The 43,398-nt window shown below is 58.5% G+C and carries 41 protein-coding genes, 1 tRNA gene and 1 pseudogene (1 of these 43 cut by a window edge); 23 read left to right on the top strand and 20 right to left on the bottom strand.

Features of this window, described 5'->3' with window-relative positions; translation table 11 throughout:
- Positions 1-51: 51 nt before the first annotated feature.
- Positions 52-262 (top strand): annotated as a pseudogene (locus QRN50_RS00700) (TetR/AcrR family transcriptional regulator); the annotation flags it as partial.
- Positions 263-291: 29 nt separating this feature from the next.
- Here QRN50_RS00700 and QRN50_RS00695 read toward each other — a convergent pair.
- The 8 genes from QRN50_RS00695 to QRN50_RS00660 form a co-directional block, all read right to left on the bottom strand.
- A complete protein-coding gene (locus QRN50_RS00695; RefSeq protein ID WP_080393393.1) occupies positions 292-1,398 on the bottom strand; it encodes an RHS repeat-associated core domain-containing protein in 1,107 nt (368 codons plus the stop codon).
- A gap of 134 nt (positions 1,399-1,532) precedes the next feature.
- Positions 1,533-1,748 carry a TOBE domain-containing protein gene (locus QRN50_RS00690; RefSeq protein WP_002555770.1) on the bottom strand — a complete coding sequence of 72 codons (216 nt, stop codon included), beginning with the start codon at positions 1,746-1,748 and terminating at the stop codon, positions 1,533-1,535.
- Positions 1,749-1,774: 26 nt separating this feature from the next.
- On the bottom strand, positions 1,775-2,587 hold the full coding sequence (gene ssuB, locus QRN50_RS00685; protein WP_003427335.1) for an aliphatic sulfonates ABC transporter ATP-binding protein: 813 nt from the start codon (positions 2,585-2,587) through the stop codon (positions 1,775-1,777).
- Positions 2,584-3,381: an aliphatic sulfonate ABC transporter permease SsuC gene (gene ssuC / locus QRN50_RS00680; RefSeq protein WP_004407339.1), complete on the bottom strand. Its 798-nt coding sequence runs from the start codon at positions 3,379-3,381 to the stop codon at positions 2,584-2,586. Before ssuC ends, ssuB begins: the two co-directional genes overlap by 4 nt.
- A gap of 28 nt (positions 3,382-3,409) precedes the next feature.
- Positions 3,410-4,375, bottom strand: coding sequence for a sulfonate ABC transporter substrate-binding protein (locus QRN50_RS00675; RefSeq protein ID WP_004407337.1), 966 nt, complete (start codon positions 4,373-4,375; stop codon positions 3,410-3,412).
- Positions 4,376-4,896: 521 nt separating this feature from the next.
- Positions 4,897-5,535: a peroxiredoxin gene (locus tag QRN50_RS00670; RefSeq protein WP_003318285.1), complete on the bottom strand. Its 639-nt coding sequence runs from the start codon at positions 5,533-5,535 to the stop codon at positions 4,897-4,899.
- 169 nt (positions 5,536-5,704) lie between these two features.
- Entirely contained in the window at positions 5,705-7,051 is a 1,347-nt protein-coding gene (locus QRN50_RS00665; protein ID WP_011269280.1) for an OprD family outer membrane porin, read from the bottom strand.
- A gap of 1,022 nt (positions 7,052-8,073) precedes the next feature.
- Positions 8,074-8,514: a hypothetical protein gene (locus QRN50_RS00660; RefSeq protein ID WP_004407332.1), complete on the bottom strand. Its 441-nt coding sequence runs from the start codon at positions 8,512-8,514 to the stop codon at positions 8,074-8,076.
- Between QRN50_RS00660 and QRN50_RS00655 the strand changes: the two genes are divergently transcribed.
- A complete protein-coding gene (locus QRN50_RS00655) occupies positions 8,513-8,968 on the top strand; it encodes a tRNA (cytidine(34)-2'-O)-methyltransferase (RefSeq protein ID WP_004407330.1) in 456 nt (151 codons plus the stop codon). The two genes, QRN50_RS00660 and QRN50_RS00655, sit on opposite strands and share 2 nt — an antisense overlap.
- Before the next feature lie 61 nt (positions 8,969-9,029).
- Here QRN50_RS00655 and secB read toward each other — a convergent pair whose 3' ends face one another.
- Genes secB through QRN50_RS00640 form a run of 3 tightly spaced genes read right to left on the bottom strand, consistent with a single transcriptional unit; the run spans position 9,030 to position 10,226 of the window.
- Positions 9,030-9,518: a protein-export chaperone SecB gene (secB, locus tag QRN50_RS00650; RefSeq protein ID WP_003372189.1), complete on the bottom strand. Its 489-nt coding sequence runs from the start codon at positions 9,516-9,518 to the stop codon at positions 9,030-9,032.
- Between the two features lie 40 nt (positions 9,519-9,558).
- Positions 9,559-9,810 carry a glutaredoxin 3 gene (gene grxC / locus QRN50_RS00645; protein ID WP_011269283.1) on the bottom strand — a complete coding sequence of 84 codons (252 nt, stop codon included), beginning with the start codon at positions 9,808-9,810 and terminating at the stop codon, positions 9,559-9,561.
- Positions 9,811-9,812: 2 nt separating this feature from the next.
- Positions 9,813-10,226, bottom strand: a complete 414-nt coding sequence (locus tag QRN50_RS00640) for a rhodanese-like domain-containing protein (protein WP_011269284.1) — start codon at positions 10,224-10,226, stop codon at positions 9,813-9,815.
- Positions 10,227-10,382: 156 nt separating this feature from the next.
- Between QRN50_RS00640 and gpmI the strand changes: the two genes are divergently transcribed.
- The 6 genes from gpmI (at position 10,383) to QRN50_RS00610 (ending at position 19,326) form a co-directional block, all read left to right on the top strand.
- Positions 10,383-11,915: a 2,3-bisphosphoglycerate-independent phosphoglycerate mutase gene (gpmI, locus tag QRN50_RS00635; RefSeq protein WP_143520213.1), complete on the top strand. Its 1,533-nt coding sequence runs from the start codon at positions 10,383-10,385 to the stop codon at positions 11,913-11,915.
- Between the two features lie 152 nt (positions 11,916-12,067).
- Entirely contained in the window at positions 12,068-13,393 is a 1,326-nt protein-coding gene (locus tag QRN50_RS00630) for a murein hydrolase activator EnvC family protein (protein WP_011269286.1), read from the top strand.
- A gap of 33 nt (positions 13,394-13,426) precedes the next feature.
- Positions 13,427-14,764, top strand: a complete 1,338-nt coding sequence (locus tag QRN50_RS00625) for a S41 family peptidase (protein WP_010433148.1) — start codon at positions 13,427-13,429, stop codon at positions 14,762-14,764.
- Positions 14,765-14,767: 3 nt separating this feature from the next.
- Positions 14,768-15,550, top strand: a complete 783-nt coding sequence (locus QRN50_RS00620; RefSeq protein WP_004407320.1) for a divergent polysaccharide deacetylase family protein — start codon at positions 14,768-14,770, stop codon at positions 15,548-15,550.
- Between the two features lie 252 nt (positions 15,551-15,802).
- Positions 15,803-17,626, top strand: coding sequence for a M60 family metallopeptidase (locus QRN50_RS00615; protein ID WP_004407318.1), 1,824 nt, complete (start codon positions 15,803-15,805; stop codon positions 17,624-17,626).
- Positions 17,627-17,823: 197 nt separating this feature from the next.
- Positions 17,824-19,326 (top strand): trypsin-like serine peptidase, encoded by a 1,503-nt coding sequence (locus QRN50_RS00610; RefSeq protein WP_096127197.1) that lies wholly within the window; start codon positions 17,824-17,826, stop codon positions 19,324-19,326.
- A 4-nt stretch (positions 19,327-19,330) separates the two neighbouring features.
- On the opposite strand, the gene QRN50_RS00605 is transcribed toward QRN50_RS00610, so the two are convergent.
- Positions 19,331-20,086, bottom strand: coding sequence for a substrate-binding periplasmic protein (locus QRN50_RS00605; RefSeq protein ID WP_024642263.1), 756 nt, complete (start codon positions 20,084-20,086; stop codon positions 19,331-19,333).
- A 216-nt stretch (positions 20,087-20,302) separates the two neighbouring features.
- On the opposite strand from QRN50_RS00605, the gene QRN50_RS00600 reads away from it, so the two are divergent.
- Positions 20,303-21,838 (top strand): trypsin-like serine peptidase, encoded by a 1,536-nt coding sequence (locus tag QRN50_RS00600; RefSeq protein ID WP_096127195.1) that lies wholly within the window; start codon positions 20,303-20,305, stop codon positions 21,836-21,838.
- A 56-nt stretch (positions 21,839-21,894) separates the two neighbouring features.
- Here QRN50_RS00600 and hisF read toward each other — a convergent pair whose 3' ends face one another.
- The 7 genes from hisF to QRN50_RS00565 all read right to left on the bottom strand — a co-directional run bounded on the left by hisF (position 21,895) and on the right by QRN50_RS00565 (position 28,196).
- Positions 21,895-22,665, bottom strand: coding sequence for an imidazole glycerol phosphate synthase subunit HisF (gene hisF / locus QRN50_RS00595; protein WP_002551458.1), 771 nt, complete (start codon positions 22,663-22,665; stop codon positions 21,895-21,897).
- A 19-nt stretch (positions 22,666-22,684) separates the two neighbouring features.
- Positions 22,685-23,422, bottom strand: a complete 738-nt coding sequence (hisA, locus tag QRN50_RS00590) for a 1-(5-phosphoribosyl)-5-[(5-phosphoribosylamino)methylideneamino]imidazole-4-carboxamide isomerase (RefSeq protein ID WP_003372206.1) — start codon at positions 23,420-23,422, stop codon at positions 22,685-22,687.
- Positions 23,423-23,528: 106 nt separating this feature from the next.
- Complete coding sequence (locus tag QRN50_RS00585) at positions 23,529-23,789, bottom strand: DUF2164 domain-containing protein (protein ID WP_004407310.1); 261 nt, start codon at positions 23,787-23,789, stop codon at positions 23,529-23,531.
- A gap of 4 nt (positions 23,790-23,793) precedes the next feature.
- Positions 23,794-24,432, bottom strand: a complete 639-nt coding sequence (gene hisH, locus QRN50_RS00580; protein ID WP_003318304.1) for an imidazole glycerol phosphate synthase subunit HisH — start codon at positions 24,430-24,432, stop codon at positions 23,794-23,796.
- Positions 24,432-25,025: an imidazoleglycerol-phosphate dehydratase HisB gene (gene hisB, locus QRN50_RS00575; protein ID WP_002551454.1), complete on the bottom strand. Its 594-nt coding sequence runs from the start codon at positions 25,023-25,025 to the stop codon at positions 24,432-24,434. Before hisB ends, hisH begins: the two co-directional genes overlap by 1 nt.
- Before the next feature lie 93 nt (positions 25,026-25,118).
- Entirely contained in the window at positions 25,119-26,318 is a 1,200-nt protein-coding gene (locus QRN50_RS00570) for an amino acid aminotransferase (protein ID WP_096127194.1), read from the bottom strand.
- A gap of 216 nt (positions 26,319-26,534) precedes the next feature.
- Positions 26,535-28,196, bottom strand: a complete 1,662-nt coding sequence (locus QRN50_RS00565) for an OFA family MFS transporter (protein ID WP_096127193.1) — start codon at positions 28,194-28,196, stop codon at positions 26,535-26,537.
- A 498-nt stretch (positions 28,197-28,694) separates the two neighbouring features.
- Between QRN50_RS00565 and QRN50_RS00560 the strand changes: the two genes are divergently transcribed.
- The 9 genes from QRN50_RS00560 to QRN50_RS00520 all read left to right on the top strand — a co-directional run bounded on the left by QRN50_RS00560 (position 28,695) and on the right by QRN50_RS00520 (position 37,291).
- Positions 28,695-30,920: an AsmA family protein gene (locus QRN50_RS00560; protein WP_096127192.1), complete on the top strand. Its 2,226-nt coding sequence runs from the start codon at positions 28,695-28,697 to the stop codon at positions 30,918-30,920.
- A 93-nt stretch (positions 30,921-31,013) separates the two neighbouring features.
- Positions 31,014-32,081 (top strand): A/G-specific adenine glycosylase, encoded by a 1,068-nt coding sequence (mutY, locus tag QRN50_RS00555; RefSeq protein ID WP_024648861.1) that lies wholly within the window; start codon positions 31,014-31,016, stop codon positions 32,079-32,081.
- Positions 32,078-32,350: an oxidative damage protection protein gene (locus QRN50_RS00550; protein WP_002555777.1), complete on the top strand. Its 273-nt coding sequence runs from the start codon at positions 32,078-32,080 to the stop codon at positions 32,348-32,350. The genes mutY and QRN50_RS00550 overlap by 4 nt, the downstream gene beginning before the upstream one ends.
- A 101-nt stretch (positions 32,351-32,451) precedes the next feature.
- Positions 32,452-32,527: transfer RNA gene (locus tag QRN50_RS00545), tRNA-Phe, on the top strand.
- Positions 32,528-32,989: 462 nt separating this feature from the next.
- A complete protein-coding gene (locus tag QRN50_RS00540) occupies positions 32,990-33,562 on the top strand; it encodes a DUF6932 family protein (protein ID WP_236248864.1) in 573 nt (190 codons plus the stop codon).
- Positions 33,555-34,457 carry a hypothetical protein gene (locus QRN50_RS00535; RefSeq protein ID WP_024640511.1) on the top strand — a complete coding sequence of 301 codons (903 nt, stop codon included), beginning with the start codon at positions 33,555-33,557 and terminating at the stop codon, positions 34,455-34,457. The genes QRN50_RS00540 and QRN50_RS00535 overlap by 8 nt, the downstream gene beginning before the upstream one ends.
- 267 nt (positions 34,458-34,724) lie before the next feature.
- On the top strand, positions 34,725-35,003 hold the full coding sequence (locus tag QRN50_RS00530; protein WP_003318312.1) for a lipoprotein: 279 nt from the start codon (positions 34,725-34,727) through the stop codon (positions 35,001-35,003).
- Between the two features lie 312 nt (positions 35,004-35,315).
- On the top strand, positions 35,316-36,662 hold the full coding sequence (locus QRN50_RS00525) for a methyl-accepting chemotaxis protein (protein WP_096127191.1): 1,347 nt from the start codon (positions 35,316-35,318) through the stop codon (positions 36,660-36,662).
- 143 nt (positions 36,663-36,805) lie between these two features.
- Positions 36,806-37,291, top strand: a complete 486-nt coding sequence (locus QRN50_RS00520) for a hypothetical protein (protein WP_096127190.1) — start codon at positions 36,806-36,808, stop codon at positions 37,289-37,291.
- 57 nt (positions 37,292-37,348) lie between these two features.
- Here QRN50_RS00520 and gabP read toward each other — a convergent pair whose 3' ends face one another.
- On the bottom strand, positions 37,349-38,740 hold the full coding sequence (gene gabP, locus QRN50_RS00515; RefSeq protein WP_004407279.1) for a GABA permease: 1,392 nt from the start codon (positions 38,738-38,740) through the stop codon (positions 37,349-37,351).
- 525 nt (positions 38,741-39,265) lie between these two features.
- Between gabP and QRN50_RS00510 the strand changes: the two genes are divergently transcribed.
- The 5 genes from QRN50_RS00510 to QRN50_RS00490 all read left to right on the top strand — a co-directional run.
- Positions 39,266-40,039 carry an ABC transporter ATP-binding protein gene (locus QRN50_RS00510; RefSeq protein ID WP_004407276.1) on the top strand — a complete coding sequence of 258 codons (774 nt, stop codon included), beginning with the start codon at positions 39,266-39,268 and terminating at the stop codon, positions 40,037-40,039.
- Between the two features lie 13 nt (positions 40,040-40,052).
- The gene (locus QRN50_RS00505; protein WP_058399540.1) at positions 40,053-40,817 is read left to right on the top strand and encodes an ABC transporter substrate-binding protein; all 765 of its coding nucleotides are present in this window, start codon (positions 40,053-40,055) and stop codon (positions 40,815-40,817) included.
- 66 nt (positions 40,818-40,883) lie between these two features.
- Entirely contained in the window at positions 40,884-41,579 is a 696-nt protein-coding gene (locus tag QRN50_RS00500) for an ABC transporter permease (RefSeq protein WP_003342249.1), read from the top strand.
- On the top strand, positions 41,576-42,265 hold the full coding sequence (locus QRN50_RS00495) for an ABC transporter permease (RefSeq protein WP_003318320.1): 690 nt from the start codon (positions 41,576-41,578) through the stop codon (positions 42,263-42,265). Before QRN50_RS00500 ends, QRN50_RS00495 begins: the two co-directional genes overlap by 4 nt.
- 1 nt (position 42,266) lies before the next feature.
- Positions 42,267-43,398, top strand: the 5' portion of a protein-coding gene (locus tag QRN50_RS00490) for a methyltransferase (RefSeq protein ID WP_096127189.1). The gene runs 140 nt beyond the window's last position; the window shows 1,132 of its 1,272 coding nt (coding positions 1-1,132); the start codon lies at positions 42,267-42,269; its stop codon lies beyond the right edge, outside the window.

Below are 43,398 nucleotides of genomic sequence, written 5' to 3'. Positions count from 1 at the left end.
CGCCTACCTCGCATAAATGCTAGGTAAACGCTCGGCTTCGAGCCTGAAAGCATCAGGCTTGAGGTCTTTGATCGCCGCCTCAAGCTGCCTGCATTGCCGAATGATGTAGGCGGCGATGGGCTGGGGGGATCGGGTGTATGCGCGGTCAGTGCAGTTACATGACGAGGTCACACCGCGCATGGCTGAGGAAGGGATGCGGGTGTTTGATACTTGTTTGGGATTGTATTTGCCGATGTTTTTGGTGAGGATGTCTTGCGCCTAAGATAGCGAAATTACTTAAAGCGGGTCCGGTCACATATCCCGAATCTCTGATGCATGAGCTATATTGTATTCTTCTTTATAGCCTTTCAGCACATCGCGGTACTCATTTAAAGTTTTTTCATACCTCGTCTTTGACGCAGAATACATCTTGATTCGCCGCCCAGACTTGGTCTTTTCTTTGTAAAAATCATAAAGTATTGAGGCCCCTTCAACCTTGCGCTTATGCAATTCAAGCCTTTTGCTTGCAGCTCTGAATTCTGGAGAAACTACCGGACTGGCTTTTCTATCAACCCAAGATCTCATTCGGCTGAGATAAGACGGATCAGACATCTTCTCAATTATTCCTGCTCTAGGGACAACTGTTAATTCTACGCCGACAGCCGAATAAGGCGCCAGCGCCGCATGGGCGGGGCCCATCGGTCTAGTTGAAATACCAGCACTGGATGACAAGGAAACCGGGATTGTACCCGTATGACTTACAATACTTGTTTGAACATTCTGAGAAATTAAATGTTTTACTTTACTCGTAATAGGCCTGGATCTTATCCTGGCTTTTCTAAAAGACAAGAAACCAACCTTGCTTATTGCTCTTATAGCAACGATTGTGATATGACCGGAGGGGTCCACAACCCCAACCGGATCCCCTCCACAATACCCATAGGCATTCAACCCGCCCTCATCAAACGGACTCAAACTGTCCGGGCTGTTGAACCGCATCAACACCGGGTTATAAGCCCGATACCCATTCCCCAACAGATAATGCCCGGTCACCGGATCGCGTCGTTCGCCGTTAAACCCCAGCAAACTGGTCAAGCCACTTTCAGCCGGATGGTGACCGTAGGGGCTGTAAGCCATAGACTCAGTACCCGCTTTATCCACAAGCTGCAAAACAGAACGCTGCTGATCCGTCGCCAACAACGTGGTTTCGATCGCACCCTCAACACGCCGCTGCTGAGCCAATAACAGGTCTTCATGCTGAAAGACCGTGCGTCGTGATGCACCCTCTATTTCGGTCGCCAGGCGGTTCTTTTGATAGAAGCGCTGCACATCCGCCTGCCCTGCCGGCGAGCTGGACGCCAGACGGTCCAGCGGGTCATAACTGTAGCGGCATAACACTGCTTGATTTGAAGAGGTCATGGCCAGATGCTTCGGAGGGAATCAGCCTTCAGCATCCAGCAATACTGATACGCCGCCTACCTCGCATAACTGCTAGGTAAACAGCAAAAAACCCCGGAGGGCTACAACCGTCCGGGGTGTTTTTTGCCCATCGTTTACAGCTTGGCGATGGAGACCTCAGTCGACTTCACGAAGGCGATGACTTCGCTGCCGACGACCAGCTCCAGCTCCTTGACCGAGCGGGTGGTGATGACCGAGGTCACGACGCCCGATGCGGTCTGTACGTCGATTTCCGACAGTACATCGCCGTGGACGATTTCCTTGATGGTGCCTTTGAACTGGTTGCGAACGTTGATGGCTTTGATAGTCATGGCATGTCTTCCTTTGGGGATCAGGGTTAATTTGCCCAGCGCAATTGCGTAGGCAGTGGCGAAAACGGTTCCGGGTCAGGTGGCGAACCCGGCAGGGCCAGCACACGGTTGAGTACTTCGGCCTCCAGCGCCGCGAGGCGATGCGAACCACGAACACGCGGGCGTGGCAGGTCGACCAGCAGATCAAGGCCGATCTGCCCTTCTTCGATCAGGATCACACGGTCGGCAATGGCCACAGCCTCGCTGACGTCATGGGTCACCAGCAGCACCGTGAAACCATACTGGCCCCACAGTTTTTCGATCAGTTGCTGCATTTCGATCCGGGTCAGGGCGTCCAGCGCACCCAACGGCTCGTCGAGCAACAGCAGGCGTGGCTTGTGAATCAGCGCGCGGGCCAGGGCAACGCGTTGCTTCTGGCCACCGGACAATGCGGCAGGCCATTCATTGGCGCGCTCGGCAAGGCCGACGGCCTCAAGCGCTTCTAGGGCCTGCGCTCGCCAGTCGCCGCTCAGGCCGAGGCCAACGTTGTCGATGATCTTTTTCCAGGGCAGCAAGCGCGCTTCCTGGAACATCAAGCGCGTATCTTCGCGGGCATCGTCCAGTGGCGCAGAGCCGGCGAGCAGCTGGCCTTGCGTCGGTTTGTCGAGGCCAGCGAGCAGGCGCAACAGGGTGCTTTTGCCACAACCGCTGCGGCCGACGATGGCGACGAACTGACCGGCCGGAATGTGCAGGTCGATGTCTTTGAGCACTTCACGGGCGCCGAACGCTTTTTTCAGTTTGCGTACCGCCAGCGGGATGCCACGCAGCAAATGTGGAGGTTGCTGTTTCAGACTGGTCATGCGGCACCGCCTTTGCTCGTTTGATAGGCCGGGTGCCAGCGCAGGCAGACACGTTCCAGGCCTCGCGCCGCCAGATCGGCCAGCTTGCCGAGTACGGCGTACAACACGATGGCCAGCACCACGACGTCGGTTTGCAGAAATTCCCGTGCATTCATCGCCAGGTAGCCGATGCCGGAGCTGGCAGAAATGGTTTCCGCGACGATCAGCGTCAGCCACATGAAGCCCAGTGCAAAGCGCACCCCTACCAGAATCGAAGGCATGGCCCCCGGCAGGATCACATGACGAAACAGGCTGAAACCTGACAGGCCATAGCTGCGGGACATTTCTACCAGCGCCGGATCGATGTTGCGGATGCCGTGGTAGGTGTTCAGGTAAATCGGGAACAGGGTGCCCAGCGCAACGAGGAATATCTTGGCGGTCTCGTCGATGCCGAACCACAGGATGACCAGCGGGATCAGCGCCAGGTGCGGCACGTTGCGGATCATCTGCACCGAGCTGTCCAGCAGACGCTCACCCCATTTGCTCAGGCCGGTAATGAAGCCCAGCGCCAGACCGATGCCGCCGCCGATGGCGAAACCGATCCCGGCGCGCCAGCCGCTGATTGCCAGATGGGTCCAGATTTCGCCGCTGGCGACCAGGTTTATGCCGGCTTCGATGACCGCGCTGGGCGCGGGCAGAATGCGTGTGGATAACCAGCCGGCGCTGACCGACAGCTGCCAGACTGCCAGCAACAGGACTGGAAGTGCCCAGGGCGCCAGTCGGTGAACGATGCGTTGCGAAGCACTGAGGCTCATGGAGTTGTCTCCTCGAAGGGTCTGACGATCACTGTGCTTGAGCAACAGCAGCAGGAGGTGTCCAGACTACGTCAGCAATGCTGAGCGGCTTTGGAATAAGCTTGAGCTGGTAGAAGGTGTCGGCGATTTTCTGCTGTGCCGCCACTACCGGCGGGGTAAGGAACTGCGCGCCGTAGCCCTGACGCTTCACCGAAGTCAGGGTGATGTCGGCCGGCAGCCCCAGCAAAGGTGCGACCTGTTGGGTCACTTCATCGGGGTTGGCCTTGGACCATTCCCCCACCGCACGGACCTCCTCGACCAGGGCCTGAATGACCTTGGGGTTTTTCTGTGCGTATGGCTTGGTGGCGAGATAGAACTGATGGTTATCGACAATGCCGGTGCCATCTTTCAAGGTGCGCGCCTGCAATTGCTTTTCAGCAGCGGCCTGGTACGGGTCCCAAATGACCCAGGCGTCCACGCTGCCACGCTCGAAAGCCGCACGCGCATCGGCCGGAGGCAGGAAGACGGTCTGGATATCGGTGTATTTCAGGCCGGCATCTTCCAGTGCCTTGACCAGCAGGTAATGGACGTTCGAGCCCTTATTGAGGACGACTTTCTTGCCCTTCAGGTCCTTGACCGAGGTAATCGGCGAGTCTTTGGGGACCAGAATGGCTTCACTGGTCGGTGCTGGCGGCTCGTAGGCCACATACAGCAGGTCCGCGCCCGCGGCCTGAGCGAAGACCGGCGGCGTTTCGCCGGTGACGCCGAAATCGATGGAGCCTACGTTCAGGCCTTCAAGCAGCTGAGGACCACCAGGGAACTCGGTCCACTGGACTTTCACGCCCTGCTCGGCCAGGCGCTTCTCCAGCGAGCCCTTGGCCTTGAGCAGCACCAGCGTGCCGTACTTCTGGTAACCGATGCGCAGATCTTCCGCCTGGGCCTGAGTGACCGCACCAAGAGCGACCGCAGCAGCAAACAGCGCAACAAGGCCTCGACGCAAAATGACAGTGCGCATATGCGCTCCTTTACCTATTTGGGGTGATCCCCTGCTCGACCGGTTACGAAGGAGCAAGGTGGGAATAGGCACGACATTAACAGCCCTTTTTTATATCTATAAATCTTATTTATTCATTTAGTTATTCCATAAATGAATATATAAAAGTGTTCGTGCTTGTACGTTGGCAACCTGTGACGCGGAGCGTCACGACAGGCATTCCCACGGGAGCGTGAGGAACGATAATCCCAACTATCGTGCCCATGCTCCGCGTGGGTATGCCGTTCTGGACGCTCTGCGTCCGATCCTGATTCTGCAGCGCGACGAAGATTTGTGACGCAGAGCGTCACGACAGGCATTCCCACGCTGGAGCGTGAGGAACGATAACCCTGTAACTATCGTACCCATGCTCCGCGTGGGTATGCCGTTCTGGACGCTCCGCGTCCGCGCTTGATTGAGCGACGTAGCAGGCGGCTATGAGGGCGCAATAAAAAAGGGCCGATAAATCGGCCCGAATAACCCCACGCTTGGTAGATCGAAAATCAGCGGTTTGGCTGTGGTGTCAGGCGCAGATAAGGGGTGACTGCCTTATAGCCCTTGGGAAAGCGCTGCTTGATCTCGGCTTCGTCCTTGATCGACGGCACGATCACTACGTCATCACCGTCCACCCAGTTGGCGGGCGTGGCGACCTTGTAGTTGTCGGTCAATTGCAGGGAGTCGATAACGCGCAGAATCTCGTGGAAGTTACGCCCGGTGCTGGCCGGATAGGTAATGGTCAGACGCACCTTCTTGTTCGGATCGATCACGAACAGCGAGCGCACAGTCAGTGTGTCGTTGGCATTAGGGTGAATCAGGTCGTACAGGTCGGAAACCTTGCGGTCGGCGTCGGCCAGAATCGGGAAGTTGACCAGGGTGTTTTGCGTGGTGTTGATGTCGTCGATCCACTTGATGTGCGAATCGACCGGATCCACCGACAGCGCAATGGCTTTCACGCCGCGCTTGGCGAACTCGTCTTTCAATTTGGCAGTGAAGCCCAGTTCTGTGGTGCACACCGGCGTGAAGTCAGCAGGATGAGAAAACAACACACCCCAGCTGTCGCCGAGCCATTCATGAAAACGTATACGCCCCTCACTGGATTCCTGTTCGAAATCAGGGGCGATGTCGCCAAGTCGCAGTGTCATGGTGTTGCTCCTTGTCTGTATCGGGTAGGCCTTGGTATAGCACCACTGTGCGCCCTGCCGAGAGAAGTTAAAAAGAATAAATAATGCACCCAATAGACCTGCCAGGAATATCAAAAAACAGGCAAAAGAAACCCCGCACAGGGCGGGGTTCCTTTAAGCCTCAATACACTTACATGAAGCTATAGGTGTAGTTGAAGAGGATGCGGGTTTGATCGGTATCAGCAGTAGTAGCGGAGTCACCACGGAAACTGCCGTGGCGCACAGTTGTACCGAAGCCTTTGAGCGGACCACTCTGAATTACGTAGTCAACGCGCATATCACGCTCCCACTCGGAGTGACTACCCAGATTGCGATTGACATCACGGATGTCATCACCGCTCAAGTAAGCAATCGCAGCCTTCAGACCAGGAACACCAACCTTGGCGAAGTCATACGAGTACTGACCGAAGGTGGTGTTTTCACCAGCCCGGTTGAACCCGTTGATCATCGAATCAGTGAACAGGTAGAAGCTCGAACCGCCGTTACCTTCAGGTCGGCCGCGACCGTCAACTACGTTGCCTTGGCCAAGATAGACCATGCCGCCGCTGTCACCCACTTGCTGGTGACCAACCATAAACGAGTGACCGCCCAAGGCGTAAGTGAACATGGCAGACCAGGTCTGGTTGTCGACTTCGCCGGTATGTGAGGCGTAACCACCGTTGTTGTTAAAACGATAGCCCGCTGCAGCTTCGCTGTTTTTGCCGTCAGCGCTGCTGTTGAAATAACGCAGGTCAGTCTTGAAAGACTGGTCGTTGTCGATCTGGTAGACGTGAACCAGGCCCAGGAAGTGTTGCTTGTAGAAGTCTTCAAGGTTCGCGTAGTAGTACTGCAGGGTCAGGTCTTTGGTAACTTTCCAGTCGGCACCGGCGAAACGGAACTGGTCGGCGGTCTGGGTAGCACCAGCAACGGACAGGTCAGTCCAGTTGCTCGAAGCACGGCCAATGGACTTGTTCAGTTGACCTGCGGTGAAGGTAACGTTATCCAGATCCTTGGAGGTCAGGATGCCGCCTTCAAAGGCCTGAGGCAACAGACGACCATCGTTGCTGACCAGAATCGGCAGGTTCGGCGCCAGCGCATTACCAACCTTCAATTCAGTTTTAGAGAAGCGCATCTTGGCGTTGGCACCAACACGGGACCAGTCGCTGACCGAAGAACCATCAGTATCAGTCGGAACAACGGTATTAGCTGTGTTGGCATTATGGTGCTCAATACCGCCACCCAAATGCAGACCCATTACAGCTTGCGCATCAAGACCAAAACCGACAGTGCCCTGAGTAAAGCCAGAGAGGTAGTCGAATTTCAGACCGGTAGAGGTTTCTCGCTGGTCGGAAGCACGAAACCCTTCACGCAGGTCGTTATTGAAATACAGAGTACGAGAACTGACGGACGCTTTACTGTCTTCCAGGAAACCAGCTGCGCTGGCCTGCTGAGCCAATACACCAACGGTGACGGCCAAAGCCAGGGTGGACTTCTTCATTACTACGCTCCTCGTGAATCTAATTTTTTATATCCATGGTGCCGGGCTTGGCCCTGACCCACGGATTAGCGATAGGCGACAGTCCCGATCCGAGATCAATGGATTCTGTTCGCCCTGACTTTTGACTAGACCGCTTTGGTCGATGGCAACACGTCGGTGCAATGCTTTTATGCGCTGAAGAAACCGTTGCTGGAATCTTGAGAACATCCAGTCATTTGTCACAACTCGTGTCAGCAAAGACGTCACGGAGTGTATCGACCTGACTACCCATTTCCCAAAACTTATTTTGGTACCGTTCGTCAGATCTATCGTTTTCGTGCCCCCGACCGGAAAAATGCACCTTCACCGGCCTCGATCCCCGCCAGCAGAGTGCTGATGCAAAACTGGCGAAAGCCTTGTATTACGGGAACTTCGGGGAGATTAGTCAGTTAATGTGACAGTTGTCATCACTTTGACGGCGCACCGTGTTCAAGCACAAAAAATTTTTTTCACTTTGCTTTTTTGGGCCATTTTCAAGCATTTTTCGGCCTTCAGAGCCGTCCCTCACTGTAGTCCATGTGAACAAAAAGGCAATTCTGGTGTCGGGCGCCATGGCAGCCAGCCGATTGGCCAATGCGCAAACGGCTCATTTGTGCACGTGAGGGGCGAAGATCCATCATCGAGTTCGGATGGACGAGTGCATCAGTATGGGTTTCTGCACGCTAGTGGTGCGCAAATTGAGTGCGCTTCTGGAAAACCGGAAGGCTGGAACGTGTACTGCGTTATCAAGGAGGAACGACGCGGCACTACGACTCCGCTCTATAGCCAAATCACTTCCGGCACACGAGAAACATGTATAAATATTTATAATTCAAAGAGTTATGTGTTGCAGGAATAAGGCATGGCCTCACGCAGGGAGGATCCGCTTCTCACGCGAACACGTTTTTTCTGAAACGATTTGAAAACTGGCACGCCCCCTGCAATAGGTATTACATCACCAGTTTTGGGGACCTTGGTACAGGCAGGCCGGGGATTCCCCTCTTTTATTCCTCCCGGAGACTGACCTCCAGTCTCCAGCGCCCGTCCACCTTCTCAGTGCGCCAGTCGCCATGAAGTGGACGGGCTGCCAGGAGCGTCAGCACCAACCCCTTCTCTCCCCGTTCTACCTTCCAGCGCGCAATCCTGTTGTCGAACCTCAGTTGGCCCGTCCACGGCTGTCCTGAGGCATCGACGTTGAGGACCACTGCACCATCGACTGTCGCGCCGCGATACTTCGGTTCTTCGTTGAACCAGAGCGCCAGACCGGCAGGCAATTCTTCGATCTGCTCCAGTTCGACCGGGTCAGGCTGCTGCAGGCGGCCGATAATCGTGCCCACGGTAAACCCGACAATCGCCATGGAGCCAAGAACACGCGGCCATAGCTTCGGTCTCGGGTCCTCTTCAAGGGTAGAATGCATCCCGTCCTTTCGTTCGGAGCCGTGCATGTTTCACGTCATCCTTTTTCAACCAGAAATTCCGCCGAATACCGGCAATGTCATCAGGCTATGCGCCAACAGTGGCTGCACCCTGCATTTGATCGAACCCTTGGGTTTCGAGCTGGACGACAAGCGCCTGCGCCGTGCCGGGCTCGATTATCACGAGTATGCCACGCTGCAGACACATGCTGACCTGGCAAGCTGTCTGGAGAAGATCGGCAACCCGAGGGTGTTCGCCTTCACCACCAAAGGCTCTCGGCCTTTTCATGATGCGAGCTTCGAGCCAGGCGATGCCTTTCTGTTCGGTCCGGAGAGCCGTGGCCTGCCCGCCGATATTCTCGACTCGCTGAGCAGCGAGCATCGCCTGCGACTGCCCATGCGCGAAGGCTGCCGCAGCCTTAATCTGTCCAACACGGTGGCCGTGGCTGTCTATGAAGCATGGCGTCAGCATGGATTTGCCTAGACCGAGCGGCCATGCACAAAAAAGCGCCCCGAAAGGCGCTTTTTGTTTGCAGCGGTAACGCTTACTGAACAGTCGGCGTTTCGCCAGCTTCCTGCATGCGTTGCAGTTCTTGCGCGTACAGGGCGTCGAAGTTCACCGGAGCCAGCATCAGCGCAGGGAACGAGCCACGTACGACCAGGTTGTCGATGGCTTCGCGAGCGTAAGGGAACAGGATGTTCGGGCAGAATGCGCCGAGGGTGTGGCTCATTGCGCCGTCGTCCAGGCCCTTGATCAGGAAGATACCGGCCTGTTGCACTTCAACGATGAAGGCAACTTCGTCGCCATTGTTGACTGTCACGGACAGGGTCAGCACGACTTCGTAGAAATCGCCTTCCAGCTGCTTCTGACGGGTATTGAGGTCCAGGCTGACGGTCGGCGTCCACTCCTGGCGGAAGATCGCCGGGCTTTTTGGCGCTTCGAACGACAGGTCGCGAACGTAGATACGCTGCAGGGAGAATTGTGGGCCGTTTTCTTCGTTGGCAACGGCGTCGTTGTTCGGTTGATCGGTCATCTCGGATCCTTGTCAGATTAGGCTGAAAGATTAAGGGGTATCAGGCCAGCAGCGCATCGAGCTTGCCGGCACGCTCCAGAGCAAACAGGTCATCGCAGCCGCCCACGTGGGTCGAACCGATCCAGATTTGCGGTACGGAAGTACGACCGGCCTTCTGGGTCATTTCGGCACGCAGCTGCGGCTTGCCGTCGACCCGGATTTCCTCGAAGGCCACGCTTTTGCTCTGCAGAAGCTGTTTGGCACGTATGCAATACGGGCAGTAGTCGCTGGAATAGACGATGACTTGAGCCATGTTCACTTCACCAGAGGAAGGTTATCGCCGCGCCAGCTGGAAATACCGCCGGACAGCTTGGCCGCCTTGAAGCCGGACTTGAGCAGCTCGCGGGCGGTGCTGCCAGCATGCTGCCCCATTGCATCGACTATGATCAACGTCTTGTCCTTGTATTTCTCCAGTTCGGCGGTACGGGTCAGTACCTTGTCCTGCGGGAAATTCAGGGAGCCGACGATGTGCCCTGCGGTGTAATCCTTTTTCGAGCGCACGTCGATGACCACGCCCTGATCGCTGTTGACCAGCGCGGTCAGCTCGCGAGTGCTCAGGCTGGCGCCGCCCTTGCTCATTTCGTAAGCAATCAGCAGTCCCAGCAGAATGACGAAGGCACCGGTGATCAAATAGTGGTTAGTGGCGAATTCAAGCAGGTGAGCAACCATCAGTAGGTTCCAGGGCGTTAAAATGTCGGCCAGTATACACAGCAGCCAAGGTCGGCCAAAGTCCGTACGGCAGTGACGCCGTTTGAACTTGTCCTTAAAATGCCGTTCCCTTGTACTTTATTCATCTCTTTATCCAATCAGCATCGAGTGGGTTCTATGACTGCCACGCCAAAACCTCTGGTTCTTATCATCCTGGATGGCTTCGGACACAGCGAAAGCCACAAGGGCAATGCCATTCTGGCCGCGAAGATGCCGGTCATGGATCGTCTCTACCAAACCATGCCCAATGGCCTGATTTCCGGGTCGGGCATGGACGTCGGTCTGCCGGACGGGCAGATGGGCAATTCCGAGGTCGGGCACATGAACCTGGGTGCCGGCCGCGTGGTGTATCAGGACTTCACCCGGGTGACCAAAGCGATTCGCGATGGCGAGTTCTTCGAAAACCCGACCATCTGCGCCGCTGTGGATAAAGCCGTCAGCGCTGGCAAGGCCGTGCACATCATGGGCCTGCTGTCCGATGGCGGCGTGCACAGCCACCAGAACCATCTGGTTGCGATGGCAGAACTGGCGGTCAAACGCGGTGCAGAAAAAATCTACCTGCACGCCTTCCTCGACGGTCGCGACACGCCACCGCGCAGCGCGAAGAAATCCCTCGAGCTGATGGACGCAACCTTCGCCCGCCTGGGCAAGGGCCGCACCGCCACGATCGTCGGCCGCTACTTCGCCATGGACCGTGACAACCGCTGGGACCGGGTTTCCTCTGCCTATAACCTGATCGTCGACAGCACCGCCGATTTCCACGCCGACAGCGCCGTTGCCGGGCTCGAAGCCGCCTACGCACGCGACGAGAACGACGAGTTCGTCAAGGCCACCCGCATCGGCGAAGCCGCCCGCGTTGAAGATGGCGACGCGGTGGTGTTCATGAACTTCCGTGCCGACCGCGCTCGTGAACTGACTCGTGTGTTCGTCGAAGACGATTTCAAGGACTTCGAGCGCGCCCGTCAGCCGAAGGTCAACTACGTGATGCTGACCCAGTACGCGGCGAGCATTCCTGCACCGTCCGCTTTTGCTGCGGGCAGCCTGAAAAACGTGCTGGGCGAGTACCTGGCGGACAGCGGCAAGACCCAGCTGCGCATCGCTGAAACCGAAAAATACGCCCACGTCACCTTCTTCTTCTCCGGCGGCCGAGAAGAACCGTTCCCGGGTGAAGAGCGCATTCTGATCCCGTCGCCGAAAGTCGCCACTTACGACCTGCAGCCGGAGATGAGCGCACCGGAAGTGACCGACAAAATTGTCGATGCCATCGAACATCAGCGTTATGACGTGATCGTCGTCAACTACGCCAACGGCGACATGGTTGGCCACAGCGGGATCATGGAAGCCGCGATCAAGGCTGTGGAATGCCTGGACGTGTGTGTCGGGCGCATCGCCGAGGCGCTGGAGAAAGTCGGTGGTGAGGCGCTGATTACCGCGGACCACGGCAACGTCGAGCAGATGACCGACGACTCCACCGGACAGGCGCACACTGCGCATACCTCCGAGCCGGTGCCGTTCGTTTATGTCGGCAAACGTCAGCTGAAAGTTCGCCAAGGCGGCGTTCTGGCCGATGTCGCGCCGACCATGCTGCACCTGCTGGGCATGGAGAAACCGCAAGAGATGACTGGTCACTCGATCCTCGTGGCCGAGTAATCCGGAAAAACCGGCCTTTAGCCATCAGGCAAGGCCGGTTTTTTATGTTTCAGGCCTCAAAGCAGTGGCTGCGAGGCGTTTTTTTTGCAGCGCATGGCGGGCATACTAGGCCTGACATTTTTTCTCACAATTCCTCGGTATCGCCCACCCACATGCTTCGCGCCTTGATTGCCCTTGCTCTGATCTGCCTGCTCAATCCGGCGTTTGCCGAAGACGAGCGTGTGCAAACCCAAAAACAGATAGATGCTGCGCGTCAGGATGTGGCGGAGCTGCAAAAAGTCCTGGGCAAGCTTCAGGAAGAACGTGCAGGCGTCCAGAAGGACCTGCGCACCACTGAAACCGAAATGGGCAAGTTGGAAAAGCAGGTCGAGGTCCTGCAAAAGGAACTAAAAAAGACGGAAACCGAGCTGCAAAAGCTCGACAGTGAAAAAAAGAAACTCAACAGCGCCCGCGTTGAACAGCAACGCCTGATCGCCATCCAGGCCCGCGCCGCCTACCAGAGTGGCCGTCAGGAATACCTCAAGCTGCTGCTCAACCAGCAACATCCCGAGAAGTTCGCGCGAACCCTCACCTATTACGATTACCTGAGCCAGGCGCGCCTGGAGCAGCTACGCAATTTCAACGAAACCCTGCGCCAGCTGGCCAATGTCGAAAAAGACATCGACCTGCAACAGGCCCAGCTGCTGGTGCAGAAAAGCAACCTGGACAGCCAGAGCGAAGAACTGGCCAAGGTTCGTCAGGAACGTCAGCAGGCACTGGCCAAGCTGAATCAGGACTACAAGGCCCGCGATCAGAAAATGCAGGCGCGGCAGCAGGATCAGGCCGACCTGGCCAAAGTCCTCAAGACCATCGAAGAAACCCTGGCCCGCCAGGCACGTGAAGCCGAAGAAGCTCGCCAGAAGGCGCTGGTCGCAGCCCGCGAGGCGGAAGAGAAGCGTCAGCGCGAAGCTGAAGCCGTCGCCCGCAACAACAGCAACAACAGCAGTAGAAAAAGCGATGATGAACCGGCACCGCGTCGCCCGGTCAAAGCCCCCGGCGCAGTCGTTTCCAGTGCCGGTGTTTCCTACGGCGGACCGTTTGCAGAGGCCAAGGGAAAACTTCCATGGCCTATCGATGGTCGACTGCTTGCGCGTTTCGGTGAAGCCCGCGGTGATGACGAACGGACCAAATGGGACGGCGTCATGATCAGCGCCGCAGCCGGAAGCCAGGTACGTGCCGTGCATGGCGGACGAGTGGTGTTCGCCGACTGGTTGCGCGGTGCCGGGCTTCTGGTCATTCTCGACCATGGCAACGGTTATCTGACCCTTTACGGGCACAACCAGAGCCTGCTCAAGTCGGCAGGCGACATTGTAAAAGCCGGTGAAGCGATTTCCACGGTCGGCAATAGTGGCGGTCAGGACACGGCAGCGTTGTACTTTGCTATTCGTCAGCAGGGTCGCCCCAGCGATCCGGCCCAATGGTGCCGCACTCAAGGATAAGTCGGCGTCAATATCTGTAGGAGTTCGTTAGACATGCTGCATTTGTCCCGCCTCACCTCGCTGGCCCTGGCAATTGCCATCGTTATCGGCGCGCCTCTGGCGCAAGCTGCCGAAAAGACCGCGCCAGCCACGCCTGCAGCAGTCTCGCCCGCCAAAACCAACGCCGCCGCAAAGCCGCCGCTGCCGCTCGACGAGTTGCGCACCTTTGCCGAGGTCATGGACCGGGTCAAGGCGGCCTACGTGGAGCCGGTCGACGACAAGACTCTGCTGGAGAACGCCATCAAAGGCATGCTCAGCAACCTTGATCCGCACTCTGCCTACCTCGGCCCGGAAGATTTCCAGGAGCTGCAGGAAAGCACCAGCGGCGAGTTCGGTGGGCTGGGCATCGAAGTCGGCGTCGAGGACGGTTTCGTCAAGGTGGTTTCGCCCATCGACGACACACCGGCTTCCAAGGCTGGCATCGAGGCAGGCGACCTGATCGTGAAGATCAACGGTACGCCGACCCAGGGCCAGAACATGCAGGAAGCGGTCGACAAGATGCGCGGCAAGATCGGCGAAAAGATCACCCTGACGCTGGTCCGCGATGGCGGCACGCCGTTTGACGTGACCCTGGCGCGGGCAACCATTCAGGTCAAGAGCGTCAAGGCGCAGATGCTGGAAAATGGCTACGGCTATATCCGCATCACCCAGTTCCAGGTCAAGACCGGTGACGAAGTCGGCAAGGCGCTGGCCAAATTCCGCAAGGACAACGGCAAGAAGATGAGCGGCCTGATTCTCGACCTGCGCAACAACCCGGGCGGCGTGCTGCAATCGGCCGTGCAGGTGGCGGATCACTTCCTCACCAAAGGCCTGATCGTCTACACCAAAGGCCGCATTGCTAACTCCGAACTGCGCTTCTCGGCAGACCCGGCAGACGCCAGCGAAGGCGTGCCACTGGTGGTGCTGATCAACGGCGGCAGCGCCTCGGCATCGGAAATCGTTGCCGGTGCCCTGCAAGACCAGAAACGCGGCATCCTGATGGGCACTGACACCTTCGGCAAAGGCTCGGTGCAGACCGTCCTGCCGCTGAACAACGATCGCGCCCTGAAGATCACCACCGCGTTGTACTACACGCCGAACGGCCGCTCGATCCAGGCCCAGGGCATCAACCCGGACATCGTGGTACGTCGGGCCAAGGTCACCAACGAAGCGGACGGCGAGAACTACAAGGAAGCCGACCTGCTGGGTCACCTGGGCAATGGCAACGGCGGCGCAGACAAACCGACCGTCAAGAGTGGCGCAGCCGCCAAGGCGCGTCCGCAGGATGACGACTTCCAGCTCAGCCAGGCGCTCAGCCTGCTCAAGGGGCTGAGTATCACCCGCGGCAACTGACGGATGCGCTTTCTAACTTTGTTATTGCTGACCCTCTCGATCACTGGCGCTGCCCATGCAGCGCCAGCCGAGAACAGCGGCAAACCGTCCAAGGCCTACCTGAGCCTGATCATCGATGACCTGGGCCAGAATCCGCAGCGCGACAGCCGCACACTGGCGCTTCCCGGCCCGGTCACCCTGGCAATCATGCCCGACACCCCGCATGCCACCGAGTTTGCCCGCCAGGCTCATCGCGCAGGCAAAACGGTCATGCTGCACATGCCCATGGACCCCGCGACCGGTCCTTACGCCTGGCACCCCGAGCTGCCACTGCCTGAGCTGGAAAGCCGTCTCAATGCTGCCCTGCTGAAAGTGCCGTACGCAGCCGGCATCAACAACCACATGGGCAGCCGGATGACCGCCGAGCCGGTCGCCATGACCTGGCTGATGGCCGAGCTACAGCGTCGTCACCTGTTTTTCGTCGACAGCCGCACCAGCGCGAAAACCGTGGCGGCCGCCGAAGCGCAGCGCATCGGTCTGGCCAGCGTCTCGCGTGACGTATTCCTGGACGACGAACGCACCGCAGAAGCCATCACCCGCCAATTGCAGACCGCGATAAAAATCGCCCGCAAATATGGTTCTGCCGTGGTGATCGGACACCCCTACCCTGTCACGCTGGACGTACTGGAACGCGAACTGCCCAACCTCAAGGCACAAGGCGTCGAATGGATCGACCTGCGCAGCATGATCGGCGAACGCGGCAATCAGGCGAGTGCGGCGCATGGCAAGAACGGGATTTATCGCTGACGCAGCAAACCACTGCACCGCCCTGTCAGTTCTGTCAGTACCTTCCAAGCAAGGACAGGCCCACACTGCGCTTACTCGGTTTGGGCAGTATGGACATCCGATAGCAGATCTCGTCTGACGCTATCCACCACTCCCGCTGTTGTACGAGAAGATCACAGGCACGAGCATAGTGGCCCTCACCGCCCACCCCGTACCTGCCCACTATTTCTCTCTCGGGCATGAAGCGCCCGGGCAACAACGGGTAACCATTCCATGAACGATTTCACTTCAGCCGTCGCTGGCGCAAGGGCGCTGCAGGGCTTCATCTGCGGCACCTCCATAGAGGATTCCGAACCGCAGGCAACTCAAGCCGTTTCAATTGTCGCAGTCGACATAACGGCAGTTTCAGATGATCGCGTCGAGGTCATCGTCATGGTCTACGGCGCAAACGGGGCGACGGTAGAGGCGCTTAGAGCCGATGGCACCTGGGCCTCCATCGGCTCGGTTGCCATGGGCATACTCAATCCGGATGTGCCTGCAAGTTATCTCTTAGACCCTGACCACATTCGCCTGCGTGTCGCCGGCTTTCCAGACTCTGACACCACGTTTCGAGTCCGTCCGATACTGACCCGCCTGTCATCGCACAAGAACAACGACGGCAGCCTGTCAGTCAGCGGCTCTACCACTATGCAGTCGGGGCTGGTGGAAGCGTTTTCCGATTCGGAATGGAAAGGCATCGGTATCGTCAGCGGCGGGGTCTTTTCCAACCCGGCCGTACCGTCTGCTTATCTGCACACCGCCGATACCCTGCGTGTTCGAATATGCAGCCATGATAAAAATATTTGCTCTTATGCACTGGATTCAACGCTCGAGTTCCCTCACCCGCGCTCCGTGCTTATTCAACCAATGCAGGACGCTGCTGCCGAGCAGGCGGCAATGTCCTGGAGAATACGCAAGGCGGACTATCAGCCAACCGGCTACTTTGCGCTCGCAGGACAAGAGTTCGAGGTACGGGTATGGGGCAACGTCGATAATCTGACCTTGCTGGTCGGTACACAAGGCCTGGCTGACCGCGACGATCCGTCAGAGCAGTCCGAGAACATGCGAGCGCGGCCTCTGACCCGAGGAATAAACATTATTCGAGACCCCTTGGGAGGTGCCATTCACATCCGTAACCTGATCGGCTCCAGGCCGGGCGTAGCAAGGGTTATCTTCGGAAGTGGCGCCATTCCGATGCCCTACTATGTCAATGGGATTACAGCGACCCAGTGGCGAAAAATGCTTTTACTCACCAAGGCGCCTGAGGTCGAGCTAGTGGGTACGCACATAGTAGTGGCAGCATTTCGAAGCACGGCGCTCAAGTTTTCTGATGTCGAACCCAGTGCCATAGTGCATTCTCACGAAGAAGTCATGCGGCTGGAGGCAGAAGTCAGCGGGTTCGACGGTTCTGCACCCATTCACACAAGGTCTCGCTTGTTGATCTATGCGGTGGAAGGCTCCGCCAGCAAAATTCCCCATGCGACCACAGGTTGCATTGCCTTGCCCTACAGAGAAGCGATCGGTGAGTTCAATGAGGCTCTACTCGGAGGGCTGGCCGCTGAGCGATGGGTCACGCTGCACGAGTACGGACACCATTATCAAACCTCTTACAACTCATACGGCCTGTTTGGCGAAATCACCGTCAATCTTTATGCCCTTGCTGTAGGACGACACTACATCAACGAATACACCTATGTACTTCCAGAGCGGTGGAATGGCACCGTGAATTGGCTGGCGTTACCACGCACTGAAAAAATCTACGGGGCGCCTGAATCCGACCCTTTGGCAATGTTTGAACAGCTTCGCAAGGGATTAGGCGAGGACTTCCTGCCAGACTGGCATCGTTACATCAGAGAACATCCAGGCGAGGCCCTGGGTCTTAAATACTTCGTACTGACTGCGTCTATCGCCGCCAAACGTAACCTGACCGAGTTTTTTGCCGATTGGGGCTTACTCAAACTCACGGATACCGACGTATGGATTGCCGTGAACGCCCTTGGATTTCCTTACCCGTCACAGCGGCTGGCTGCCATCAGGCCTTACTTGAATCAGGTTTGACTGTCATGGATCAGCTCGGCTTGGCAGAGGTAAGTACATGAATACGCCCGGATTGCGTCGGCAGGTTCAAGACCAGACGTAAGCCAAATCTGCTTTCCGTGTCCACCACCGTCTCAGCCTTGATAAACGTGTCAATTCCGGCTTAAAGGAAGGTGTTCCCATGATGGGGGCCCAGACACATTTATCAGGGATTGATGATGAAACCGACCATGATGACGGGGGCGTGCTGCATTGCCGCACTGCTGCCTTTTTCCATCCACGCCACACCTGCAGACCTGGGCGAAGGGCTGATGGCTCTCGCACCTTCGATAGCCCTGCTCAACGCCGACGGCTCACGCGACCACTGGAACGGCATCGGCCGTATCAACAGCAGGTCAGGGTCAAACTGCACGGCGACGCTGATCGATAGCCGAAGCGTCGACAGCCCGTCTGACGCGCCCGCCTACGTACTCACCAGCGGCCACTGTATCAATCGCCAGAATGGCGTGATCATCACCGATGGTGAAATCGAAGGCAGCGTGCAGTTCAATTTTTTCACCGACAGCACCGCCCGCAGCTATCCATTGAAGCGGGTCAGCTGGAGCAGCATGCAGGGTGTGGACCTGGCGATTGTCGAGCTGCAGCCCACGCTTGAAACACTCGTCAACGACGGCATTCAGCCCATCAAGCTCGCCGCGGAAATGCCCGAACAGGGTCGCGCTATCTTGTGGGTGGGCGCACCGCTCGGCAAGGAGACCGGGCATCTGCGCATGGCGGCCTGTGTTCGCCATACGTCGGAGGTGATCATGGAGCCGCCTTGGGTCTGGCGTCATACCGTCCGTAATCAGTGCCGGGATGTCGGTACGGGCGCGTCCGGCAGTCCGCTGCTGACCCGCGACAGCGGCGAGCTCTATGCGGTGATGAACCTCACCAATCAGGCCTCGTCGGATAACCCGAGCGAAGACCTCAGTGACGAAATACCCGGTTTTCCGCCGATGGTCGCCGACAGTAACTATGGCAACCCGGTCACGCTGCTGAAGAAGTGCTTTGTCAGCGGCACGCTGAGTACGGACCCGGCGACCTGCGATCTGTTTCCAGCCTTCTCGGTCGATTTTGAAACGCTGGGCCGGCAGCCCGCGCAGCATGCCAGAGTACAACTGGATGCCGAGGGCAGGAATGTCTATCCATCCTGGGACTTGCGCTTCATGGTCAACACGCCGTTGTATCGCTACAAGAAGGTCGATTCGGCCATGCAGTGCGAAGACCCGGTGGGTTACAGCCATACCATCAGCTCGCAGGACGCGACCATCGATGACCCTGTGGACAAACAGATCGGCATCAACTGGCTGTGCATGGTAGGTGTGTCTTCGGCCGAACAACGCTCCAGCATCGGTCTGATGCGCAACGCACTGACGCTTGGCATAGAGCTGCAACCGGCAGGCCCCACGCCGGCACCGCAAATGGAGATCGGCACAAATCGATCTGGCGCGACATCGGTCGTCTGGTCGCACGAGCACCGGCTGATCGACTACTACACGGTCAAAATGGGCAAGCCGGAAACCACCGACTGCTCTGCCCCTGAAGGCTTCAAGCCACAATTTCGCGATCTGACATTACGCGCGAAGTCGTTGCCGTTGAAGATCTGCACCTACGCCCACGATATCAACGGTCAGCCATCCGCCTTGCGCGAAGACATCATCCCGTCGCCCGCAGCAGGCTGAGCGATTACTGATAGCGCGCCTTGACGGCATCGACCCAGCCTTCGGCGCGCATCTGATCGAGGGCCTTTTGCAAGCGTCTGACGACCTCGTCAGGCGTGCTCTTGTTGACTGCCAGGTAGAGTTCGGCGCTGTTGAAGCGCAGCGCCGTCTTGAGGCCCGTGACGCCTTCCAGTTTTGCCAGATAGCGGCCCACTGGATCGCCTACTGCCCACAGGTCGATCTGGCCGTTGGCGAGCTTTTTCACGTTGTCGCGGTCACGCAACATCAGAATCGGGTTCAAGCCCATGGTTTTAAGACGCTCGCCAATCGCATCGCCCTTGTAGGCACCGATGCGGTAATCCCTGGCCTGCTCCAGCGACGTCAAGGTGATCGGGCTGTCACCGCGCGCCAGCATGACCCAGTCGTAGGAGCCTACCGGGCCTACCCATTTGAAGAGGCTTTCACGTTCGGGCAGGCGGGTCGTGGAAAACACGCCGTAACCGGGCTTTTCCAGGGCCAGTTTGTAGACCCGGTCCCACGGAAAACGCAGCGTCATGCTGTAGCCGATATTGGCGCGCTTGAACATCTCGCGCACCACCTCGGCGGCGATACCGTCGATGTTGTTTTCCTGAGCGAAATTCTTGCCGTCGACCGCCATGTTGAACGGCGGGAAGTTCTCGGTCAGCAACACCATGGAATAAGGCGTCGACTCGCTGGCCCGGACACCTTCACTCGACAAGACACCGATCCCGATCAGTGCAAGCAGTAGGCGTTTGAACATGTTCCGGCACTCGATCGTGAACGACGCATGCAGAGTGCCGTGAACCCGGCGCACTGTCTAGCCCGGTACTTCGCGATGTCGCTTATGGACAACTTCGGTATGAGCGCTATCCGCACCGTCGTGAAGCCCCTCAGGCTCAATAACTATTTACCTCACGCGGCACAGCAGAATTTCATTGAATGACAGGCACCTGACACCACTTATCAAGGAATGATGATGGATATTCAAAGACGGGTTTTTCTGGCTGTACTTGCGGTCTCGATGACGAACGTCGCGTCTGCGCAACACATCGACTACGGCCAGGGAATGGCATCCTTCACACCCTCTTTGCTGCTGGAGAACGAGGATGGCAGGTTTGATCACTGGAATGGCATAGGCCGTATGGAAAGTCGGGGAAACCGCATGTGCACTGCGGTGCTCATCGATTCTCGTGGCAACCCTCAGGTCGACAGCCCTGATGTACCCGCCTACGTATTGAGCAGTGGCCATTGCACTTACACCCAGCCAGGCCAGTCGGGTGTTGATCTGGAAATAGAGGGGCATGTCGAATTCAATTATTTCAAGGGCATGTCCAGAAATCGCAAGAGCTATGCGCTGAAGAGAATCAAATGGAGCAGCCTGCGCGGTACAGACCTCGCTCTGCTGGAACTGGACACAACGTTGTCCCGCTTGTTCAAGGACGGCATTAAACCGCTGGCACTGGCGCAACAGGCGCCTACCGTCGGCATGGACGTGCTGTCTGTCAGCGCCCCTCTGACAGCCACCGGCTATACGCTGCGTTTGTCCGCCTGCAAACTGGAATCGGTGGTAAACATCGTCGAACACCCTTACGCCTGGAATGCCAACCTGAGCAATCGATGCGAAGACGTGTTACCGGGAAGCTCGGGGAGCCCCCTCGTAGACCGCTATACAAACAGGATCATCGGCATCATGGGCACCACCACCCGAGGTGCTGCGGAGCAAAGCCGTTGCTTCACCGACTCGCCGTGCGAGGTCAATGACGGACAGGCTTCGTGGCGTGTCGATACCAACTATGCAAGCCCGATAGACTCGCTGTCTGCCTGCTTTGCCGACGGGGTTTTCGACATTAACCGCCCCGCGTGCACGCTACAATCCGCGGCGCAACTGACGCTGGCAAATCCGGACTATCGCAAGCACTACATCCGGCTCGAACGCGATAAGAACGGGGACGTGATTGCCCCGCGCTGGAACATGGCGTTCACCGTCAATACCTCGATGTTCAAGTTCAAGGCCACGCGTAATCCCGCTGAGTGTCGCGAACCGGACGGTTATAAAAGCTCCAGAGATGCCCGTACCGCGCATATCAATGCTGTTATCGGCACAGAGCCCGGCATTTATTCGCTGTGCATTGCGGGCCACAATGGTAATCAGGGGGCAGCACCGGGTGTCAGGGAAAATGCGTTCATCCATACCGTCGAACTGGTCGAGGCAGATCAAACGCCTGCTCCCCATGTAAACATCGAACGGCTGGATAACGGCAAGCACCAGATAAACTTCATTTCTGGCTTGCCGACACACGCCAATCACGCCTACAAATTCGGCGCCCCCGAACTCACGGATTGCGCCGATTTATCAGGCTACAAATCGGTTTATTACAACTTCAGCATCAGCCCGAAACTGCTTCCGATCAAGCTCTGCACGATGGCCAGGGACGAAGCGGGTCATCCGTCCGCACCGCGCACGGACCTGCTACAGGAACAGGCGTCAGAAAAACAGGCTTCGGAAGGCTGAAATAAACGAGCGCACCGACGATGAAAAAGGTGCGCTCGTCTGACCGCTATGGCGACTCAGCGCACGACAATCCCGCGGCTGGCCATGTAGGCCTTGGCCTCGGGAACCGTGTATTCGCCAAAGTGGAAAATACTCGCCGCCAGCACAGCGCTGGCGTGACCCTCGATGACACCGGCAGCCAGGTGCTCGAGGTTGCCGACGCCACCCGAAGCAATCACCGGAATACCCAGTGCATCACTGATAGCGCGCGTGACGCCCAGATCGAAGCCGTTCTTCATGCCGTCCTGGTCCATGCTGGTCAGCAGGATCTCGCCAGCGCCCAGGTCTTCCATCTTTTTCGCCCAGAGCACCGCGTCCAGCCCGGTGGGTTTGCGCCCGCCGTGGGTGAAGATTTCCCAGCGCGGGGTTTCGCCCGGACCGGAGACCTTCTTGGCGTCGATAGCGACCACGATGCACTGCGACCCGAAACGCGCGGCGGCTTCACCGACGAACTCGGGGTTGAACACCGCGGCCGTGTTGATCGAGACCTTGTCGGCACCGGCATTGAGCAGGTTGCGGATGTCCTGCACGGTACGCACGCCGCCGCCGACGGTCAGCGGGATGAACACCTGACTGGCCATGCGCTCGACGGTATGCAGCGTGGTGTCACGGCCATCGACGCTGGCGGTGATGTCGAGGAAGGTGATTTCGTCGGCACCCTGCTCATCGTAACGACGAGCGATTTCCACCGGATCGCCTGCGTCGCGGATGTTCTCGAACTTGACGCCCTTGACCACTCGACCGTTGTCGACGTCCAGGCAAGGGATGATGCGTTTGGCTAGGGCCACAGGGTCAATCTCCAGCTGTTCAGCGTTGTTCGCGGTCGCAGAGCGCCTGAGCTTCGGCCACATCCAGCGTGCCTTCGTAAATCGCACGGCCGGTGATTGCACCGATGATGCCCGGAGCCTTCGCATTCAGCAGCGCCTGAATGTCGCCCAGGTTATGGATGCCACCCGAAGCGATCACCGGGATCCGCGTGGCAGCCGCCAATGCCGCGGTGAACGGAATGTTGCAGCCCTGCATCATGCCGTCTTTGGCGATGTCGGTGTAGACAATGGCCGACACGCCATCGGCTTCGAAACGCTTGGCCAGGTCGATGACCTGCACCGAACTGACTTCAGCCCAGCCGTCGGTGGCGACGAAACCGTCCTTGGCATCCAGACCGACAATCACCTTGCCGGGGAACGCACGGCAGGCTTCGGCCACGAACTCGGGCTCCTTGACGGCCTTGGTGCCGATGATGACGTAGCTCACACCCGCCTTGACGTAATGCTCGATGGTTTCCAGCGAACGGATGCCGCCGCCGATCTGGATCGGCAGGTTCGGGTAGCGTCGGGCGATGGCCGTGACCACATCACCGTTGACCGGCTGACCTTCGAACGCACCGTTCAAATCGACCAGATGCAGACGGCGGCAACCACCTTCGACCCATTTGGCGGCCATGGCCACCGGGTCATCGGAGAACACCGTGGAATCTTCCATCCGGCCCTGACGCAGACGCACGCAAGCGCCGTCCTTGAGATCGATAGCGGGGATAATCAGCATGCTTATTCCTTGGTCTGAAAGAGCGGCAAGCTGCAAGCGGTTAGCTGCAAGTATGCGTACTCACTGATTCTTGCGGCTTGAAGCTCAACGCTTGAAGCTGCTTTATCTAATTCTTTTCGAGTGCCCACACGTCACTTTCGATGCTCTCGAAGCGCTCCTTGAGCTGCTGCTGAACATCGAAAATGGCGCGATTGTAGTAATGCGGAGCAATCTCGCGAGTGAACAGCTCGAGGACTTCAGCCACTTCGAACGAGCCCAGTTCCAGCTCGAAGCGCTCTGCGAACAGGCGCTTGAGCTTGTCGATCGCCTGTTGCTCGTGCTCGGGCGAGAGGGTCAGGATCGGCGGTTTACCCTTGGCTTTGCTCATGCGCTTACCAGCGACCATCCCAGGCGGCGAAGTTCTGCAGCAACTGCAGGCCGTGGGTATGGCTCTTTTCAGGGTGGAATTGCACGGCGAAGCGCGAACCGTCGGCCAGCGCAGCGGCGAAGTCGAGGCCGTAGTGGCCACGCCCGACCACCTGACGCTGATTGGCGGCATCGATATAGAAACTGTGCACGAAGTAGAAACGCGCCTGATCCGGAATGTCATGCCACAGCGGGTGATCCACCGCCTGAGCGACCTGGTTCCAGCCCATGTGCGGCACTTTCAGGTGCTCGCCCTCTTCATGCAGGTCCTTGCCGAAGAACTTTACCTGGCCGGGAAACATGCCGATGCAGTCCACGCCGCCGTTCTCTTCGCTGCTGTCGAGCAACGCCTGCATGCCGACGCAGATACCCAGAAACGGACGGTCCTGGCTCACTTCCTGAACCAGCGAATCAAAGCCCAGACGGCGAATCTCGGCCATGCAGTCGCGAATCGCGCCCACACCCGGAAAGACGATGCGATCGGCTTCGCGAATCACCTTGGCGTCACTGGTAATCAGCACACGGCCTGCGCCCACATGCTCCAGCGCCTTGGCGACAGAGTGCAGGTTGCCCATGCCGTAATCGATGACCGCAACTGTCTGCATCAGAGCACACCCTTGGTGGATGGCATCTGCCCGGCCATACGCTCATCCAGCTCGACCGCCATGCGCAGCGCACGACCGAACGCCTTGAACACGGTCTCGATCTGGTGGTGAGTGTTGGTGCCGCGCAGGTTGTCGATGTGCAGCGTCACGTTCGCGTGGTTGACGAAGCCCTGAAAGAACTCCTGAAACAGGTCCACATCGAAGCCGCCTACAGTGGCGCGGGTATACGGCACATGCATCTGCAGGCCCGGACGCCCGGAGAAATCGATGACCACGCGCGACAGCGCTTCGTCGAGCGGCACGTAGGCGTGGCCGTAACGACGAATGCCCTTCTTGTCGCCGATCGCCTGGCTGAACGCCTGGCCCACGGTGATACCGACGTCTTCCACCGTGTGGTGATCGTCGATTGCCAAGTCTCCCTTGCATTCGATGTCCAGATCGATCAGCCCGTGCCGGGCGATCTGGTCGAGCATGTGCTCAAGAAAAGGCACGCCGATATCGAATCGGGCCTTTCCGGTACCATCCAGGTTGATCGAGGCTTTGATCTGGGTTTCCAGAGTATTGCGCTCGACGTACGCCTTACGTTCGGCCATCACCAGCTCCGCAAAATCATTGGGCGAAAAAAAGGCGAGCATTATAGGCCCAGAAGCGCCCGCCATGAAGCAAACAGACGACCAGCAGGGTATTTAACGGGCGAAGAGGCTCGCGATTGCGTTACATACCTTATCGATATTCCCTTCATTCAAACCTGCCATGCACACCCGGCCACTGCGCAGCATGTAAATGCCGTGAACATCTTTCAGTTCGTCGACCTGCTGCGGGGTCAGACCGGTGTAGCTGAACATCCCGTTCTGCCTGAGGATAAAGCTGAAATCGTGGCCGGAGACCTTCTGCGCCAGCACCTCGACCAGCCGCGTGCGCATATCGATGATACGCAGGCGCATGGCCTCGACTTCACCCAGCCACTGCTCGCGCAAGTGCGGCGTGTTGAGCACTTTCGAGACCAGAAACGCGCCATGTGCAGGCGGGCTGGAGTAGTTGCGGCGCACGGTTGCCTTGAGCTGGCCGAACACATTGGCCGACGACGTCGTGTCCTCACAGACCACCGACAGCCCGCCTACCCGCTCGCCATACAGCGAGAAGATTTTCGAGAACGAGTTACTGACCAGCGTGGTGATACCTGCGTTGGCCATCGCCCGGATGGCATAGACGTCTTCGTCGATGCCTTTGCCGAAGCCCTGATAGGCGATATCCAGGAAGGCGATGAGCTGACGATCCTTGATCACTTCGATCAGGCGGTCCCATTGCGCCACTGTCAGATCGGCACCGGTCGGGTTATGGCAGCACGGGTGCAGCAGGAGGATGCTCTGCGCCGGCAGCCCCTGCACCGTGTCGAGCATGGCCTCGAACCTCACGCCACCCGTCTGGGCATCGAAGTACGGGTACGCATTGACCTTGAAGCCCGCCCCGCCGAACAGCGCGTTATGGTTTTCCCAGGTCGGGTCACTGACCCAGACCTGCGAGTCCGGAAACGCGTATTTGAGGAAATCGGCACCTATCTTCAGCGCGCCCGAGCCGCCCACGGTTTGAATAGTGGCGACGCGGCCGGCCTGAACCAGCGGGTGATCGGCGCCGAACAACAGGGTTTGCACTGCCTGCCGATACGCCGCCAGGCCTTCCATCGGCAGGTACACGGACGCTGCCTGTTCGCCTTCGGCCAGTTGCTGTTGTGCCGTTGCTACGCATGCCAACTGCGGAATGCGGCCCTGTGCGTCGTAATACAGGCCGATGCTCAGATTGACCTTGTCCGCACGCGGGTCCTTGCCAAAGGTCTCCATCAGCGAAAGGATCGGATCACCGGCGTATGACTCCACGTGGGCTAGCATGCAAACAACTCCTTCGGGCAATAAAATCAGGGCTGACTAATGTAGCAGCGTATGCACCGGAACGGGCAGTGCATCGAGTACATAGGGTCAACTGAATATGACTATCGCGACGAATAAAATCCGGGCGCGATGATCAAAAGCGCAGTGCACCCAAAACCCAGGCAAAAAAAAACGCCTGCACCGAGGTGCAAGCGCTTTTCAGTTACCGGCAGGCTCTTAGTGGAACAGCACTGCGGTTTTCTGCAGGGTAATCCAGACGCCCCACGCCAGCGGGATGCCTACGGCCAGCCAGGCGGCGATGACCAGCGGCTTGCTGCTGTCGGAGGCTTTCCACTCCAGTGAAGTCGTGGCGTTGGCACCCTTGTCGTGACCGATGGCTTGTTCAGCCGCCAGTTCGGCGTCGGTCATGAAGTACTTGTCGGCAACCGGACGAATCAGCAGGTTGCAGATAAAGCCCAGTACCAGCAGGCCCGACAAGATGTACAGGGTGATGTCGTAGGCGTCGGCACGTGCAACACCGTGGGCGAGTTGGTACTCACGCAGGTAGTTGACCAGTACCGGACCCAGCACACCGGCCGCAGCCCAGGCAGTCAGCAGACGACCGTGAATCGCGCCGACCATCTGCGTACCGAACAGGTCTGCCAGATAAGCCGGAACCGTCGCAAAACCGCCACCGTACATCGACAGCACGACACAGAACGCAGCCACGAACAGCGCGATGCTACCCATATGGCTCAGGGTCGGAACCGACGCATAAAGCAGGAAGCCCAGTGCGAAGAACACGAAGTAGGTTGCCTTGCGACCGATGAAGTCCGAGCACGAAGCCCAGAAGAAACGACCGCCGATGTTGAACAGACTCAACAGACCGGTGAAGCCGGCTGCAATCGCAGCAATGGCTTTCAGTTGATCGGCATTGAGCTGGCTGAAGGTCAGGTCGACGCCCAGCAGTTTGCCGGCGAACACTTCCTGCAGCAGCGGCGAGGCCATGCCCAGGATGCCGATACCGGCCGATACGTTCAGGCACAGCACCAGCCAGACCAGACGGAACTGCGGTGTTTTCCACGCCACGCTGACGTGCACGTGACGGTTGGTGATCATCGAGTTCTTGGCCTTGGCAGCCGGAGCGGTCCAGCCTTCAGGTTTCCAGCCGGTTGGCGGAACGCGGTAGCCCAGCGCACCGCCGATCATGAAGATGAAGTAGATCACCGCCATCACCACGAAGCTCTGCCATACGCCAACGCTTTCAGCCGAAGCGAAGTGACCCATCAGAGCCGTAGCCAGCGGTGCACCCACCATCGCGCCGCCGCCAAAGCCCATGATCGCCATGCCGGTCGCCATGCCGCGCTTGTCCGGGAACCACTTGATCAGGGTCGATACCGGGGAGATATAACCCAACCCCAGACCGATACCGCCGATCACGCCCGAGCCCAGCCACATCAGCCAGATCTGGTGCGTATAAATGCCCAGTGCGGAAATCAGCAAGCCACCACACCAGCAGAGTGCCGAAACAACACCCGCCTTGCGTGGACCTGCGTGCTCCAGCCAGCCACCCCAAATGGCAGCCGAGCAACCCAGGAAGATGAAAAACAGTGTGTAGATCCAGCCCAGCATGGAGATCTGCCAGTCACAGGTCGACGCGAACATCTGCGCGAAAAAACCCATGTCCGGTGTGCAAGCGACAGGTGCCGTAACACCGATAGCCTTCGACAGCGGCAACCAGAATACCGAGAAGCCGTAAGCCATACCGATACAAAGATGGATGGCCAGTGCTGCAGGTGGAACAAGCCAACGGTTGAAACCTGGCTTGGCGATAATGCGCTCTTTGGACAAGAACGCAGGCTGAACGGCTTCGCCGCCCAAGGCTGTGCTTGTGCTCATTATAATTACCCCAATGTGTGAAGCTCGCAGATGGTCCGCTGGTCCGCCACAGACTCAGTGCCGAGCGGCCATGTCTGTTTTATCGGCAGGTTCTCCGGATACGTGACAAAAAGACGCACCCTGGCCAGCAAAAACGGAGACTATCACTGTCTGATGGCAAATAAGCATCTCACTACATGCTTTTTATTATCTATTTTCATACGCTAATCCACGTGCTCTATGGCCCCATAGATGCAATCAATTAAGCACTGACGAAAACCTGCCTTGGGCTTAGTTGGGCCAGCACCTGTGTGGCCGTTCGGCCGGCTTGAAAAGACTTGGAAGATATATCGCGACAAGACGACTCGCATTTTGTCATCTGCTCCCAGACGTAATGGCGCACGGTGCCAGCATCCCGAACCGGAGGCCAGACAGCAATAACGGTATCCGCAGCCCGGTCGGCTCGTCAGAGCGGTATACTCGTGGGCTATTTTTGAACATCGACACAAGGACTCGCCCATGAAAGCGTTCGGCAAAATCCTGGGGCTGTTTATTCTCGGGTTGTTGCTGATCATCGTGGCTCTCGGCTTCGCCCTGACCCACCTGTTTGATCCCAACGACTACAAAGACGAGATTCGCCAGCTGGCACGCGACAAGGCCAACGTCGAGCTGACGCTCAACGGCGATATCGGCTGGAGCCTGTTCCCCTGGCTCGGCCTGGAATTGCACGACGCCCATGTCGCGACCCTGACCGCTCCCGATCAGCCGTTCGCCGATGTGCAGATGCTCGGTCTGTCCGTTCGTGTTCTGCCACTGCTGCGTCGCCAGGTACAGATGAGCGACATTCGCGTCGAAGGCCTGAACCTGACCCTGCACCGCGATGAAAACGGTCATGGCAACTGGGAAGACATCGGCAAGCCAGCCGTGGCAAGCACTGAAGCACCTGGCGAGACAACGCCAGCCCCGGCTCCGGACGCGCCCAAAGCGGATCGCCCTGCCCAGCCGATCCGCCTGGATATCGACAGCCTGACCGTCAACAACGCCCGCGTGGATTACAGCGATTCCCGAAAAGGCCGGACCTTCATGGCCGAGAGCATTCAGCTGAGCACCGGACCGATTCGTGAGGCGTCCGATATCCCGATCAAACTGACGGCGTTCCTGAGCACCAACCAGCCCGTCGTGCGCGCCAAGACCGAGCTGGTTGGCGCATTGCGCATGGACCGTGTGCTCAAGCGTTATCAATTCGAAGACATGCGCCTGTCCGGTGAAGTCGCCGGCGAGCCGCTGCAAGGCAAGACCGTGACCTTCTCGGCGCAGGGCCAGTTGCTCGTCGACCTGGCTGCCAATATCGCCGAATGGAACAGCCTCAAAGTCTCGGCCAACCAGTTGCGTGCACTCGGCGAACTGCGTGCCCGCGATCTGGACAAAACGCCGCAGATCAGCGGCGGCCTGTCCATTGCCCAGCTCGATCTGCGCGCGTTCTTCGAAAACATCGGCCAGCCGCTGCCAGCCATGTCCGAGGGCGCGCTGAGCAAGGTTGAAATGGTCACGCGTCTGGCAGGTACGCCTACCAGCCTTGCGCTGGAAAACCTCAACCTGAAAGTCGACGACAGCAGCTTCACGGGGCGCATCGCGGTGGACGACTTCGCCAAACAGGCGCTGCGTGTCCAGCTCAAGGGCGATACCTTCGACGCCGACCGCTATCGTCCGGCTGAAAGCGAAGAAAGCAAAGGCGCCAAGGCCGCGCGCAAATCCGAGGTGCAGTCCGGTGAAGCCGCCGCCGCTGCGGGCGACTCGCCGCTGCCCGAACAACCGACCAAGGCCGCCTGGAGCACGGCAAAACTGCTGCCGCTGGAGCGCTTGCGTACGCTGGATGTCGAGGCTGACCTGAGCTTTGGCAAACTGACCCTGAACAAACTGCCCATCGACAACGCAGCGTTCAAGACCCAGGCCAACGGTGGCGTTATCAAAGTCGATACGCTGAGTGGCGACCTGTACAACGGCAATTTCGAGGTCAAGGGCAATCTGGACGCGCGTCCGGACACGCCTGTGGCCACTGTACAGACGCGCATTGCCAAAGTGCCGGTCGAACGCGTTCTGGAAAGCCAGGGGCAGACGCCGCCAGTGCGCGGCCTGCTGACCCTCGACAGCAACCTGACCGGCACAGGCAACAGCGAAAAAGCCCTGATCGACAGCCTGAACGGCACCGCCAGCTTTGCGCTCAATAACGGCGTACTGGTCAATGCCAACCTGGAGCAGCAGCTGTGCAAGGGTATTTCGATCCTCAACCGCAAGACGCTTAGCGGCGAACCGCGCGCCAAGGACACTCCTTTCCAGCAGCTCAACGGCAATCTGGTGATACGCAATGGCGTCGCCAGCAACCCGGACCTCAAGGTCCGCACGCCAGGCATGGCCGTCAACGGTAACGGCGACGTCGACCTGCGCGTGCTGGGCATGAACTACCGCGTCGGCATCATCGTCGAAGGCGACAAGAGCGACATGCCGGACCCGGCCTGCGAGGTCAACCCGCGCTTTGTCGGCATCGAGTGGCCGGTGCAGTGCCGTGGCCCGCTGGAACTGGGTGCCAAGGCCTGCCGTCTGGACAAGGAAGGCGTCGGCCAGATCGCTGCGAAACTGGCGGGCGACCGGATCAGCGAGAAGCTTGAGGACAAGCTGAACGACAAACTCGGCGACAAGGTCAGCCCCGAGCTCAAGGACGCCCTCAAGGGCCTGTTCAAACGCTAGGGCAAGGTGAACTGCTCAGGAGCGCCCTCGCGGCGCTCCACTGACGCAACCTTTCATATCCCGACTCACATCTCGACGAGAGCCCTCCAGGCCATGCAACCCGAACAATTCTCCAGCGCCGTGCTGGACTGGTACGACCGTCATGGCCGACATGACCTGCCCTGGCAACAAGACATCACGCCGTACCGGGTCTGGGTATCGGAAATCATGCTGCAGCAGACTCAGGTCAGCACCGTTCTGAGCTACTTCGACCGCTTCATGGAGGCCCTGCCGACCGTGCAGGCGCTGGCCGAAGCGCCCGAGGACGAAGTACTGCACCTATGGACCGGGCTGGGTTACTACACCCGCGCCCGCAACCTGCAGAAAACGGCAAAAATCGTCGTCGCCGATCATGGCGGCGAGTTTCCCCGTGATGTCGAAAAGCTCATTCTGCTGCCCGGCATCGGCCTGTCCACCGCAGGCGCAATCGCCAGCCTGAGCATGGGCATTCGCGCGCCGATCCTCGATGGCAACGTCAAACGCGTGCTGGCGCGCTTCACCGCGCAAGAGGGTTACCCTGGCGAGCCGAAGGTGGCCAAGCAGCTGTGGGCCACCGCTGAACGCTTCACGCCGCACAGCCGGGTCAACAACTACACCCAGGCGATGATGGACCTGGGGGCCACACTCTGCACCCGCAGCAAACCCAGCTGCCTGCTCTGCCCGCTGGAGCGCAGTTGTGAGGCGCACATGCTGGGCCTGGAAACGCGCTACCCGATCCCCAAGCCGCGCAAGACCGTGCCGCAGAAGCGCACGCTCATGCCGATGCTCGCCAACGAAGACGGCGCGATCCTGCTTTATCGCCGCCCTTCCAGCGGCTTGTGGGGCGGTCTGTGGAGCCTGCCGGAACTGGATGACTTCGATGACCTTCAGCATCTGGCCACGCAACACGCGCTGCAACTGGGCGAGCACCATGAACTGCCGGGACTTATCCACACCTTCAGCCACTTCCAGTTGAGCATCGAACCCTGGCTGGTCAAGGTCCGCGAGTCCGCCGATCACGTGGCCGAGGCCGACTGGCTCTGGTATAACCTCGCCACCCCGCCACGCCTGGGCCTTGCCGCCCCGGTGAAAAAGCTGCTCAAACGCGCAGCCGACGTATTGAACGCAGGAGAGTCGTCATGACCCGCACCGTAATGTGCCGCAAATACAAAGAAGAACTGCCCGGCCTGGAACGCGCCCCATATCCGGGTGCCAAGGGCGAAGACATCTTCAACCACGTCTCGCAGAAAGCCTGGGCCGACTGGCAGAAACACCAGACCCTGCTGATCAACGAGCGTCGCCTGAACATGATGAACGCCGAGGACCGTAAATTCCTCCAGACCGAGATGGACAAGTTTCTCTCCGGCGAAGAATACGCCCAGGCCGAAGGCTACGTTCCCCCCGAAAAATAAAGCGTTTCACGCAGTGAAGGTCGTAAGCGTCGGTAATAATTCAAATTTTTTAAAAAACACGCTTGACGACCTCCTGAAAAACACGTCTAATGCGCCCCGTTGCCCAGATAGCTCAGTCGGTAGAGCAGGGGATTGAAAATCCCCGTGTCGGCGGTTCGATTCCGTCTCTGGGCACCACCTTCCGTTTTCAGGTGATGCCAGGCACACCTGAAAGCACACAAAAAGCCCGCCTCGTGCGGGCTTTTTGTTGTCTGGGCCTAACCCTCATCGTATGCCCAAAGTTCGGCACACAACCCGTCCAGTGACAAGCTCGACCACCGAACGATGCCAATCATTCAGCACGTAGCTAAATTGCTGAGCAGCGGCTGATACCTATGGTCGTTGGGGGCTATGCTCGCTGAAGCAGGCATCGTCTATCCAGCCCTGAAAGTCTGCTGACGCGCGAGCGCTCGAAACTTTGCGTACAACGTTTTCGCTTGCTCGCATTTTGCACTGCATGACAGAGTGCACACATGCACTCCCGAAGGGGAAGCCAAGTCATCTGGCGCGCTAAGGGTATCGGCAAGCCAACGAACCGGCGGGTGTGAACTGCAATAGACAACGCAGCTGGCTTGCTCGGCTGGACCATGGCACACGGAGGTGAAGTTGATACCACTATGGGATCATCAGGGGGTAATTCCGCCGATCAACGAGCGGAATCCGACATCTTTTGAGCGAGCGCCCTATCCGACAGACGTAAAGCGGTTGATTGATCGCTTCTCGACTACCTTAGAAAGATGCGAGGAGCTTGAGGGCTTCCTGTCTCATCGATCTGAAATCCATCGCATGGGTATCGTTTCGGGCATTCAGTGGCTTAACGGCAGCTTCATGGAGAACGTGGAGATGCTGGAGGGCCGTCCGCCCAATGATATGGATGTTGTGACATTCGCCGATGTGTCAGCCGCCATTCAGCAATCATTGACCGCTGATGATGTTCAAAAGCTGACAGACACAGAATGGATCAAGACATCGTATAGAGTCGATTTTTATATAAATCTGCTCTCTGACCCACCCGAAACACTCATTGAGCTTGCGGCGTACTGGTACAGTATGTGGTCGCACAGAAGATCTCAGCAATGGAAAGGATTTCTGAGCGTGAAACTCGATCCATTGCATGACCAAGCTGCGTCCGACCTTTTGGGGATTCGAAAGCGGGAGCTCCAGAATGAATAGAACTGAATTCACTCACGCACAGGCAGAAATCGGTTTCCTGGACCGCATCGCGCAGAAGCCAGGTCTGAGCAACCTTTCACGCCTTTCGCTGCAAGCCAGGAAGAATCAGGTAGGCGCTAGTCTTCGAGAGCCTGGCCGCGGCGCATTCTCACCCGCTAAAGCAGTGGTTACTTACCGCGGAACTCCAGTCAGAGGAGTACACGGTATAGGTGCTGAGTTCGGGGCCGCGGTAACCACAAAATTTTCCGATGTGGTATCGGCTATTGCAGCCTCTATAAGCGGCGTTCTGAATGACTTTGGGCCAATCCCAAACAAAGCTCAAAACCAGATACTGATCACAGGGACGGCACTGGGCTCATTTGGTTTTGAATTTGAGGAAGCGCCAAGTGGTGACCCTCAGCTCACGCTGGAGGGGACTACGCCCGTCTCGCAAGCTTTCGAGCTGGTTGCAGAACTTCTTGAAGCATCCACCAAGGGTGATGAGGAGTTGTCAGAGCCAGCGTCGAGGCTTGGTACAAGGGCTATTGCCACGGTCTCAGAGTATCTGGACAAGCTAATAGCCTATGAAGCCTACTGCTCCGTAACAACCAGAGACCACGTATTTTCCTTTACCAGCGTCGATCAGGTTCGCATTAGCAGATCGCGCCTGAGCGTGGAAAACATCACTGAAACCGATATCGAGTTCAGTGGCGAATTTCTTGGCGCCTTTCCTGCCGAACGTCGTTTCGAGTTCAAAACCCAGGAAGGCACAATTATCCACGGACGGATTGCTGCCGCAATCGAGAACCCGGCAATAATTAACACCCGGCTAAATCAGACATTCACTATTGGCGTGAGCGCGAGAACAGTGGGAAATGGCAGGCCGAGATACACAATTTCCAAACTTCCTTGGTAAATACTGGCCCAGCCTGCAGCTGGGCTTTTCATTTCTCCCTCCCTGATCCGATCCTTGAATATCGACATGCCGAGGTCATGTACAGTCAATCTGCGAAGAAAAGGTATCAACCAGAATCGCTTCCAGATAGCGCTCGGCCACAGGTGCGAAACGATGCTTCGACCGCCTCAAGACCAGCCATCCAGAGCCCTGCCACCTCCATCCCATTGAACTAATTTTCCCTGCCCACCCTCGAAGCCATACATTTGCTTCCACAAGGAAAATTCCGTGCTCAAGTTAACTGCCTCCGCCCTCATCCTCGCCGCCACTCTGGGTCTGGCTGCCTGCGACAGCAAATCCGAACAGAAGGCACAGGACGCTCAGGCGCATCAGGAGAAATCCCAGGAGAAGATGGAGTCTGCTCAGGACAAAGTGAACGAAGCGGCCAAAGAGAACACCGAAGCGGCCAAGGACAAAGCCGAGTCCAAGGAAGCGGCTGCCGAAGAGTCGAAGACCTTCGTGCCGACCTCCGAAGTGACCAACACCATTCAGCCTGAAAAAAAGTAAAACAGTGAAAACTCTTCACAAAGTTTTCACAGCGGCCGCGTCATTGTAGAGCTGCTCCCAAGTGTGAATCCTTAAGCCCGCTCCCCCATCGCGGGCTTTTCTTTGCCCGGAATTTGACGGGCAAAGCCCTTTTCGAACAGATTCGATCCCCATTCCCGACGCGCCGTTCTCGTTAAAAAAATCGCACAATATCTGACGCCAAAAAATCACTTGATTTATTTATAGGATTATTGCACTCATGCATTAACGCCACAGGTTCTGGTGTCGATAGCCTCATCACAGTAAGTCCGCAAACACACCTAGGGGCACGTTATGTTCGGAAATAAGAACAAAGCTGAGCTGACGGCCATGAAGGCCCAGGTAGATGGACTCAAAGGACTGACAAGCGCGCTGGAAAAATCGATGGCGGTGGTCGAGCTGGGTCTCGACGGCAAGATCCTCCGGGCCAACGATAACTTCCTCGCGGCGATGGGCTATCGGGCTGAAGAGCTGGCGACCAAGACGCATCGCGACTTCTGCGAGCCGGAAATGCTCCGCAGCCGCGAGTATGCGGATCTCTGGGCATCCTTGAAGGCCGGGAAATTCATCTCGGGCACCTTCAAACGCGTCGGCAAGAATGGCCACAGCGTCTGGCTCGAAGCCAGCTACAACCCAGTGACTGATGCGCAGGGCAACGTCGTCAAGGTGGTCAAGTACGCCCTGGACGTCACCACACGCGTGATGCTGGAGAACGAAACCAGCAGCAAGCTCGCCGCTGTCGACCGGGCGATGGCTATCTGCGAATTCGAACCCAACGGCAATGTGATAACCGCCAACAACAACTTCCTGAACGTCATGGGCTATGCGCTGGCCGAAATCAAGGGTAAACACCATCGCTCGTTCTGCGAGCCGACACTGGTCAACAGTCCGGAATACACCGAGTTCTGGCGCAAGCTGAACCACGGCGAGTTCATCGGCGACCAGTTCAAACGTATCGGCAAACAGGGTCGGGTTGTCTGGCTGGAAGCGACGTATAACCCGGTTTTCGATGTCGACGGCAAACTCTACAAAATCGTCAAGTTCGCCAGCGACATTACCCAGCGCGTCGAAAAACAGGAAGCGGACGCGCACGGTGCATCGCGCGCTTATCACATCTCGGCAGAAACCGAGAAAGTGGCCGAGCAGGGAACCCTGGTCATTCAGGAAACCGCGCGGGAAATGCGTCAGATCTCCGAAAACATCGGTGCATCGGCGAAGCTGGTGAGTCAGCTGGGCGATCGCTCCGAGCAGATCACCGCCATCGTCAACACCATTCGCGGCATCGCCGATCAGACCAACCTGCTGGCGCTCAACGCGGCCATCGAGGCGGCACGCGCGGGGGATCAGGGCCGTGGGTTTGCCGTGGTGGCCGACGAAGTCAGGCAACTGGCGGGACGTACCAGCGGCTCGACCACCGAGATTGCCGAAATGATTGGCAAGATCCTCGCCGAAACACGCGAAGCCGTGGCTAGCATGGACGCCACGCAGGAAGGAGCCATTCGTGGTGTGACACTGGCCGATCAGGCCGGCCAGGTGATCGTGCAGATCCGCGATGGCGCGAGCGATGCGGTTGAAGCTGTGAACATGTTCGCCAACCGCATGGATGAAGCCGAAGCGTTCGCGAAGCCGGGCAAACGGTAACGCGTCGGTAACACACCGCAAATCAAAAACCCGCGCGCTGCGGGTTTTTTATCGACCGCAGATTACTGCACAAACCTTGGTTATCAGGCCCGTCTGCGCTTCAATAGCGCCTATTGCACCCCACGCCAGCCAAAGGACCGCTCATGGCCTCGCCAGACAAGCAGCAAAAACGTGCCAAGCGCGCAAAGATCAAGGCCAAGCAGAACCGCTCGGGCAAGGCTGCAACCAGCCTGGTTCATCCAGTATTCGCCTCGGCGCTGGTCAACCAGCCGTTCGACGACGTTGAACTCGACCTCAATACCTTCGACTTCAGCGACATTGTCGAGAACGGTTTTGACCCGGCCGACTACGACGACCTGTTCACGGCCATGAAGCAAGCCGAGGCCATCAGCCAGCTCGCGCTGTGCGTCGTCTTCCTGCAGTACCCGGTGCTGGCACTGGTGATTTCCGAAGAGGACGAAGACCCGGCCACGGACTTCATGATGGGCCTGCTTATCGTGTACCGCGCGATGTACCACGATGAAGACGAAGACAGCGCGATCGAGTGGATCGAAAGCCCTGCCTTCCAGAAGGATTACACCCTGGCGTCCGACCTGCTGATGAAGAGGGAAACCAGGGCCGCACGCTGATGGAAGCTCGTGCCAATGCGCGGCATTGGCACGAGGGTCATGAGCCCAAGGGCGCGATCAACCCAGCGCAGCAGCGCCGACGCGACCGTCCTTGCGGCGACGCGATACGATCATGCCAGCGCCGATCACCAACAGGCTGAGCACGCCGGTGGCGATGATTTCGAGGCGATGCTCTTCCTGCAGCAGCATGATGGTCAGCACCGCGACGATGAACGCGATCACTGCCCAGGTCAGCCATGGGAACAGCCACATCTTGAAGTCGATGGCCTCGCCCGCAGCAATACGCTTCTGGCGCATCCGCAGCTGCGACACCGCGATCACCAGGTACACCAGCAGTGCGATGGCACCGGAGCTGGCGAGCAGGAAATCAAACACGGCCGCCGGCGCGATGTAGTTGGCGAACACGGTCAGGAAAGCCGCCGCAGTCGACATGATCACCGCCCAGTGAGGCGTACCGCCCTTGCTGGTGCGCTTGGACACGGCCGGTGCATCGCCGCGCTTGCCCAGCGAGAACAGCATGCGCGAAGCGGTGTACAGGGCCGAGTTCAGGCAGCTGGTCACAGCGACCAGGACCACCAGGTCGACAATCAGCTTGGCGTTCGGAATGCCCATTGCATCGAGCACGGTCTGATACGAACCCACCTCGGCCAGGCGCGGATCGTTCCACGGCACCAGCGACACCACGATGAAGATCGAAACCAGATAGAACAGGAAGATCCTCCAGATCACCGAATTGGTGGCCTTGGTGATCTGCTTGCCAGGGTTCTTGGACTCGGCCGCTGCGATGGTCACAATCTCGGTGCCCATGAACGAGAACATGGTGGTCAGCATTGCTGCCAGCACCGCGCCCATACCGTTTGGCAGGAAGCCGCCGGTATCGAACAGGTGGCTGACACCGCTGACGTTGCTGGTGGGCAGCAGACCGAAGATCGCCGCAACACCCAGCACCACAAACGCGATGATTGCCACGACCTTGATCAGCGCGAACCAGAACTCGAATTCACCGTAGTTCTTCACGCTGAACAGGTTGGTTGCCGTCAACACCAGCGTGATGACCAGCGTGAACACCCAGATCGCGATATTGGGGAACCAGGCATGCAGAATGGTTGCAGCGGCGTTGGCTTCCAGTGGAATCACCAGCACCCAGAACCACCAGTACAACCAGCCGATGGTGAAACCGGCCCAGTGGCCGATAGCGCGGTCGGCATAGGTTGAAAACGAACCGGTATCCGGCGAGGCAACGGCCATTTCGGCCAGCATGCGCATCACCAGTACCACCAGCGTACCCGCCGCGGCATACGCCAGCAGCACGGCAGGCCCGGCTTCGGCAATCGCGTGGCCGGAGCCGACGAACAACCCGGCGCCAATCACGCCAGCAATCGACAGCATCGTAATGTGTCGAGGTTTCAGCCCTTGTTCGAGCTCGGAAGAGTTAGCGGTACTGCTCATAAAACCACCTGTGCAAGACGAGCGAGGCACACCGGAGCGTTACGTAAAAAGAAACCTACGGTGCCGTTCTTTATATTTGACGCAAGAATTGCGCCAAAATATTTCGAAAACGACGTCGCTTAGAGAATACGAGGCCTGTGGCTTGACCCGTGAAGCCTGCAGGACGATGGCTTTTCTGCGCCGTCTGTAGGATTTGTTACCAAACGCCTCAGATTCGTCTACATGCACGCACCAAAAATGCCCCAAACCTTCCTCAAAGCGCAAACATGGTGCAGAAATCAGACCGCCGCTCAGCAAATGCTACTTCCAACACCCGGCCAAAGCTGGCAACATCGCGCCTTTTTCGCGCACGCCCCTGTTTTACAGGGCATCGTGCTTGCCTTCTTGCGACCGTCCGCTGCCCAGATGAGACAACCCGTCGAGCGCCTCCACGCTGGACACAATACGTCGATGGTTGTCCTTTAAACGCTGTGCTAGCTTGGCGTTCGCTGGCAGCCAGCGCGCACACTTCAACGAGGACCCCACATGGCCGAGGCCACGCCCGCCCTGGAAATCCGCAACCTGCACAAGCGCTACGATCAGCTCGAGGTGCTCAAGGGCATCTCGCTGACGGCTCGCGACGGCGACGTCATATCGATCCTCGGCTCCTCCGGTTCCGGCAAGTCCACGTTGCTGCGCTGCATCAACCTGCTGGAAAACCCGCATCAGGGCCAGATTCTGGTGGCCGGCGAAGAATTGAAGCTCAAGGCAGCGCGCAATGGCGATCTGATTGCCGCCGATAACCGGCAGATCAATCGTCTGCGCAGCCAGATCGGCTTTGTGTTCCAGAATTTCAACCTGTGGCCGCACATGAGCGTGCTCGATAACATCATCGAAGCCCCGCGTCGCGTCCTCGGTCAGAGCAAGGCCGAGGCCATTGCGGTGGCTGAAGAGCTGCTGGCCAAGGTAGGTATCGCCGACAAGCGCCATGCCTACCCCGCGCAACTTTCCGGCGGGCAGCAGCAACGCGCCGCCATTGCGCGTACGCTGGCCATGCAACCACGGGTTATCCTGTTCGACGAGCCGACCTCGGCCCTCGACCCGGAGATGGTTCAGGAAGTACTCGGCGTCATCCGCGCACTGGCCGAAGAAGGCCGGACCATGCTGCTGGTAACCCACGAAATGAATTTTGCACGTCAGGTATCAAGTGAAGTGGTGTTTTTGCATCAGGGAATGGTCGAAGAACAGGGCACACCGCAGCAAGTATTCGAAAACCCGCTGTCGGCAAGGTGCAAACAATTCATGTCGAGTCACCGCTAACGGAGCAACACCCATGCAATCGTACAAAAAGATCTTGCTGATCGCAGCGGCCACCCTTGCCTTCAGCGGCAGTGCCTTTGCTGAAACCATGAAAATGGGCATCGAAGGGGCCTACCCGCCGTTCAACAACAAGGACGCGAGTGGCCAGGTGGTGGGCTTTGACTATGAAATCGGCCAGGCCCTGTGCGCCAAGATGAAAGTCGAGTGCGAAGCGGTGACGTCAGACTGGGACGGCATCATCCCGGCGTTGATGGCCAACAAGTTCGACTTCCTGATCTCGTCGCTGTCGATCACCGAAGAGCGCAAGCAGGTGGTCGATTTCACCAATCCGTATTACTCGAACAAGCTGCAATTCATCGCGCCGAAAACCTCCTCGATCGACGTATCGAGCATGGAAAAAGCCAAAGAGAGCCTTGCCGGCAAGTCAGTGGGTGCACAGCGCTCGACGCTGGCCGCCACCTGGCTGGAAGACAAGCTCGGGATCATGGACGCCAAACTCTATGACACTCAGGAAAACGCCTTCCTCGACCTCTCCTCCGGTCGCGTCGACGCCATGCTGGCCGACAAATACGTCAGCTTCGAGTGGCTGAAAAGCGAAGCCGGTCAGAACTTCGAGTTCAAGGGCGAGCCTGTCGTGGAAGACGACAAGATCGGCATCGCCGTGCGCAAGGGTGACGACGCCCTGCGCGAGCGCCTGAACGCGGCCCTGAAAGAAATCATCGCTGACGGCACCTACAAGAAGATCAACGACAAGTATTTCCCTTTCAGCATCCTCTGATTCACCTGACCGCGTCGCCGCCGCTTGCTGTCGAAGCGCGGCGACCGGCCCTGACAAAGCCTGCCCATGAACATTGATCTCCACGGATTCGGCCCGGCCCTTGCGGCTGGCGCGCTGATGACGGTCCAGCTTGCTCTCTCGGCCCTGTGCCTGGGGCTGGTGCTCGGACTGCTCGGCGCCTTGGCCAAGACCTCGCCCTACAAGCCGCTGCAATGGCTGGGCAGTACCTACTCGACCCTGGTACGCGGCATTCCCGAACTGCTTTGGGTGCTGCTGATTTACTTCGGCACCGTCAACGGCATGCGCGCCCTGGGCAAACTGTTCGACATTCCCGACCTGGCCCTCAGCGCCTTTGCTGCCGGGGTCATCGCCCTGGGCATTTGCTTCGGTGCCTACGCGACCGAAGTGTTTCGCGGCGCGATTCTGGCCATCCCCAAAGGCCATCGCGAAGCCGGGCTCGCGCTGGGCATGTCACGCTCGCGCATCCTTTTCAAACTGGTCCTGCCGCAGATGTGGCGCATCGCCCTGCCCGGCCTGGGCAACCTGTTCATGATTCTGATGAAAGACACCGCGCTGGTTTCGGTGATCGGCCTGGAAGAAATCATGCGTCACGCGCAGATCGCCGTGGGCTTCACCAAGCAAGCGTTCACCTTCTACATGGTCGCGGCCTTCATGTACCTGGGCCTGACCGTGCTGGCCATGGCCGGCATGTACTTCCTTGAAAAACGCGCCAGTCGCGGCTTTCTGAGGAGCGCGTCATGAACTGGGAAGTCATCATCAAGTGGCTGCCACGCCTGGCGCAGGGCGCGACCCTGACCCTGGAACTGGTGGCGATTGCCGTCATCGCCGGGCTGATCCTTGCCATCCCGATGGGCATCGCCCGCGCATCGCGCCACTGGCCGGTGCGCGCCCTGCCCTACGCCTACATCTTTTTCTTCCGCGGCACACCACTGCTGGTGCAACTGTTTCTGGTCTATTACGGGCTGGCGCAGTTCGAGTCGGTGCGCCAGAGTGCGCTGTGGCCGTACCTGCGCGACCCGTTCTGGTGTGCCGTGGTGACCATGACCCTGCACACCGCCGCCTACATCGCCGAAATCCTGCGCGGCGCCATGCAGGCGGTGCCGCCCGGTGAGGTCGAAGCGGCACGGGCACTGGGCATGTCGAAATGGAAGGCGCTGTTCTATATCGTCCTGCCACGCGCGGCACGCATCGGCCTGCCGGCCTACAGCAACGAAGTGATCCTGATGCTCAAGGCCAGTGCGCTGGCCAGCACCGTCACCCTGCTGGAACTGACCGGCATGGCACGCACGATCATCGCCCGCACTTACCTGCCGGTGGAAATCTTCTTCGCCGCCGGCATGTTCTACCTGGTCATGACCTTCGTGCTGGTGCAGGGCTTCCGGCTGCTGGAAAAACTATTGCGTGTAGACGCAAGCCAAGGGCGCTGATATGAAAGGTGCTGGCGTCGATCCAGTCAGCACCTTGCCATACGAGTCCGCCACCATGCCCTCTGAACCTCGCTTGCAGGATGAACACCTCGGCAGCCACTTCGGTGCGCTGGACAGCTTCCTGTTCGCGCATCAGGCCTTGTGGCGGCCCAAGCCGTTCACGCACCGCTCCCTGCCTTGGGAAAACAAATACCCGGACCTCGCGCTCTGGCTGCGGCAACGCACGCTGGAACAGGCCGAGGCCGCGCACAACCACCCGGAACACCTCGACGCGCCCTTCCCGTTCAAGCAACTGGCCGCCGAAGCGGTCGCGCTGAGCCACGTCGCCGAACTGCCCGTGCACGCCCTGCAGCCAGTCGAGGCGCGCATGAGCGTCGATGTGCCGGGGCGCAAGTGGCAGCAGATCGAAGCCTTCGCCAGCCATCTGGACATGCGTGACAGCGCGACTCACTGGCTGGACTGGTGCGCTGGCAAAGGCCACCTGGGGCGCCGCCTGACCGGGCCCGGCCAGCGTCTGACCTGCCTGGAGAAGGATCCGGCGCTGATCGAAGCAGGCCTGGCCTTGAGCACGCGGCAAGGCATCGACGCCAGACATGTGCAGCAGGATGTCATGGCCGACGACACGTGGCGCTACCTGCAACCCGAACATACGCCTGTGGCGCTGCATGCCTGCGGCGACCTGCACATTCAGTTGATGGAGCTGGCCAGCCAGACGGGCTGTCGGCGTATGGCGATTGCGCCGTGCTGCTACAACCGTACCCGGCACGACCTTTATCAGGCGCTGTCCAGCGAGGGCAAGGCGTCCGGCCTGAAGCTGTCGCGAGACGAGCTCGGCCTGCCGCTCAGTGAAACCGTGACAGCCGGCGCGCGCGTACGTCGTCAACGCGACATCTCGATGGCCCGCCGCCTGGGCTTCGACCTGCTGCAGCGCCGCCTGCGCGGCATTGATGACTACTTGCCCACACCCTCGCTGCCGACGTCCTGGCTGGATGCGTCCTACGCGGACTACTGCAACCATCTGGCAAAACTCAAGCATCTGCCTGCACCGGGCCAGCAGGACTGGGCTGCGCTTGAAGCCGCTGGCTGGAGAAGACTGGCCGAAGTGCGCAACCTGGAACTGGCTCGCGATCTGT

The sequence above is a fragment of the Pseudomonas sp. MEJ108 genome (assembly GCF_030208985.1).
In the GTDB taxonomy this organism is placed as follows: domain Bacteria; phylum Pseudomonadota; class Gammaproteobacteria; order Pseudomonadales; family Pseudomonadaceae; genus Aquipseudomonas; species Aquipseudomonas fragariae.
Note: the sequence above shows the minus strand (reverse complement) of the source record. Positions and strands in the feature narration are given on the sequence as shown.

Coding starts and splice junctions, on each gene's coding strand:
- QRN50_RS00505 (WP_058399540.1), top strand. CDS start 40,053: ATGCAATCGTACAAAAAGATCTTGCTGATCGCAGCGGCCACCCTTGCC.
- QRN50_RS00510 (WP_004407276.1), top strand. CDS start 39,266: ATGGCCGAGGCCACGCCCGCCCTGGAAATCCGCAACCTGCACAAGCGC.
- QRN50_RS00570 (WP_096127194.1), bottom strand. CDS start 26,318: ATGCTAGCCCACGTGGAGTCATACGCCGGTGATCCGATCCTTTCGCTG.
- QRN50_RS00500 (WP_003342249.1), top strand. CDS start 40,884: ATGAACATTGATCTCCACGGATTCGGCCCGGCCCTTGCGGCTGGCGCG.
- gpmI (WP_143520213.1), top strand. CDS start 10,383: ATGACTGCCACGCCAAAACCTCTGGTTCTTATCATCCTGGATGGCTTC.
- QRN50_RS00605 (WP_024642263.1), bottom strand. CDS start 20,086: ATGTTCAAACGCCTACTGCTTGCACTGATCGGGATCGGTGTCTTGTCG.
- mutY (WP_024648861.1), top strand. CDS start 31,014: ATGCAACCCGAACAATTCTCCAGCGCCGTGCTGGACTGGTACGACCGT.
- hisB (WP_002551454.1), bottom strand. CDS start 25,025: ATGGCCGAACGTAAGGCGTACGTCGAGCGCAATACTCTGGAAACCCAG.
- hisH (WP_003318304.1), bottom strand. CDS start 24,432: ATGCAGACAGTTGCGGTCATCGATTACGGCATGGGCAACCTGCACTCT.
- QRN50_RS00520 (WP_096127190.1), top strand. CDS start 36,806: ATGGCCTCGCCAGACAAGCAGCAAAAACGTGCCAAGCGCGCAAAGATC.
- QRN50_RS00695 (WP_080393393.1), bottom strand. CDS start 1,398: ATGACCTCTTCAAATCAAGCAGTGTTATGCCGCTACAGTTATGACCCG.
- QRN50_RS00665 (WP_011269280.1), bottom strand. CDS start 7,051: ATGAAGAAGTCCACCCTGGCTTTGGCCGTCACCGTTGGTGTATTGGCT.
- gabP (WP_004407279.1), bottom strand. CDS start 38,740: ATGAGCAGTACCGCTAACTCTTCCGAGCTCGAACAAGGGCTGAAACCT.
- ssuB (WP_003427335.1), bottom strand. CDS start 2,587: ATGACCAGTCTGAAACAGCAACCTCCACATTTGCTGCGTGGCATCCCG.
- QRN50_RS00525 (WP_096127191.1), top strand. CDS start 35,316: ATGTTCGGAAATAAGAACAAAGCTGAGCTGACGGCCATGAAGGCCCAG.
- QRN50_RS00610 (WP_096127197.1), top strand. CDS start 17,824: ATGAAACCGACCATGATGACGGGGGCGTGCTGCATTGCCGCACTGCTG.
- QRN50_RS00625 (WP_010433148.1), top strand. CDS start 13,427: ATGCTGCATTTGTCCCGCCTCACCTCGCTGGCCCTGGCAATTGCCATC.
- QRN50_RS00630 (WP_011269286.1), top strand. CDS start 12,068: ATGCTTCGCGCCTTGATTGCCCTTGCTCTGATCTGCCTGCTCAATCCG.
- QRN50_RS00670 (WP_003318285.1), bottom strand. CDS start 5,535: ATGACACTGCGACTTGGCGACATCGCCCCTGATTTCGAACAGGAATCC.
- QRN50_RS00565 (WP_096127193.1), bottom strand. CDS start 28,196: ATGAGCACAAGCACAGCCTTGGGCGGCGAAGCCGTTCAGCCTGCGTTC.
- QRN50_RS00495 (WP_003318320.1), top strand. CDS start 41,576: ATGAACTGGGAAGTCATCATCAAGTGGCTGCCACGCCTGGCGCAGGGC.
- QRN50_RS00585 (WP_004407310.1), bottom strand. CDS start 23,789: ATGAGCAAAGCCAAGGGTAAACCGCCGATCCTGACCCTCTCGCCCGAG.
- QRN50_RS00600 (WP_096127195.1), top strand. CDS start 20,303: ATGGATATTCAAAGACGGGTTTTTCTGGCTGTACTTGCGGTCTCGATG.
- ssuC (WP_004407339.1), bottom strand. CDS start 3,381: ATGAGCCTCAGTGCTTCGCAACGCATCGTTCACCGACTGGCGCCCTGG.
- QRN50_RS00675 (WP_004407337.1), bottom strand. CDS start 4,375: ATGCGCACTGTCATTTTGCGTCGAGGCCTTGTTGCGCTGTTTGCTGCT.
- QRN50_RS00620 (WP_004407320.1), top strand. CDS start 14,768: ATGCGCTTTCTAACTTTGTTATTGCTGACCCTCTCGATCACTGGCGCT.
- QRN50_RS00640 (WP_011269284.1), bottom strand. CDS start 10,226: ATGGTTGCTCACCTGCTTGAATTCGCCACTAACCACTATTTGATCACC.
- QRN50_RS00550 (WP_002555777.1), top strand. CDS start 32,078: ATGACCCGCACCGTAATGTGCCGCAAATACAAAGAAGAACTGCCCGGC.
- QRN50_RS00560 (WP_096127192.1), top strand. CDS start 28,695: ATGAAAGCGTTCGGCAAAATCCTGGGGCTGTTTATTCTCGGGTTGTTG.
- QRN50_RS00535 (WP_024640511.1), top strand. CDS start 33,555: ATGAATAGAACTGAATTCACTCACGCACAGGCAGAAATCGGTTTCCTG.
- hisA (WP_003372206.1), bottom strand. CDS start 23,422: ATGCTGATTATCCCCGCTATCGATCTCAAGGACGGCGCTTGCGTGCGT.
- QRN50_RS00615 (WP_004407318.1), top strand. CDS start 15,803: ATGAACGATTTCACTTCAGCCGTCGCTGGCGCAAGGGCGCTGCAGGGC.
- QRN50_RS00660 (WP_004407332.1), bottom strand. CDS start 8,514: ATGCACGGCTCCGAACGAAAGGACGGGATGCATTCTACCCTTGAAGAG.
- QRN50_RS00655 (WP_004407330.1), top strand. CDS start 8,513: ATGTTTCACGTCATCCTTTTTCAACCAGAAATTCCGCCGAATACCGGC.
- grxC (WP_011269283.1), bottom strand. CDS start 9,810: ATGGCTCAAGTCATCGTCTATTCCAGCGACTACTGCCCGTATTGCATA.
- QRN50_RS00690 (WP_002555770.1), bottom strand. CDS start 1,748: ATGACTATCAAAGCCATCAACGTTCGCAACCAGTTCAAAGGCACCATC.
- secB (WP_003372189.1), bottom strand. CDS start 9,518: ATGACCGATCAACCGAACAACGACGCCGTTGCCAACGAAGAAAACGGC.